Origin of the sequence: Mycolicibacter nonchromogenicus (assembly GCF_002101775.1) — a bacterium.
GTDB classification, from domain to species: Bacteria; Actinomycetota; Actinomycetes; order Mycobacteriales; family Mycobacteriaceae; genus Mycobacterium; species Mycobacterium nonchromogenicum.
In genome coordinates this window covers 1-50,258 of sequence record NZ_LQPI01000047.1, presented here as the reverse complement: position 1 = coordinate 50,258, position 50,258 = coordinate 1, and the positions used below count along the sequence as shown (strand labels likewise).

Genomic DNA, 50,258 nt, shown 5'->3' with positions numbered 1-50,258 from the left:
CTTCGAGTTGATCCGTATCTCGCCCTGCAAGCGGGTTGCTATGAACCACTGGACTCAACTCACCCTGACACGCAGGGACCCGAAAAGCTACGCGGTTGGTGCGTGCCAAGCTCCAGGCCGGCGTCTAGCGGCCCGATGCTATTGCGCGCGGCCCCGGGAAGTCCTACCTTTAAGTCTTAACTCAGCTAACTAACAGGGGTATACCGGTGCGCACTCATATTTGCCTTCCCGTTGTGGCGAGCCTCGCCGCGGCAAGTGTCCTCGCCGCCACACCGGTGGCCTCGCCGATGGCCGCCGCTCAGAGCGCAGCAGTCTCATTGACGGGCAACGGCACGTCGCTCGGAGACGGTATCGCGTTCGTGATGGGCGGAACCGGTATGCCGCAGCCGTCCGAGCGCTACCTCGAGGCGATCAACAATCTGTATCTGCAGCCGCACGGGTTCGGCGGCGAGCTCTTCTCGCTCTGGACACCGGAGAATGTCAGTTCGACCTCCCGCGCCGTGGGTGAGCAGATCCTCTACAACGCGGTAATGGACGAGATCAACGGTGGCGAGGTGGACGCTGATCACCCGGTTGTGGTGTTCGGCTACTCGCAGAGCTCCTCGATCTCAGTCGGCCTGATGGAGCGACTGGCCGACGAAGGCATATCCAACGACTTGGTGCGCTTCGTGCTGATCGGATCCCCCGGCACCAGCGCCATCCCCACCGACCTGTACCGCACCGACGTATACAACTACGAGTACGACCCGGTGGCCTTCAAGCCCACGTACTTCAATCCGCTGGCGGACCTCAATTCGGCCCTGGGCTTCCTCTACGGGCACTCGGTCCTGTTGAGCGCGACACCCGAACAGGTCGCGTCCGCCATCGAACTGCCGACGTCAGACCCCGACTCGCTGAACTCCTATTACATGATCACCTCGGAGCTGCTGCCGGTGTTGGCGCCGCTGCAGTTGATCCCGATCCTCGGTCAGCCCCTCTACGAGCTGTTGGAGCCGGTGACTCGGATTCTGGTGAACCTCGGCTACGGCAACATCGACTACGGTTGGCCGCCGGGAGACATCGACGAGCCGGCGGAGCCGGGTTTCTTCCCCGCCAACATCGATCTCGGCGACCTGTTGTCCGCGCTGGGCAATGGTGTGCAGCAGGGGATCAGCAACGCCCTCGCGAGCCTGTTGGATCCCTCGACCTACGAGATCGTCCCGCTCATCGAGCACCCGTCGCTTGCCGGTCTCATTCAAGAGGGCTACATCGTGGGCGCCATCGATACGCCGACCCCGACGTTCAGCGAGGCATTGACCGGTCTGCTGGAGTTCTTCGAAGGCTTCACCGACACGACCGAATACCCGATGCCCGACTAAGCAGGTTCAGCCGAAGAGGGTGGCTTGGCTGCGCTGGCGTTCCAGATCCAGAAGCGTTCGCTTGCGGTCGATACCGCCCCCGTAGCCGGTCAGACTGCCGTTGCTGCCGATTACGCGGTGACACGGCACGATGATCGAGATCGGATTGCGGCCATTGGCCAGTCCGACGGCCCGGGACGCGCTGGGTGACCCGATTTGGCTGGCCAGCTGGCCGTAGGAGCGAGTCTGTCCGTACGGGATGGTCAGCAGGGCGGTCCATACCCGGCGCTGGAATTCCGTGCCGGCCATTTCCAGGGTCACGTCGAACTCCGTGAGCTCACCGGCGAAATAGGCCGCGAGTTGCTCCACCACTTCTGGAAACGCGGTGTCGTCGCGGATCCAGCCCACCCGGCTGGGAGCGTGCGAATGATCCAGCATCAACAGATGGCTGAGTTTGCCGTCGTGGCCCGCCAGGGTCAGCGGACCGATCGGGCTGTCGATAATGCGCTGCGTGGTCATGCGATCTCCTTAGCGGCCGGGGGCCAATCATTCACGGCGTGATCCAGGCTCGCCCAAAGATGCTGGGTGGCATAGGAGCGCCACGGCCGCCAACGAGCACTGTGCCGGATCAGGGTCTGTGGGGTATCAGGTAGGCCGTGTCTGCCGGCAGCGGCCTGTACGCCGAGATCGGTGACGGGAAAGGCGTCAGGGTCGCCCAGACCGCGCATGGCGATCACCTCGGCGGTCCAGGCTCCGATTCCCGGCAGCGCCATCAGGTCGCTGCGGACTTGCTCCCAGTCGCAACCCGCGCTCAGGTCCAGAGCGCCGTCGGCCAGCCGTGCGATCAGGGTGAGCAGTGTCCGGCGGCGGGCCTGGGGAAGAGCGAGTTGCTCGGGCTCGATGTCGGCAAGGCTCTCCACCGACGGAAAGACGTGAGTGAGTCCGCCGACGGGATCGTCGAGTTGTTGGCCGCGTGCAACCACCAGCCGATGCGCATGGGTGCGGGCCGCCTTGGTCGACACCTGCTGGCCGAGCACCGTCCGCACCGCGAGCTCGGCTTCGTCGACGGTCCGCGGAATACGTTGCCCCGGCGCCTTGGCCACCAGCGGCGCCAGGTCCGGGTCGGCACTCAGGGCCTCGACAACGGCTTGCGGGTCGGCGTCGAGGTCCAACAGTCGCCGGCATCGGGTGATCGCGGCGGTCAGATCGCGGAAGTCGTCGAGCACGAGGCGGCACCGGACATGGTCGGGGGCCGGGCGCAGGCTGACGATGCCATTGCCGTGCGGCAGACGCAGCGTGCGCCGGTAGGCGCCGTCGCGGACCTCCTCGCAGCCCGGCACCGCGCACGCCGCCAGGTGCCCGAACACGCCCTCGAACGCGAACGGGGTGCGCACCGGCAGGCGCAGGGACAGGGCACCCGGAGCCTTGGCGTCACGATCGGATGGGCTTCGTGAGCGTGCGACGGCGTGGCTGCGCAGCACAGTCGGCGTCGTGGCGCACACCGCGCGGATGGTGTCGTTGAACTGCCGAATACTGGCGAAACCGGCGGCGAACGCGACATCACTGAGGGGCAGGTCGGTGGTCTCGATCAGGACGCGAGCGGTCTGCGTGCGCTGGGCGCGGGCCAGTGCCAGCGGGCCGGCGCCGACCTCGGTCTGCAGCAACCGCTGCAACTGGCGGGCCGAGTAGCCGAGGTGGCCGGCAAGCCCGCTCACACCCTCCCGGTCGACCATGCCGTCGGCGATCAGGCGCATAGCGCGCCCCACGATGTCGCCCCGGACGTTCCACTCCGGAGAACCCGGCGCTGCGTCAGGGCGGCAGCGCTTGCAGGCGCGGAATCCGGCTCGCTGTGCGGCGGCGGCGGTGGGGTAGAACCGGACATTCGCCGGCAGCGGCGTGCGCGCTGGGCAACTGGGCCGGCAATAGATCCCGGTCGTGAGCACCGCGATGTTGAACCAGCCGTCAAAGCGGGCGTCTTTGGACTTCACGGCGCGATAGCAGCGGTCGAAGTCGTCATGCACGATTCAACGATGTCACGCGCCGGCCGACGACACTAGCGGAAAAGCGACATGACAGTCTCGGGGTCGCCGGCGCGGGTGCGGGGCTAGCATCGGTGCGTGACGGTACTGGTGCAGCGGTACTTGGACGGGATTCTTGCCGAGCACGCCGGGGTGGACCACGGCGCTCTGGCGAGTTACATCCCGGAATTGGCTGAGGTCGATCCCACCGGGTTCGGTCTGTCATTGTCCTCGTCGGACGGCTATGTCTATGAATCCGGCGACGCCGGAGTGCAATTCACCATGCAGTCCATTTCCAAACCGTTCACCTACGCGCTCGCCCTCGATCAGCTGGGGCAGGCGGATGTTGACGCGCGGATCGGCGTGGAGCCCTCTGGTGAGGGCTTCAACAAGATCAGCGTGGATCAGGTCACCAATGTCCCGAAGAATCCGATGATCAATGCCGGTGCGATCGTGGCGTGCTCCTTGATCCCCGGAAAGACCCTCGAGCACCGGTTCGATCTTGTCCGTGAGTTCTTCAGCGCCTGCGCCGGCCGTGACCTGGACTTCGACGAGACGGTGTATCTGTCGGAGCGGGCGACCGGCAGCCGCAACCGCGGGATCGCCTATCTGTTGGACAGTTTCGGCGCTTTGGGCGCCGACCCCGACGACGCCCTGGATCTCTACATCCGTCAGTGTTCGCTGAAGGTCACCAGCACCGACCTGGCCCGGATGGCCGCGACGCTGGCCCGCGGCGGCCACAACCCGTTGACCGGGCGGCAGGTGACCGATGCCGCGGTGGTGCGGCGCACCTTGTCGGTGATGGTGACCTGCGGAATGTACGACGCCGCCGGTGAGTGGGTCAGTGCGGTCGGGCTGCCGGCCAAGAGCGGTGTGGCCGGTGGCATCGTGGCGGTGCTTCCCGGACAGCTGGGTATCGGCGTCTATTCACCGCGGATCGATGCCAAGGGCAACAGCGTGCGCGGGATGCTGGTGTGCCGCAGTCTTTCCCAACAGCTCGGGCTGCACTTCCTGACGGTGAGCAGTGAGGCTCATGCGGCGATCCGCGGGGTCTACGCTCCCCGCCCAGGAGTTCGGGTCTACGAGGTGCACGGCGATCTGCTGTTCGCCGGGGCCGAACAGGTGGTTCGCACCGCCACCCGCGAATGCGGCGACATCGACACCGCCATCCTCGACGTCTCGCGCCTGCACACGATCAGCGAGCCGGCACGCGGTCTGCTGGCGGGGCTGCCCGAGGAGTTGCGGGCTCTGGACAAACAGGGTCTGCTCGTCGATCCCGACGGGTCGGTGGCGCCCGACCCGTCGGCCGGGATGGTGTTCGCCACGGTCGAAGACGCACTGACGGCGACCGAGATATGGGTAGGGGACTAGCCGGAGGTCACAGGGGGCTGGCCAACACCGTGGGTTCTTCGTAGCCGCGCAACACGATCGAATCACCCACCTCCCACTGCGCCTGCTCGCTGATACTGGCGGCGTACATGGTCTTGGCGGTCGTCAACAGGGGCACTGGTTGGGCCTTAGCCAACTCGCACAGCCGGGCGGCCTCGTTGACGGGTTCTCCGATCACGGTGTACTCGAATCGTTCCTTGGCGCCGACGTTTCCGGCCACGACCTGGCCGGCCGCCACACCGATGCCCGCCCGGATCTCCGGTACCTCGGCGCTCAGGCGATACAGGATGGCCCGGGCTGCGGCCAACGCCTCATTCTCCGGCTGCTCAAGGTGATTGGGTGCGCCGAAGATCGCCAGGGTGGCATCGCCCTCGAACTTGTTGATCAGCCCGTGGTGGCGGTCGACTTCGTCGACGACGACGGCGAAGAACCGGTTCAGCAGGCTGACCACCTCGGTCGCGGGCTTGGCGGTCACAATCTGTGTCGAGCCGACGATATCGACGAAAACGACTGCGACGTGCCGCTCTTCGCCGCCGAGTTGAATCTGGTCGCGTTCGGCGGCGGCGGCCACTTCACGCCCGACGTGACGACCGAACAGGTCACGTACGCGTTCACGCTCGCGCAGTCCGTGCACCATCGCGTTGAAACCGCTTTGCAGCTCACCGAGTTCGGTACCATCGAACACCACCAGGTCGCCCGTCAGATCCCCCTGTTCCACGCGTCGCAGAGCCGCGCGCACCACGCGCACCGGAGTCGCGGTGAGCCAGGCCAGGATCAGCATCAACAGGAAACCGAAGACCAGCGTGGTCACCGACGCGATCAGCACGGCGTCGCCGAACTGCTCCAAGGTCAGATTCTTGAGCACCACCGCGAAGAATGCGGTCAACGCGATGCCCAGGATCGGAAGCCCCGAGGTGAGCAGCCAGACCATCATCGTCCGGCCCATGATGCCCGAGAGAATTCGGCGCGGCGGCGGGCCGGCAGCCAGCGCCTGTGCGGCCACCGGCCGCAGCGCGAATTCGGTGAACAGGTAGCAGGCCGTGGACACCAGAATGCCGCAGATGGTCAGGGTCACCCCGATGATCGGGATGAAGATCTTGTCGGCCATCCCATAGAGCACGGTGAACAACACCGTCGCGACACCCCACAGGGCCAGCACCACTTGTGCCACCCGCCAGGGCGTGAGGAAGGCGTTGCGTTCGTCGGAGGGCGTCGGCGACTGCTCTTTGATGGCCCAGCGCAATTTTCTGACGGTGCGCCGGGTTATCCCGTAGGTGCCGCCGACCAGAGCCGCGACCACGTAGGCCGGCACCAGCCCGAAGGTCAGCCACGCCGGGGCGTCACTGAACACACTGGGCACCGGGAACGCCATGGTCACCAGCAGTGCTTCCACGGCGACACCGAGCAGGTTCGTCCCGACGATCACGATGGTCAAAATGAACTGGATGCGAATCCGTCGCAGGTACTGACTTTCCGACACCTGACCCAGCAGCCAGGAGCCGTACTCGGGTTCCTCGGGCAGCCGTCCGCTCTGGCGGGTGAGCAGCTCCAGTACTCGGCCCAGTCGCTGTGCGAACGTCTTCGGAGGCGTCATCGTGGCGTAAGGATAGTTGCTCGAGCTCTCCCCCTAAGGTGGATCGGATGCGACTCGTGATCGCCCAGTGCACCGTCGACTATGTCGGTCGGCTCACCGCGCACCTGCCCTCTGCCCGGCGACTGCTGCTGCTGAAGGCCGACGGTTCGGTCAGCGTGCACGCCGACGACCGTGCATATAAGCCGCTGAACTGGATGAGTCCACCGTGCCGGCTCACCGAGGAGACCGGCGGTGAGTTCCCGGTATGGGTGGTGGCGAACAAGACCGGTGATCAGCTGCGGATCACCATCGAGGAGATCGAGCACGACTCCAGTCACGAACTCGGTGTCGACCCCGGGCTGGTGAAAGACGGTGTCGAGGCACAACTGCAGGCATTGCTGGCCGAGCACGTCGAACTGCTCGGCGAGGGTTACACGTTGGTGCGCCGCGAATACATGACCGCAATCGGTCCTGTCGACCTGTTGTGTCGCGACGAACAGGGGCGAGCGGTCGCGGTGGAGATCAAGCGGCGCGGCGAGATCGACGGTGTGGAACAGCTCACGCGATACCTAGAACTGCTAAACCGCGACAGCCTGCTGGCACCGGTGAGTGGAGTCTTCGCCGCTCAGCAGATCAAACCGCAGGCCCGCACTCTGGCCACCGACCGCGGCATCCGTTGCCTGACTTTGGATTATGACGCGATGCGCGGAATGGACAGCGACGAGTACCGGCTGTTCTGAGCGTCACCGGAATAGCAACGCACGGTCGTGCGTTGGAGCAGCGCATGGCACTCGATGACCTCTTTCAGCCGCTGGCCGTCCGCTCGCTGACCGTCCCCAATCGGTTCGCGATGGCGCCCATGACCCGCCAGGCGTCCCCCGACGGCATTCCGGGCAGCGATGTGGCCGAGTACTACCGACGGCGTGCTGCCGGCGGAGTGGGACTGATCATCACCGAGGGCATCCGGCTGCCCGACCCGGCAGCGGGATTTCCGGCCAGTGTGCCGACCCTCGCCGGCGACGACGTGCTCGCCGGATGGACCCGCGTGGTCGACGGCGTCCATGCCGAGGGAGCGACGATCGCGGCGCAGTTGTGGCATCAGGGGGTGGAGCGCCGCGATGACGACGGGGTGGAACCGGTCGGCCCGTCGGGCATTGACGGACACGGGAAGCCGCGTGGCCGCGCGCTGCGCACCGACGAACTCGCCACAGTTGCACAGCTCTTCGCCACCAGTGCCGTCACCGCGCGAGACCTCGGATTCGACGCGGTGGAGATTCACGGTGCCCACGGCTACCTGCTCGACGAATTCTTCTGGGAGCGCACGAATCGGCGTACCGACGGCTACGGCGGGTCGCTGGCGGCTCGCACTCGTTTCCCGGCCGAAGTGGTCGCCGCGGTGCGCGCCGCGGTCGGACCGGACTATCCGATCATCTTCCGGTTCTCCCAGTGGAAGGGCACCGACTACACGGCATCCATCGCCGAAGACCCGACACAGTTGCAGGAACTGCTCACACCACTCGTCGACGCGGGAGTGAACATGCTGCACCCCTCGACTCGGCGGCACTATGCGCCGGGGTTCCCCGACCAGGACAGTGCCCTGAGCCTCGCTGGGTGGACCAAGAAGGTCACCGGCGTGCCCGTCATCGCTGTTGGGTCGGTCGGGCTGGAAACACAGTTCCGCAGCGAGAAGCGTGGTGAGGTGATCGCTCCCGCACCGGTCGATCGGCTGGTCGAACAGTTCGACGCGGGGGAGTTCGACGTGGTGGCCATCGGGCGGGCGCTGCTTGCCGACCCGACCTGGGTGAATCGCCTGCGCCGCGACGAGTTGGCCGGGTTCACCGGCTACGACGCCGCGGCCGCACTGTCCAAACTCGCGTGAGGTGGCCTCACTAGGCTGATCGCCATGGCTCGTCGCCACAAGCCGTCGCGTCGGCAACAGCCGCTACGGCCGCTGCCGCGGCAACAACGCGTGGAGACCGGTCCTGACGGCTATGAATACATCGTCGTGCCGATTGCGGGCGCGCGGGCCATCAAGGTCTACCGCTGCCCCGGATGCGATCACGAAATCCGTTGCGACGTAGCTCATGTAGTGGTGTGGCCGGCGGACTTCGGCGACTCGGCGGACGAGGACCGACGGCATTGGCATACGCCGTGTTGGGCAAACCGCAACAATCGGGGCCCGACCCGTAAGTGGTCCTAGTAGGCCCGGCCAGGAACTGGTCCTAGTAACTCAGTGTGCTTGCGCGTCCGCGGCCGGCTCGACCAGTTCGACCAGCACGCCACCGGCGTCCTTGGGGTGGATGAAGTTGATCCGCGAGTTCGACGTGCCGCGCCGCGGGGCCTCGTAGAGCAGCCGGACACCCTGCTCGCGCAGCCGCTCGGAGAGCGCTTCGATGTCGCTGGTCCGGTAGGCCAGCTGCTGCAGACCGGGACCGCGCTTGTCCAGGAACTTGGCGATGGTCGATGTCTCGTCGATCGGGGCCATCAGCTGAATCTGGGCGCTGCCGACCGGCGCGCCGCGAACCGCGAGCATCGCTTCGACGATGCCCTGCTCCTCGTTGACCTCTTCGTGCAGCACGATCATCCCGAGCTTGTCGTGGTACCACTTCTTGGCCACTTCCAGGTCCGAGACCGCGATACCGACGTGGTCGACCGCCGTCACCAGGGCCGAAGCCAGGGCGGGTCGTACCTCAGGGTCAGCGACGGATTCGGTCGTCATAGGACTAACGGTAACCTGAGCGGAAACATCGCGTTGAGCCGACCGGAGAGATCGGCCTTTCAGACCCGCCCGGGAGGTAGTCATGACGACATCGGTGATCGTTGCTGGGGCTCGTACCCCCATCGGTCGGTTGATGGGTGCGCTGAAGGATTTTTCCGGCAGTGACCTGGGCGCAGTCGCCATCGCCGGGGCGCTGGAGAAGGCGAAGGTACCGGCGTCGCTGGTGCAGTACGTGATCATGGGGCAGGTGCTCACGGCGGGCGCCGGGCAGATGCCGGCTCGGCAGGCGGCGGTGGCCGCGGGCATCGGCTGGGACGTGCCGACCCTGACCATCAACAAGATGTGCCTGTCGGGCATCAACGCCATTGCCATGGCCGACCAGCTGATCCGCGCCGGCGAATTCGACGTGGTGGTGGCCGGCGGCCAGGAGTCGATGAGCAAGGCCCCGCACCTGTTGCTGGACAGCCGGTCGGGCTACAAGTACGGCGACGTGACGGTGCGTGACCACCTCGCCTACGACGGGCTGCACGACGTCTTCACCGACCAGCCGATGGGCGCCCTCACCGAGCAGCGCAACGACGAAGACAAGTTCACCCGCGCTGAGCAGGACGAGTTCGCGGCCGAGTCGCACCGCCGGGCCGCCGCGGCCTGGAAGGACGGCGTTTTCGCCGACGAGGTGGTGCCGGTGAAGATCCCGCAGCGTAAGGGGGATCCGCTGGAGTTCACCGAGGACGAGGGCATCCGCGCCAACACCACAGCCGAGTCGCTGTCCGGGCTCAAGCCGGCGTTCCGCAAGGACGGGACCATCACCGCCGGTTCGTCGTCGCAGATCTCCGACGGCGCGGCCGCGGTGGTGGTGATGAGCAAGGCTAAGGCGCAGGAGCTGGGTCTGGACTGGCTGTGCGAGATCGGGGCGCACGGCGTGGTTGCGGGGCCGGATTCGACCCTGCAGTCCCAGCCGGCCAATGCCATCAAGAAGGCGATCGAGCGCGAGGGGATCTCGGTCGATCAACTCGACGTGGTGGAGATCAACGAGGCCTTTGCCGCGGTGTCGCTGGCATCGACCCGCGAGCTGGGTCTGAGCGGTGACGTGGTCAACGTGCACGGTGGTGCGATCGCCGTCGGGCACCCGATCGGGATGTCCGGGGCCCGGATCACGCTGCACGCCGCACTTGAGCTCAAGCGACGCGGTTCGGGCTATGCGGTGGCCGCGCTGTGCGGTGCCGGTGGCCAGGGTGACGCGCTCATCCTGCGCGCGGGATAGCGGCTTCCTACGGTTGCGTAGGTTGCTGGCGAGGCCTGTTTGCTGTGCGGCGAAACCGCAGTGTGATATTGGTCATAGTGAGGTGCTCGGGCGCATAAAAGGCCCTCGGCCACGCCGCGACGGCGACGTGACAGACTTGACGGCGTGACGCGTCCTCGACCCCCTATCGGCCCGGCGTTGGCCGGAGCAGTGGACTTGGCCGGCCTCAAGAAGCCGGCTCAATCCGGCGGCGCCGCCGGTGCCTCCCCGGCTCCCCCCGGAGCCACGGAGATCACCGAGGCCAACTTCGAAGACGAAGTGCTGGTCCGGTCCAACCAGGTACCGGTGGTGGTCCTGCTGTGGTCGCCGCGCAGTGAGGTCTGCATCCAGTTGGCCGACACCTTCGCCGCGCTGGCACAGGCGGACAACGCCGACGGTGCGCCCGCCAAGTGGTCGCTGGCCACCGTCAACGTCGACGTCGCCCCGCGGGTGGCGCAGGTGTTCGGCGTGGACGCGGTGCCGACGGTGGTGGCCCTGGCCGCCGGTCAGCCGATCACCAGCTTTCAGGGACCTCAGCCACCCGACCAGTTGCGCCGTTGGGTGGACTCGCTGGTGTCGGCCACCGCAGGCAAGCTCGCCGGTGGCGGTGTCGCCGAGCAGCCGGAACAGGTGGACCCGGTGTTGGCGCAGGCGCGTGCACACCTCGACGCCGGCGACTTCTCGGCGGCCCGAGCCTCCTACCAGGCATTGCTGGACACCGACCCCGACCATGTCGAAGCCAAGGGCGCGCTGCGCCAGCTCACCTTCTTGGAACGCGCGACCAGTCGGGCACCCGATGCACCGGCACAGGCCGATGCGGACCCGGGCAATATCGAGGCCGCCTTCGCCGCCGCTGACGTGCAGATCCTCAACCAGGACGTCACCGCGGCGTTCGACCGGCTGATCGCCCTGGTAAGGCGGACCGCCGGTGACGAGCGCGCGGCGGTGCGGACCCGGCTGGTGGAACTGTTCGAGCTGTTCGACCCCGCCGACCCCGACGTCGTCGCCGGCCGGCGCAATCTGGCCAACGCGCTGTACTGACCCGCTACTCGGGCGCCAGCCACACGGCCGACAGGGCGGGTAACACCAGCACCGCGGAGGCCGGTCGGCCGTGCCACGGTTGGTCGGTGGCCTGTACCCCGCCCAGGTTGCCCTCGCCCCATCCGCGATAGTCGACCGCATCGGTGTTGAGCACCTCACGCCAGCGGCCCGCTCGCGGCAACCCCAGGTGGTAATCGGCGTGGGTGACGCCGGCGAAGTTGAACACGCAGGCCAGCACCGAACCATCGGTGCCGTAACGCAGGAAGCTCAGCACATTGTTGGCCGAGTCGTTGGCGTCGATCCAGGAGTAGCCCCGCGGGTCGGCGTCCTGGGTCCACAGGGCGGGCAGGGCACGGTAGCGCGCGTTGAGGTCGCTGACCAGCCGGAGAATGCCGGGGGAGTAGCCGTCGGGTTCGCTCTGGGGGTCGAGCTGAAACCAGTCGACCCCACGGTCGTGGCACCATTCCGCGCGCTGGCCGAATTCCTGGCCCATGAACAGCAACTGCTTGCCGGGATGCGCCCACTGGTAGGCCAGCAGAGCGCGCAGGCCCGCCGCCTTGTGGTGGTCGTCGCCGGGCATCCTGGACCACAGCGTGCCCTTGCCGTGCACCACCTCGTCGTGGCTGATCGGCAGCACATAGTTCTCGCTGAACGCATAGAGCATCGAGAACGTCATGTTGTGGTGGTGGTAGCTGCGGTGCACCGGATCATGACCGAGGTAGGCCAAGGTGTCGTGCATCCAGCCCATGTTCCATTTCATGGAGAATCCCAGTCCGCCAAGGCTGGTGTCCCGGGTGACTCCCGGCCAGGAGGTGGACTCCTCGGCGATGGTCACGATGCCGGGAGCGACCCGGTGGGCGGTCGCGTTCAACTCCTGCAGGAACTGCACCGCCTCCAGGTTCTCCCGGCCGCCGTGGATATTGGGGGTCCATTGGCCGTCCGGGCGCGAATAGTCCAGGTAGAGCATCGATGCCACGGCATCCACCCGTAGCCCGTCCACGTGGAACTCGGTCAGCCAATACAGCGCATTGGCCACCAGAAAGTTGCGCACCTCTGGCCGGCCGAAGTCGAACACGTAGGTGCCCCAGTCGAGTTGCTCACCGCGGCGCGGATCGGAGTGCTCATAGAGCGGAGTCCCGTCGAATCGGCCCAGGGCCCAATCGTCTTTGGGGAAGTGCGCCGGAACCCAGTCCACGATGACGCCGATACCGGCACCGTGCAGCGCGTCGACCAGCGCCCGGAAGTCGTCGGGGGTGCCGAAGCGTGCCGTCGGGGCGTAGTACGACGTCACCTGATATCCCCAGGACCCGCCGAAGGGGTGCTCGGCCACCGGCAGCAGCTCGACATGGGTGAAGCCCCGCTCGACCACGTATTCGGTCAGCTCCACCGCGAGTTGGCGATAGCTGAGCCCCGGGCGCCACGAACCCAGATGCACCTCGTAGGTGCTCATCGGCTCGCTCACCGGAATACGGGTGCGGCGCTGCGCCATCCACTCGTCGTCGCTCCAGGTGTAGTCACTGGACGTCACCATCGACGCGGTGCGCGGTGGCACCTCGGTGGCATAGGCGAAGGGATCGGCGCGCTCGGTGACCGTGCCGTCGGCCCCGTGAATGCGGAATTTATAGAGTCCGGCGGCGGGAAAGTCTGGCCAGAACAGCTCCCAGACACCCGAGGAGCCCAAGCACCGCAGGGGGACGTTGTCGCCCACCCAACCGTTGAAATCGCCGATCAGGCTCACCCCGGTGGCATTCGGTGCCCACACCGCGAAGGACACGCCGGACACCTCGCCGTCGGGCGTGGTGAACTTCCGGTGCTGAGCCCCCATCACTTCCCAGAGACGTTCATGGCGGCCCTCGGCGAACAGGTACAGGTCGAGCTCACCCAGGGTCGGCGCAAATCGGTACCCATCGGCGACCGTGTGTACCCCGGTGGGTTCGGCGAATTCGCCGGTCTGCGGGTAGTGCACCTCCAGCCGGTAGTCGACGAGGCCGGTGAACGGCAGGGCCGCCGCGAACAACCCCGAGCCCAGGTCACGCATGGTGAAACGTTTGCCGCCGACGAGCACCGCCACCCGCTGAGCGCGCGGTCGCAGCGTTCGGATGACGGTGGTCTTGCCGTATTCGTGAGCGCCCAGAACGGAATGCGGGTCGTGGTGTTCGCCGGCAAGCAGCCGAGCCAGGTCAGCAGGATGCGGCGCCAGATGTTTGGACATACGGCTCATCAGCGTCGCAGCAGCTCGGTTCGGGCGCCGGCGTTGATCGGCGGCATGGTGACGATATGAGCGACCGCATGGGCCGGGTCCAAGCGGACATAGTTCTCCTGGCCCCAGTTGTAGTCCTCACCGCTGATCTGGTCACGCACCCAGAAGCGTTGGTAGTCGGGCATTCCCAGCACCCACATGTCCAGACGCAGGGTTGCCTGCTCGGGGCCGAACGGATTGAGGGTGACCACCACCAATACGGTGTCGCCGGTGGCCGGGTCGAACTTGCTGTAGGCCAGCAGCGCGTCGTTGTCGACATGATGGAAGTGCACGGTGCGCAGCTGATCGAACGCCGGGTGCAGTCGGCGAATCTCGTTGAGCCGGGCGATGAACGGCTCCAGGGACCGGCCTTCGGCGACGGCACGGGCGAAGTCGCGGGGCCGAAGTTCGTACTTCTCGGAGTCCAGGTACTCCTCACTGCCTTCGTGCACAGCACGGTCCTCGAACAACTCGAACCCGGAGTACACGCCCCACGTCGGACCCAGCGTCGCCGCCAGCACCGCACGGATGGCGAACATCCCGGGGCCGCCGTGCTGCAGGCTGGCGTGCAGGATGTCGGGAGTGTTGACGAACAGATTCGGCCGACGGAAGTCGGCGAGTTCGGCGATCTGCCGACCGAACTCGGTGAGCTCGGATTTGTTCGTCCGCCAGGTGAAGTACGAGTAGGACTGGGTGAATCCCAGCTTGGCCAAGCCGTACTGGCGCGCCGGCGGCGTGAACGCCTCGGATAGGAACAGCACGTCGGGGTCGATGTTCTTGACGGTGGCGATCAACCAGAGCCAGAAGTCCGGGGGCTTGGTGTGCGGATTGTCTACCCGAAAGATCCTCACCCCGTGGTCTATCCAGAACCGGACCACCCGCAGGACCTCCGCGTACAGGCCGGCCGGATCGTTGTCGAAGTTCAGCGGGTAGATGTCCTGGTACTTCTTCGGCGGGTTCTCCGCGTAGGCGATGGTGCCGTCGGGTAGCTCGGTGAACCATTCCCGGTGCTCGGTGGCCCAGGGATGATCCGGTGCGCATTGCAACGCCAGGTCGAGGGCAACCTCCAGATTGAGCCGGTGCGCCGCGGCGACAAAGTCGTCGAAGTCGCCGATGTCGCCCAATGCCGGATGCACCGCGTCATGCCCGCCCTCGGCACTGCCGATGGCCCACGGCGAACCGACGTCACCGGGTTCGGCGGTCGCGGAGTTGTTGCGGCCCTTGCGGTGTATCCGGCCGATGGGGTGGATCGGCGGCAGATACACCACGTCGAAGCCCATGTCCGCTATCCGGGGCAGGGCCGCAGCCGCGGTCGCGAAGGTGCCGTGCACCGGCCGGCCCTCGGCGTCCCAGCCGCCGGTCGAACGCGGAAACATCTCGTACCACGCGCCGCGGCGTGCCAAAGGCCGATCCACCCACACCTGGTGTTCGACGCCGGCGGTGACCAGCTCACGCAGCGGATGGCGGGCCAGCAGTTCGTCGAGTTCGGACGACAGCGCCAGTGCGGCTCGCGACACCGGATCGCCCGGGGCACGCAGCGCGGCGGCCGCCGCCCGCACCGATTTGCGGTGTGCCCTGGGTACGCCGGCTGCGGCACGGTCGAACAACGCGGCACCGATCACCAGGTCATTGGACAGCTCAGCCTCAGACTGTCCGGCGTCCAGCTTGGCGGTCACCGCATGGCGCCAGGTCTGCAACGGATCCCCCCAGCCCTCGACGCGGAACGTCCACAGACCGACGGCGTCGGGGGTGAAGGCGCCGTGGAAGACGTAGGCGTCGAACCCGGTATGCATGGGCAGTTGCAGGACCGGGCCGGGCGAGGTCGCCGGTGGGGGATCGCCGGGCAGCGGGTAGTGGCGCCCCGCGTAGCGCACCACCAACGTCGCCGCGACGGCCTCGTGGCCTTCACGCCAGACGGTGGCCTTGACCGGCACGGTCTCACCGACCACGGCCTTGACCGGGTAGCGGCCGCACGAGACGACCGGCTCGACATCGTCGACCTCGACTCGGCCAGCCACCACACTCCGTTCGTCGTCATTTGCCGTCGGCCTACTCCGCCCACGGTAGCCGTCGCCCGTGCAACCCTGCATCGCGCAACATGTTCGCAACCCAATTGTCAGATGGACAGGGCAGTCCCGAAACGCACCGTCGGTAGGGTGGTCAATCGTGAAGGCCCTCCGCCGGTTCACCGTTCGCGCCCACCTACCCGAGAGGCTGCTTGCGCTCGAGCAGCTGTCGATGAACCTGCGCTGGTCGTGGGAGCAACCCACTCAGGACCTGTTCGCAGCCATCGACCCCGAACTGTGGGACGGGTGTGCGCGCGACCCTGTGGCCCTGCTGGGGGCGGTCAGTCCCGCGCGACTCGAAGAGTTGGCGGCCGACCAGGAATTCACCGCCCGCCTCGACGAGCTGTCGGCCGACCTCACGGCGTACCTGACCAGCCCGAGGTGGTACCAGCACCAGCAGGATGCCGGGGCGGAGCTGCCGAGGGGGATCGCCTACTTCTCGATGGAGTTCGGTGTCGCCGAGGCGCTGCCCAATTACTCGGGCGGTCTGGGGATCCTGGCCGGAGACCACCTGAAGTCGGCGTCGGATCTGGGCGTGCCGCTGATTGCGGTGGGCCTCTACTACCGGTCCGGGTATTTCCGTCAGGCGCTGACCGGCGACGGCTGGCAACGCGAGACTTATCCGGCACTGGACCCGCAGGGGCTGCCGCTGCGGCTGCTGGTCGACACCGACGGCCAGCCGGTTTTGATCGAGGTGGTGTTGCCCGGTGCCGGCCGACTGCGGGCCCGGATCTGGGTGGCGCAGGTCGGTCGAGTGCCGCTGCTGCTGCTGGATTCCGACATCGGGGAGAACCCGCACCAGCTGCGCGGAATCACCGACCGGCTCTACGGCGGCGACCAGGAACACCGGATTCGCCAGGAGATCCTGGCTGGCATCGGTGGGGTGCGGGCGATCCGCGAATTCACCCGCATAGAGGGGATACCCGCGCCCGAGGTCTTTCACATGAACGAGGGGCACGCGGGCTTCCTCGGCGTCGAGCGCATCCGTGAGCTGATCGTCGAACAGGGCCTGGACATCGACACCGCGCTGGCCGTGGTCCGCTCGTCAACGGTGTTCACCACCCACACCCCGGTCCCGGCCGGGATCGATCGCTTCCCCGCCGAGATGGTCCGCCGCTATTTCGACGACAGTGGTGATGCCCTGGTCCCCGGGGTGCCCACCGAGCGCATCATGGAGCTGGGCGTGGAACACGATCCCGGCATGTTCAACATGGCTCACATGGGTCTGCGGCTGGCGCAGCGTGCCAACGGCGTCTCGCGGCTGCACGGTCGGGTCAGCAGGGGCATGTTCAACGATCTGTGGCCCGGGTTCGACGCCGATGAGGTGCCGATCAGCTCGATCACCAATGGTGTGCACGCGCCGAGTTGGGCGGCGCCGCCATGGCTGCAGCTCATTCGCGATGTGGCCGCTCCCGACTCGTTCAGCGAGCCCGACGCCTGGCAGCACCTGCAGGAGGTCGATCCGGCGACCTTGTGGTCCATCCGTTCGCAGCTGCGGGCACTGCTCGTCGACGAGGTCCGGTTGCGGCTGCTGAAGTCTGGGCTGGAGCGCGGGTCCTCGGAAGCCGAGTTGGGTTGGATCGCTATGGCATTCGATCCTGACGTGCTGACCATCGGCTTCGCCCGGCGGGTTCCGACGTACAAGCGGTTGACCCTGATGCTGCGTGATCCCGACCGATTGGAGCAGCTGCTGCTCGATGAGGAGCGCCCGGTCCAGCTGATCGTCGCCGGCAAGTCGCATCCGGCCGACGACGGCGGCAAGGCCCTGATCCAGCAGGTGGTGCGGTTCGCCGACCGTCCCGAGGTGCGGCACCGCATCGCCTTCCTGCCCGACTACGACATGTCGATGGCGCGGCGGCTCTACGCCGGATGCGATGTGTGGCTGAACAATCCGCTGCGCCCGTTGGAGGCCTGCGGCACGTCGGGGATGAAGAGCGCGCTCAACGGCGGCCTGAACCTGTCGATTCGCGACGGCTGGTGGGACGAGTGGTTCGACGGACAGAACGGCTGGGCGATCCCCACCGCAGACGGCGTCGCCGACGAGAATCGGCGTGACGATCTGGAAGCCACGGCGCTCTACGACCTGCTGGCGTCTTCGGTGGTACCGAAGTTCTACGACCGCGACGAACGGGGCGTGCCGGCGCGCTGGATGGAGATGGTGCACCACACGCTGCAGACGCTGGGGCCGAAAGTGCTGGCATCGCGGATGGTGCACGACTACGTGGAGCAGTGCTACGCGCCCGCCGCGCAGTCATCACGGCGCACCTGCGAGTCGATCGACGGGGTGCCCTACGGCGCGGCACGCCAGCTGGCCGACTACCGGCGTCGAGCCGAGGCGGCCTGGCCGCACATCGAGATCACCGACGTCGACAGCACCGGGCTGCCCGACGCGCCGTGGCTGGGCTCGGAGCTGACACTCACCGCCTCGGTGCGCCTGGCCGGCCTGCGGCCGGACGAGGTCACCGTGCAGGCGGTGCTGGGCCGGGTGGATTCCGGGGACACGCTGCTGGATCCGGTGACCGTGGCGATGGCGCACGTCCACACCGACGCGGACGGAACGGAAGTCTTCTGCACCACCAGTCGACTGCCGGTGGCCGGGGCCGTGGGCTACACCGTGCGGGTGCTGCCGAGCCATCCGCTGCTGTCCGGCGGCGCCGAACTGGGCCTGGTCACGCTGGCCTGAGTGGCGCCGGCGCGCCACGCTGGCTGAGATTGCCGTTAGGGCAGTGATTTCTCGGAACCTACAGCCCTCAGCGCAATCTGAACGCTCATCGCTCTGGTTCGCTGAGGGGTATGGCGCCTCAGGGGAAGCGGGCCAGGCAGCGGTCGAAGTCGCCGAGCACCCCGGTGCGGTAGGCGTCGATCCGCGAGAATCCGGCCGGCACCGACTCGCCGTTGACGTCGCCGGCGGCCAGACCGTTGGTCAGCAGCCCGGCGACCGCCTCGTCCAGATCGCCCGCCGTCAGCGCGATCGTGCCGCCGTTGGGGGTGGTGACGCCCTCGGAGAGTTGGCTGGTGGCCACCCCGGTGAGGCACGCGGTGCGCAGCGCCGCCGAGGCGTTGTCGAGCACCAGCCCGCCGTGTTCGATCTGTATCCGCTGCAGATACCGCGAGACCAGAACCGAATAGGCGGTGTTGTCGCCGGACAGCGTTGCCAACTTCTGGTCCTTGCTGGGGGTGCCCATGGCCTGCAGTGCCGGCAGGTCGATCGCGATGGTGTTGGTTGCCGGGCAATAGGAGGCCGGTGGGCTGGGACGGGCGTCGGGGCACGATGAGGCGACCGCGGCGTCGAACGTCAGTCGGGGCGGTTCGGCCGGGGCGTACAAGGCGTTCATCGCGTCGAGGACCAGCAGCACCGAGTCCTCGCTGACCGGCAGCTCGCCGGTCTCATCCTGTTGCAGCTGCACGGGCAACTCGCCACGCCGCTGCTCGATCTCCTCGGCGTCGATGGCCGCGCACGAATCGGCGCCGTCGGTGAACCCGAACTGGAACGCCGAGATCCGCTCGAAGGCCGAGCCGTGCTCGTTGTTGCCCATCTCCTCATCGGGACCGAGCAACGGATCACGCAACGCCAGCATCGCGGCCAGCACGCCGTTGAGTCCGTCGCCGGTGCTCAGGGTGAAGCGTGGGGAGTCGCCCTGGGCCACCCAGCGTATGTAGACACCGGCCAGGCAGTCGGCCTGCTGTTCGGCCACCAGCGTCGGAGTCTGGCGAGTCTTGGTGATGCCGGCCGTCCTGGCGATCGCATGGCCGTATTCATGGGCGAGCACCATGGTGACCGCCAAGTCGTTATAGGCGCTGCGCAGTGCGGGCAGCAGTAACCTGCGGTCCCAGCCGATGGTGTTGTCCAGGTAGCAGTAGGCCGCGTTGACCAGCAGGAACGTCCGGTTGCCGCAGAATTTTCCGCGGAGCTGCCCGGGATCCCAGGACCGCAGCGACTTCGCCGGCCGGAAATCGCCGTCGAAGGTGTTCGGGTAGGTCGTGGTCCAGAACGCCTCCAGGTCACTGACCGACTGAACGGCGAGCTGATCGATCCGCCCGCCGTCGGTGCCGTCGACCTCCCGGGTTGGTGGCGGGGCGTCAGGGCGCAGTCCGGTGGGGCCGTCGACGGACTGCAGGCCGCCCACCCGGAACGGGTCGGCGAAGACAGACACCGGCTGCCCGTCGAGCATGCGGGCACATCCGCTCAGCAACAACACCACCGTGCAGGCGATGAGGGGAACACGATGCCGTCGGCGGCCAAGGCGCATGGGGTATCACGATAGTGGGCTCAGGCGCCGCGCAGCCGCTGTAACGCCAGCCGAACCTTTGCCGAGTCCGTAGTGGCCCAGAACGGCGGCAGCGAGGCTCGCAGATACCCGGCGTACCGGGCGGTGGCCATTCGGGAGTCGAGCACCGCCACCACGCCGCGGTCATCAGTCCCACGCAGCAGCCGGCCGGCGCCCTGGGCCAGCAGTAGGGCCGCGTGGTTGGCGGCCACCGCCATGAAGCCGTTGCCGCCGCGCGCGGTGATGGCACGTTGCCGGGCGGTCAGCAGCGGATCATCGGGCCGCGGGAACGGAATGCGGTCGATGAGCACCAGCGACAGCGACGGCCCCGGTACGTCGACGCCCTGCCAGAGCGACAGCGTGCCGAACAGCGAGGTCTCGGCGTCGTCGGCGAACTGCTCCACCAGCGCGCCGGTGGTGTCGTCGCCCTGGCACAACACCGGGGTGTCGAGCCGCTCGCGCATCGCTTCGGCGGCGGACCGTGCTGCCCGCATCGAGGAGAACAGGCCCAGAGTTCGACCGCCAGCCGCGGTGATCAGCGCGGCGATCTCGTCGAGCTGCTCAGCCGTGCCGGTGCCGTCGCGCCCGGGCGGTGGCAGATGTTTGGCGACGTAGAGGATGCCCGCCTTGGCGTGCGCAAACGGCGAGCCGACATCAAGTCCCCGCCAGCGCGCGGCCTGGGGATCCTCGCCGCGCCGCAGACCCCAGTCCCCGGCCATCGCGTCGAAGGACCCGCCGACGGTCAGCGTCGCCGAGGTCAGCACCGTCGTCGCGCGGGCGAACAGCCGCTCGCGCAGCAGGCCGGCCACCGACAGCGGTGCCACCCGCAGTACGGCCCGCACCGAGCCCCGGTTGTCTTCGTGGCTGAGCCACACCACGTCGTAGCGGTCGGGGATGGCCGGCTCGAATGAGGTCAGGATCCGTGCTGCGGTGTCGGCGATCTCGGTCAACGCGGCGACGGATTCCTTGCGTGCGGCCGCGGCTTTGGGGTCGGCGAGGGCGGAGGGGGTACCTCCCGCTTGCGGGGGAGCGATGGCTGCGCGGGCTGCGCCGGCGGCGTCACGCAGGGCGGCCAGATAGGTGGCCAGCTCGTCGTCGAGGTGATCCATCCGGCCGGGAGTGCCGTCGTGAATCGCGGAGCCGAACGTCAGCGATGCGGCGTCCAGGCGCGAGACCAGCTCGGGGGAGACCAGCCGGCCGACGCGCCGCACCGCGACGCTGAGCATGGTGGCGCTCAGTTCGGCGGTGGCCACCGAGGTCACCCGATCGGTGAGCTCGTGCGCCTCGTCGATCACCAGCAGCCGATGTTCGGGCAGCACGGTGGTGTCGGAGATGGCGTCGATGGCCAACAGCGCATGGTTGGTGACGACGATGTCAGCCTCGCCGGCGACGGCGCGCGCCCGCTCGGCGAAGCAGTCGGTGCCGTATTGGCAGCGCACCGCGCCCACGCACTCCCGTGCGGAAACGCTGACCTGGGACCAGGACCGTTCCGGTACACCGGGTTTGAGGTCGTCGCGGTCACCGGTGTCGGTGTCCTCGGCCCACGCGGTCAGTCGCTGCACGTCGCGCCCGAGGGCGCTTGCCGCGAACGGGTCGAACAGTTCGGCCTGCGGTTCGGCGTCGGATTCCTCGGCTATTCCGGTGTGAATCTTGTTCAGGCACAGATAATTCCGTCTGCCCTTGAGCAGCGCGAAGGTGGGCCGCCGGGGCAGCACCTTTTCCAGGGCGGTGGCCAGTCGCGGCAGGTCGCGGTCGACGAGCTGACGCTGCAGGGCGATGGTCGCCGTCGACACCACGACCGGGCTTTCGTCGGCCAGCGCCCGCGCGATCGCCGGGACCAGGTAGGCCAGCGACTTACCGGTACCGGTGCCGGCCTGCACCGCCAGGTGCTCACCGGTGTCGAAGGCGCGTGCCACCGCCTCGGCCATGCGAACCTGGCCCTCGCGTTCGCTGCCGCCCAGTGCGGCTACCGCGGAGGCGAGCAGCTCGGATACGGACGGGTCAGCCATGGTGTGCACACGGTAGCCCGCTTTCGGATCTGCGCGCTCACCCGTCAGGCCGTGGCGGGGGAACGGGCCAGAAGATGGGTTGCGTGGCCCTCGATGACCAAGCCGTCGCCGGTGAATCGCAGGACCTCATTGACGAGTCCGCCGGTCTGGTTGCGGTAGTTGATCACGATGGTGTCGATCCCGCGGTACACGTCCTCGATCACGAAACGCAGATCTGGCCGGCGGGCCAGGGCGCCGGTCCAATAGCGGCGCAGCTCGGTCTTGCCGTGGATCACTCCCGCCGTCTCGGGGTACATCTGCGCGGCCACCGGGGAGGTGAACGCCACGTCGTCGTGAAAGTGTGTCAGCACCGCGTCCAGGTCCCGGCTGTTCCACGCGCGTGCCCACTGCTGGCTGAACGTCGCCGCATCGATATCCATAGCCCTGCACGGTAGTGACACCGGCGTTCGCGCCCCACCCAATTTCCCAGCGTTCGTCGCTACCCTGAGGTGATGAGCAGCCAGCGATTGCCGGGCGGCGCAGTGCACGAACTCCCCGAAGATCTGTGGGACGGACTGCTGGTCAGCCCCGTTGCACGTGAGGCATGGCAGAGCATTACACCCTTGGCGCGCAACGAGTTCATCTGCTGGGTCGAAGACGCCAAGCAGCAGGTCACCCGTGAGCGCCGTATTCGCCGGACCCGTGAGGAACTCGAGGAAGGCAAGCGCCGCCCCTGCTGTTGGCCCGGCTGCAAGCACCGGGAACGCAACGGCAAGTAGGACCGCGCTCAGCCCTCGCCGGGAATCAGTCGTGTCGGGATCGCCGGTTCACCGTGCGCGAGTTTGAGTGCCTCCCAGGGCAGGCTGTGTAGTCCGGCCACCACGCGCTCGCGTGCCGCAGTCAAGGCCGTCGCTCCGGTGGCGGTCACCACCTCGCCGCCGCGTACCAGCGGCACGGTCAATGATCGGGCCCGCGCGTTGACCGCCGGCGGGCGCCCGGCCGGGTAGACGACTTCCTCGGTGACGATGCCGCTGTCCCGGGCGACCCGTAGCGCCTGTTTGAGTCCGCCCTGCGACCGTTTGCCGGCGCTGCGCTTGTGTACCGGCCGGCCGTCCACTTCGACCAGTTTGTAGACGAATCCGGCCGCGGGCACCCCGGAACCGGTCACCAGGGCGGTGCCCACGCCGTAGCTGTCCACCGGCGCGGCCCGCAGCGCGGCGATGCTGAACTCGTCGAGGTCGCCGGAGACCACGATCCTGGTATTGGTGGCACCCAGCCGGTCCAGCTGGTCACGGACCTGATGGGCCAACACGGCCAGTTCCCCGGAGTCGATGCGCACCGCGCCGAGGCCCGGTCCGGCAGCCGCCACGGCGTTGGCCACCCCGGTGGCCACGTCGTAGGTGTCAACCAGCAGCGTGGTGTCGACGCCCTGCGCGGCGACCTGCGCGCGAAACGCCGCCACCTCGCCCTCGGCGCCGGTATGCAGCAGCGTGAAGGCATGTGCACTGGTCCCGAGCACCGGCACGCCGAAGCGCCGGTGCGCCTCCAGGTTGGAGGTTCCGGCAAACCCCGCCAGGTAGGCGGCGCGGGCCGCAGCCACCGCGGCCTGTTCGTGTGTGCGGCGTGAGCCCATCTCGATCAGCGCCCGATCGCCTGCCGCGGTGACCATGCGGGCAGCTGCGGAGGCGATTGCGGTGTCGTGATTGAAGATCGACAGCAGCAGGGTCTCCAGCACGACGCACTCGGCGAAGGTGCCCTGCACGCTGAGCACCGGCGACCCCGCGAAATACAGTTCGCCTTCGGGGTAGCCGTCGATGTCACCGCGGAAGCGGAAATCCGCCAAAAAATTCACGGTCTGGGGATCGAGGAACTCCGAGAGCAGATTCAGCGCGGCATCGTCGAAGGTGAACCCGGCCAACGCCTCCAGAAACCGGTCGGTGCCGGCAACCACGCCGTAGCGGCGCTCCTCGGGCAGTCGGCGGGTGAACATTTCAAAACCGGTCCGCCGACCAGAGGTGCCGTCGCGCAGCGCTGCGGCGAGCATGGTCAGCTCGTACTTGTCGGTGAGCAGCCCGCCGCACCAGGCCGAGTGGTTCACCCGACAACCGTATCGACTGGACCGCACCCCACCTCGGCTCGGTATCCTGACCGGTATGGCCACGTCAGCACCGACGTCCGCCCCGGTGAAGCCGCAGGGCACCGGAGAGCGACACGCCGACCCGGTCGAGGAGACGGCTTCCCCCTGGGTGACCATCGTCTGGGACGACCCGGTCAATCTGATGACCTATGTGACCTACATCTTCCAGAAGCTGTTCGGCTATAGCGAGCAGCACGCCACCAAGCTGATGCTGCAGGTGCACCACGAGGGTAAGGCCGTGGTGTCGTCGGGAAGTCGCGAGTCGATGGAAGTCGACGTGTCCAAGCTGCATGCCGCCGGGTTGTGGGCGACCATGCAGCAGGACCGCTGAGACCTAATCGAAGGGAATCGGGACTTCACCGTGCAGAAATGGAAGCGGGTCGAGACCGGCGACGGGCCCCGTTTCCGGTCTGCCCTGGCCGTTCACGAGGCCGCGTTGCTGCGGAACCTGGTCGGCTCGATCGTCGACATGCTCGACGCGCGGGAGTCCTCGTCTGAACCCGACGAACTTGAAAAGATCACCGGCATACGAACCGGCAACACACGGCCACCCGAAGACGCCACGATGCGCCGGCTGCTGCCGGATTTCTATCGCCCAGAAGGTGATAAGGACAGTTCCGTGGTCGACGCGGACGGCCTGAACGCAGCGCTGCGCAGTCTGCACGAACCGGGGATCATCGACGCCAAACGTGGCGCGGCACAACAGATGCTGGCCACCGTGCCCGAACGGGGCGGTCGTTTCGAACTGACCGAGGAGCAGGCCAACGCCTGGATCGCCGCGGTCAACGATATCCGCCTCGCGCTGGGCACCGTGCTCAAAATCGGCCCGGACGGCCCCGATGAGGTGCCGGCGGGTGATCCAATGGCGGGTCAGCTCAACGTGTATCAGTGGCTCACCGTGTTGCAGGAATTTCTGGTGGTCGCACTCATGGGAAGGCCCAGACGATGACAGGCATGGGTTCGATCACCGATGTTGCCGGCATCCGGGTGGGCCACCACCAGCGGATCGATCCGGACGCGACGCTGGGATCCGGCTGGGCCACCGGCGTCACGGTTGTGCTGGCGCCACCCGGCACGGTGGGCGCTGTCGACAGTCGCGGTGGCGCACCGGGCACCCGTGAAACCGACCTGCTGGATCCGGCCAACAGTGTGCGGTGGGTGGACGCGGTGGTGCTGGCCGGTGGCAGCGCTTACGGACTGGCGGCCGCCGACGGCGTGATGACCTGGTTGGAGGAGCAGGGACGCGGCGTGGCCCTGGACGGCGGTGTGGTGCCGATCGTGCCGGCCGCGGTCATCTTCGACCTGCCGGTCGGCGGCTGGGATCGCCGTCCCACCGCCGAATTCGGCTACGCGGCAGCGGCCGCGGCAGCCGGCCCCGAAGGTGACCAACTCGTGCTGGGCAGCGTCGGCGCAGGAGCGGGTGCGCGCGCCGGAGTCTTCAAAGGCGGCGTCGGCGCCGCGTCGACGACACTGGAACTCGCCGACCAAGTGGTCACCGTGGGCGCGATCGTGGTGGTGAACCCCACCGGCGAACTCATCGACCACACCACGGGATTGCCCTGGTCGGCCCTGCTGATCGAAGAATTCGGTCTCACGACGCCACCGTCGGAGCAGCTGTCGATACTCGCCGCACTGGAACCCAAATCCGTGTCGCTCAACACCACGATCGCCGTGGTGGCCACCGACGCGGCGCTCAGCCCGGCCGGGTGCCGTCGGGTGGCGATCGCCGCGCAGGACGGACTGGCCCGCACCATCCGGCCCTCCCATACCCCGGTGGACGGCGACACGGTGTTCGCGTTGTCGACCGGGGCCGTGCAGGTTCCGCCGCTGCCGGGAACACCCGAAGCGATGTCCCCGGAGACCGGCTTGGTGGCGGAGGTCGGCGCCGCCGCGGCGGACTGTCTGGCCCGGGCTGTGCTGACGGGGTTGCTGTGTGCTGATCCGGTGGCCGGCCTGCCGACCTACCGAGGCACCGTGCCCGGCGCATTCGAAGACCGGTTGGGAAGGACGTGAGATGGGCGTGACTTCCCGCGGGGGGACAGCATCGGCGCCACAGCCCGAGGAGAAGTCCGTCTGGCGCACCGGCGGGGCCACCATCCTCGCGTTCGTCGGGCTGCTCTACCTGATCGAGGCGGTGGATCAGGTCGGCGGTCACCGGTTTGACCGCAACGGCATCCGGCCACTGGAGGCCGACGGCCTCTGGGGAGTGCTGTTCGCGCCACTGCTGCACGCGAACTGGGCGCATCTGTTGGCCAACACCGGTCCCGCGCTGGTGCTGGGTTTCCTGTTGACGTTGACCGGGCTGTCGCGGTTTGTGCTGGCGACCGCCATTGTGTGGATTGTCGGCGGGCTGGGCACGTGGCTGATCGGCAACGTCGGGTCGTCGTGCGGACCGACGGACCACATCGGTGCCTCCGGCCTGATCTTCGGGTGGCTGGCCTTCCTGGTGGTGTTCGGGTGGTTCACCCGCCAGTTCTGGCAGATCCTGGTCGGGGCCGTGGTGTTGTTCCTCTACGGCGGAATTCTGTGGGGAGCGGTGCCGGTGCTCAACGTCTGCGGCGGGGTGTCCTGGCAGGGGCACCTGTGCGGGGCGCTCGCCGGGGTGCTGGCCGCCTACTGGCTCGCGAGCCCGCAACGTAAGGCCCGGAGACGTCGGCGGGGGGCGGCCGCGTGAGCCCGATCGGAATCTTCGACTCCGGCGTGGGTGGGCTGACCGTGGCCCGGTCGATCATCGACCAGTTGCCCGACGAGGACATCATCTACGTCGGCGACACCGCCAACGGCCCCTACGGTCCGCTGACCATCCCCGAGGTCCGCGCGCACGCCCTGGCCGTGGGGGACGATCTGGTCGCGCGGGGCATCAAGGCGTTGGTGATCGCCTGCAACACCGCGTCGGCGGCGTGCCTGCGCGACGCGCGCGAACGCTACGACGTGCCGGTCGTCGAGGTGATCCTGCCGGCGGTGCGCCGGGCGGTAGCAACCACCCGCAACGGCCGCATCGGGGTGATCGGAACGCAGGCGACCATCGCCAGTCACGCCTACCAGGACGCGTTCGCTGCGGCCCGTGACACCGAGATCACCGCGGTGGCCTGCCCGCGGTTTGTGGACTTTGTCGAGCGGGGGATCACCAGTGGCCGGCAGGTGTTGGGACTGGCCGAGGGTTACCTGGAGCCGCTGCAACGCGCCGGGGTCGACACCCTGGTGTTGGGCTGCACGCATTACCCGCTCTTGTCCGGATTGATCCAGCTTGCGATGGGTGAGCAGGTGACGTTGGTGTCCAGCGCCGAGGAGACCGCCAAGGACCTGTTGCGGGTTCTCACCGAGCGCGACTTGCTGCGCCCGCATGAGGCCGCCCCGGCAACGCGGGTCTTCGAGGCGACCGGCGATCCGGACGCGTTCGCTGAACTGGCTACCCGATTTCTGGGCCCCGCTATCACCGGTGTCGGATCCGTCCAACGTCATGCCCCGTTGCCCTAGCGCGTGATTTCGATGACGAATAGTGAGCAAAGCGACGGTGTCTTCGTCATGCTCGCGGTGAACATGGCACAGTAGGGAACGTGCGACTGACCGTGCTGGGCTGCTCCGGCAGTGTGGTGGGTCCGGACTCGCCGGCATCGGGATACCTGTTGCAGGCGCCGGACTCGCCGCCGCTGGCAATCGACTTCGGCGGTGGGGTTCTCGGCGCCCTGCAACGCCATGTCGATCCGGGGGCGGTGCACGTGTTGTTGTCGCACTTGCATGCCGACCACTGCCTGGATCTGCCGGGACTGTTCGTCTGGCGCCGCTACCACCCGTCGGTGGCCGTCAAGCCGTTCGACAAGGGTCTGCTCTACGGGCCCAGCGACACCTGGTCGCGGATGGGTGCGGCGTCGTCGCCCTACGGCGGCGAGATCGACGACATCACCGACATCTTCGACGTCCGTTCCTGGGTGGACGGTGAGGCGGTCACGTTCGGGGCGCTGCGGGTGCAGCCCGGGCTGGTGTCGCATCCGACCGAGTCGTACGGGATGCGGATCAGCGATCCGACCGGCGCGACGCTGGTCTACAGCGCCGACACCGGCTACTGCGATGCGGTGATCGAGTTGGCGCGCGGCGCCGACGTGTTTCTGTGCGAGGCGTCGTGGACTCATGCGGCGAACCGCCCACCGAACCTGCACCTGTCGGGCACCGAGGCCGGGCGCATCGCCGCGGCCGCGGGAGTCGGACAACTGCTGCTGACGCATATCCCGCCCTGGACGTCGCGTGAGGACGTGATCGGGGAGGCCAAGGCGGAGTTCGACGGTCCGGTGCACGCGGTGGTGTGCGACGAGTCGTTCGACATCAAGCGGTCCTGAAGCGGCGCTTCATGGCTCCCGGCTAGGGTTATCCGCGTGTCCACACGAGAAGACGGCCGCCTCGACCACGAGTTGCGCCCGGTCGTCATCACCCGCGGTTTCACGACCAACCCGGCCGGATCGGTTCTGGTCGAATTCGGCAACACCCGGGTGATGTGCACGGCCAGCGTCACCGAGGGCGTTCCGCGCTGGCGGAAGGGCTCGGGTCGCGGCTGGCTGACGGCCGAGTACGCCATGCTGCCCTCGGCTACGCACACCCGCTCGGACCGCGAATCGGTCAAGGGCAAAGTCGGCGGGCGCACCCAGGAGATCAGCCGGCTGGTGGGTCGTTCCCTGCGTGCCTGCATCGACCTGGCCGCGCTGGGGGAGAACACCATCGCGATCGACTGCGACGTACTGCAGGCCGACGGCGGTACCCGCACCGCGGCGATCACCGGCGCGTATGTGGCGCTGGCCGATGCGGTCACCTACTTGGCGGCTGCCGGCAAACTGTCTGACCCACGCCCGCTGTCGTGCGCGATCTCCGCGGTGAGCGTCGGCGTGGTCGACGGCCGCGTGCGCGTCGACCTTCCCTACGAGGAGGACTCGCGCGCCGAAGTCGACATGAACGTGGTCGCCACCGACACCGGGACGCTGGTGGAGATCCAGGGCACCGGCGAGGGTGCGACGTTCCCGCGCTCGACCCTGGACAAGATGCTCGACGCGGCGCTGGCCGCCTGCGAGAAGCTGTTCGTGGTGCAGCGCGAAGCGCTGGCGCTGCCGTATCCGGGAGTGCTGCCGGAGGGGCCGGCGCCGAAGAAGGCGTTCGGCAGCTGACCGCGCCGGTGACACAACTGTTGGTGGCCAGCCGCAACCGCAAGAAGCTGGCCGAGCTGAGCCGGGTCCTGGAGCACGCGGGAGTCTCTGGCGTGCAGCTGGTTTCGCTCAACGACGTACCGCCGTATCCCGAAGCGCCGGAAACCGCGGCGACGTTCGAGGAGAACGCCCTGGCCAAAGCGCGAGACGGCTACGCGGCAACCGGCTTGCCCTGCGTCGCAGATGACTCCGGTCTGACCGTCGCGGCGCTCAACGGTATGCCGGGGGTGTTGTCGGCGCGCTGGTCGGGCAGCCACGGCGACGACGCAGCCAACACCGCGCTGTTGCTGGCGCAGCTGCACGACGTGCCCGACGAGCGGCGCGGCGCGGCCTTCGTGTCCGCGTGTGCGCTGGTTTGGGGCGATGGCGCCGAGCACGAGGTGGTGGTGCGCGGCGAATGGGCGGGCAGCATCGCTCGGGAACCACACGGCGACGGCGGGTTCGGCTACGACCCGGTTTTCGTCCCGGCAGGTGCTGACCGCACCGCAGCACAGTTGAGCCCGGCGGAAAAGGATGCCCAATCCCACCGCGGTCGCGCGCTGGAGTTACTGCTGCCGGCGCTGCGTTCGCTGGCGTAACCGCCCGCGGGCCCTCAGATGTTGAACTGGGCCTTGATGTTTCGGGTCTGGAAATGCTCGACGATGATCCCGAGCAGGGGAATGGTGCCGGACAGCAGTACCCCGACGGTCTTGCCGAGCGGCCAGCGGACCTTGATCGCCAGGTTGAAAGCGGCCAACAGGTAGGCGAAGTACACCCAGCCGTGCACAATGGCGATCCAGGTCGGCGGGTTGTCCACCTTGATCACGTAGCGGACCACGATCTCGTAGCACAGGGCGATCAGCCAGATACCCGTTGCCCACGCCATCACCCGGTAGGGCAACAACGCGCTGCGGATCTTCTCGGCGGGAGCGGCCTGGGCGGGGGACTCGGTCATGCGGTGTTCCTGTTCTGTCGGGCGTTCTCGGAGAGCTCGGCCAGGTAGGCGTTGTACTCCCGCATCGCGGGGTCGTCGGGCGGGGCGGCGGGCGCCGGGCGCTCCGGCAGCAGTCCAGCCGGTATCTCGGTCACTGTGTCTTCGGGGTGCAGCTCCGGCGGCTCTTCTTCGTAGCGGACGAACTTGCGGTAGGCGTACACACAGAACCAGGCGAACAGCGGCCATTGCAGCGCATAGCCCAGATTCTGGAAGGTGCCGTTGACCTCTTGGAATCGGGTCCACTGCCACCAGCCCAGCCCCAGGCACGCGCTGGTGGCAACGATCACCAGCACAACCAGTGCGGGTCTCCGACGCCGTGTAGTGGACACCCCTTGACGGTACCGCGCCCGGTACGGAATGCCCTCAGGCCTTCGTCTTGGTGAGTTGCCGGAAAGCTAGACTGAGTCGCCCTGCGGGCGTGATGGAATTGGCAGACATGATGGCTTTAGGTGCCATTGCTCGAAGAGCGTGAGGGTTCGAGTCCCTCCGCCCGCACCAGATCGAAGCCATGACGCGCCCCAGTGGGCCTGCTCCATGTGGACGGCTGCCGGGCGAGTTGTTGGACACTCGACGGTCAAGCCCGATTTCACCGACTGTCCGACTTCGCCCCTGCGGCGCTCCTGCCGGTGTCAGAATGGGCGGGGCAGTCGTCCGGGGATTGGTGCAGAGCGATGACGACGTGGGTGAACGGCGTGTTCAGCGTGGCGATGGTCGGTGCCGCAGTTCTGGCGCCGATGCCGGTCGCAGCAGCGCAGCCCGACGAGGATCAGGTGTTCTTCGATGAGCTGCAGCACGAGGGGCTGAACCCCGACTACGACAAGCAGATCTGCGGCAACGACAAGTGCGAGTCACTGCGCAGTCTGTTGGTGCAGGAGGGCCACGCGGTCTGCGGGGCGCTCAGCGATTCGCCCCGGCTGGCGCCGGCCTCAGTCATCGCGCATCTGGGAATACCGCCCAACCACGCGCACGCCCTCATCAACGCGTCTCGGCACGCCTACTGTCCGCAGTTGCCGGATCCATATTCCCGGGTACCGGGGCGCTGATCGTCAGTGCTCGGGCACGGACACCGGGATGGGCGTTTCGCCGAACGTTTCGGAGTCTCGTGCCTGCCGCGCGTAGATCACCACGCCGACGGCGGCCACCGCCCAGACGAGGTACTGGATAGTCCAGGCCAGGCGGAACGCCGCGAAGGAATAGCCGCCGGTCATGGCGATGGCCATCCCCATCGCCTGCATGACGAGCAGGGTGGCGATGAAACCGCCGGTGTTGACCATGCCCTGCGCGGTGCCCAATGCGGCCGGCGGGTTGTAGGTGCGGGCGAAGTCAAAGGCCAGCATCGACACCGGCTGACCCGCCGAGATCACCAGGATCAGCGTCACCAACAGCCAGTGCGGCGCGGGGTCCGGTAGTGCCAGCAGCACCGTCCAGGTCAATGCGATCAGCGTCATCATGGTCAATGCCACACGTGAGCGGTGTTGGGGCCAGCGCCCTGAGATGGTTCCGACCAGCAGTCCCACGACGATGAAGGGCAGCACTGACAGGGTCAGCGCCGCGCCCGCCATGCCGCGCGAAAGGCCTTGGGCGGTGGTCAGGTAGGGCACTCCCCACATCATTGCGAACACGCCGGGGGAGAACGCGTTGCCCATGTGGGTGAAGAAACCCGCCTTGGTCCCCGGCCGTGACCAGACCGTCTTGATCTCACCGAACGCGTCCCGAAAGCTGCGCGCGTGCACAGCGGCCGGCGTCCCGGGCGGAGCGTCGTGTGTGACGGCCAGTGTCAGGGTCGCCGCGAACACACCGAACCCCGCCGCCGAGAGGTAGGCGGCCGTCCAGCCGCCGTGCAGCAGAATTGCCAGGAACGGCACCGCCGAGAGGAACTGGCCGAACTGGCCGCAGATGCCGGTCAGCTGGGTGAGCAGCGGAACACGCTCGGGTGCAAACCAATTGGGCAGCAGCCGGATGACCGAGATGAAGATGAACGAGTCGCCCAGGCCGACGACCCCGTACGCGCCGACCGCGGTGGGCAGCGAATGGGTCAGCGACAGGGTGAGTTGGGCGGCGGCGAGCACTAGGCCGCCGGTGGTGATCATCACCCGGGGCCCGAAGCGGTCCAACAGCACTCCGGCCGGAATCTGCATGGCCGCATAGACGATCAACTGCACGATCACGAATGACGACAGGGTGCTGGGTCCGGCATGGAAGCGCTCAGCGGCGTCGAGGCCCGATACCCCGAAGGTGGTCCGGTCCAGCACGGCCACCAGATAGGACAGCAGGCCGGTGCCCCACACGATCCAGGGACGCAATTGGGGCCTACCTTGTCTGTCTCTTGCAGGACACCGGTTATGGTCGCACACCATTTCGCCGCGACATCCGCCGGTGACCGGCCAAAACCGTGCCGGGCCCTGTCCTACCCTGTGTCCTGTGGTGATGTCACGGCGTGACGTGTTCAAACTCGCCGCGGCGGTGCCCGCGGGCGTCGGTCTCGGCGGCGGGGTCTCGGGACTGCTCGCCGCGGCCGTGGAGGCGGCGCCGCTGGGCGTTCTGCTGGACTATTCCGCCGGCGTGCTGTCGGCCGAGGCGATCAAGGCGGCCGGCGCGGCGGGAGCCATCCGCTATGTGTCGGACCGCCGGCCGGGTGCCGAGTGGATGCTCGGCAAGCCGATTCAGTTGGCGGAGGCGCGTGACCTGCAGGAAAACGGGCTGACGATCGTCTCCTGCTACCAGTTCGGAAAGCAGGCGACCGCAGACTGGCTGGGTGGTCACGACTCCGGTGTGCAGCACGCCACGCGTGGTGCACAGCTGCACACGGCGGCCGGCGGCCCGGACCATGCTCCGATCTACGCCTCTATCGACGACAATCCGTCCTACGAGCAGTACACCGAGCAGGTAGCTCCCTACCTGCGGGGATGGCAGTCGGTGATCGGGCCGGAACGCACCGGCGTCTACGCCAACTCCAAGACCATCGAGTGGGCGCTGCAGGACGGTCTGGGCGCGTACTTCTGGCAACACAACTTCGGCTCACCCGGCGGTGTGGCCCATCCGGTGGCCAATCTGCATCAGGTGGAGATCGACAGGCGCACCGTCGGCGGCGTGGGAGTCGACATTAACGAGATCCTCGCGCCGCAGTTCGGCCAGTGGGCCTGACCGGTTCGTGTCCGGCGTTTGACCAGCAAACTAGCCCCCGGATCGGGCCGCCGAGGGCGCGGGCTCCGAGGTTAGGAGCGTCAGGCGCCGCCGACGCCAGTTGGCCTCGCTGATTCAAACATAACGATTAGATAACAATGCAGCCTTGATCTGCGCCGTTGTGGCTACTCGACCGTAACCCCACGCATGCAGGACGTTTGTCCCGGATCGTTACAACCGCCGTCGAGCCGCGTGATATCGGGGGCTGGGTTACCCGAGCGTAGAACTCATCAGTAACCAATTTGCTGCGGAAACGGCACAGGTTCTTATGACACTCTTACAGCTGAAGCGCGGCCGCGAACACGCGAGAGCCCGCAGTGGGGCCGGCTTTCCCGGCGGGCGTCGATGACGACGCGACGTTAACCAGGGCAGGGGAGATACATAACGTGACGATCCACGAACACGACCGGGTTTCCGCGGACGGTGCAGGCTCGGGGCGATACCCCAGTGCCTCGTCCGCTCTGGTGGATCGGTTGACGGGCGGCGAGCCGTACGCGGTGGCCTTCGGTGGACAGGGCAGCGCCTGGCTGGAGTCACTCGAGGAGCTGGTGTCATCAGCCGGCATCGAGACGGAGCTGGCCACGCTGGCCGGTGAGGCTGCACTGCTGCTCGAGCCCGTCGCCAAGGAACTCGTCGTCGTCCGGCCCATCGGTTTCGAGCCGTTGCAATGGGTGCGGGCCCTGGCGGCCGAGGACCCGATCCCGTCGGAGAAGCAGCTGACGTCTGCGGCCGTGTCGGTGCCGGGCGTGCTGCTGACTCAGATCGCCGCAATGCGGGCGCTCGAGCGTCAAGGCCTGGACCTGGCGGCCACGCCGCCGGTCGCCGCGGCCGGGCACTCCCAGGGCATCCTGGCCGTCGAGTCGCTCAAGGCCGGTGGTGCCAACGACGTGCAGCTGCTGGCGATCGCCCAGCTGGTGGGCGCCGCCGGAACGCTGGTGGCCCGTCGTCGCGGCATAGCGGTCCTGGGCGATCGTCCGCCCATGGTGTCGGTCACCAACGTCGACCCGGAGCGCATCCGGCAACTGCTGGACGAGTTCTCCCAGGACGTGCGCACGGTGCTTCCGCCGGTGCTGTCCATCCGCAACGGTCGCCGCGCCGTGGTGATCACCGGCACCCCCGAGCAGCTGTCCCGATTCGAGCTGTACTGCGAACAGATCGCCGAGAAGGAGGCCGCCGAGCGCAAGAACAAGCTGCGCGGCGGCGCGGTCTTCGCTCCGGTCTTCGAACCGGTTCAGGTCGAGGTCGGCTTCCACTCGCCGCGGTTGTCCGACGGCAGCGAGATCGTCGCGAAGTGGGCCGCCCAGATCGGTTTTGACGCCGACGGAGTTGCGTTAACCCGCCAGCTGGCCGACGCCATCCTGGTCCGCGAGGTCGACTGGGTCGACGAGGTCACCACGCTGCACGAGGCGGGTGCCCGCTGGATTCTGGACCTGGGACCCGGCGACATCCTGACCCGGCTGACCGCACCGGTGATCCGCGGCCTGGGAATCGGCATCGTGCCGGTGGCCACCCGCGGTGGGCAGCGCAACCTGTTCACCATCGGCGCCGTCCCCGAGGTTGCCCGGCCCTGGACGAGCTACGCCCCGTCGGTGGTCACGCTGCCCGACGGCCGGGTCAAGCTCGACACCAAGTTCACCCGGCTGACGGGACGCTCACCGATCCTGCTGGCCGGCATGACCCCGACCACCGTCGACGCCAAGATCGTCGCCGCGGCCGCCAACGCCGGGCACTGGTCCGAGCTGGCCGGTGGCGGTCAGGTCACCGAGGAAATCTTCAACGACCGGGTCGCCGAGCTCACGACGCTGCTGGAGCCGGGACGTACCGTCCAGTTCAACTCGCTGTTCCTGGACCCCTACCTGTGGAAGTTGCAGGTCGGCGGGAAGCGGTTGGTGCAGAAGGCCCGTCAGTCCGGTGCGCCGTTCGACGGGCTGGTGATCAGTGCCGGCATCCCCGAGCTGGAGGAGGCCGTCGAGCTCATCGCCGAGCTCAACGAGTCCGGCATCAGCCACGTGGTGTTCAAGCCCGGCACCGTTGAGCAGATTCGGTCGGTGATCCGGATCGCAGCCGAGGTACCGACCACCCCGGTGATCGTGCATGTCGAGGGTGGCCGCGCCGGTGGGCACCACTCCTGGGAAGACCTCGACGACCTTCTGCTGGCGACATACTCCGAGCTGCGCTCGCAGCCCAACATCACGCTCTGCGTCGGCGGTGGGATCGGCACCCCCGAGCAGGCCGCCGAATATCTGTCCGGCCGGTGGTCGCAGCAGCACGGCTTCCCGCTGATGCCCGTGGACGGCATCCTGGTCGGTACCGCGGCGATGGCCACCCTGGAGGCCACCACGTCGCCGGCGGTCAAGCAGATGCTGGTCGACACTGTGGGCACCGACCAGTGGATCGGTGCCGGAAAAGCGCAGGGCGGCATGGCTTCTTCGCGCAGCCAGCTCGGTGCCGACATCCACGAGATCGACAACGTCGCCTCGCGGTGCGGCCGGCTGCTCGACGAAGTCGCCGGTGACGGCGAGGCTGTGGCAGCGCGGCGCGACGAGATCATCGCCGCGCTGGCCCTAACCGCCAAGCCCTACTTCGGCGATGTCACCGACATGACATACGCGCAATGGCTGCGCCGCTATGTGGAACTGGCCATCGGCGAGGGCGACTCGACCGCAGACACCGCCTCGCCGGACAGTCCGTGGCTGGCCGACACCTGGCGGGAGCGGTTCGCTTCGATGCTGCAGCGCGCCGAGGCGCGACTCAACGAGCTCGAGTCCGGACCGATCGAGACGCTGTTCCCCGATTCGGAAGCCGCGATCCTGGAGCGTCCGGACGAGGCGATCGCGGCGCTGCTGGCTCGCTACCCGGAGGCCGAGACAGTTCGCCTGCACCCGGCCGACGCACCGTTCTTCACCCAGCTCTGCAAGACGCCCGGTAAGCCGGTCAACTTCGTGCCCGTGATCGACAAGGACGTCCGCCGTTGGTGGCGCAGCGACTCGCTGTGGCAGGCGCACGACGCCCGCTACACCGCCGAGCAGGTCTGCATCATTCCGGGCATCGCCGCCGTGGCCGGCATCACCCGGGTCGACGAGCCGGTCGGCGAGCTGCTGGACCGTTTCGAACAGGCGGCCGTCGACCAGGTGCTGGCCACCGGCGTGGAACCCAGCCCGGTCAGCGCGCGCCGCCGGGGCCGCACCGATGTCACCGGCCCGCTGGCCGTGCTGCTCGACGCCCCCGACGTGTTGTGGGCCGGTCGCACCGCGACCAACCCGGTGCACCGCATCGCCGCTCCCGAAGAGTGGCAGGTGCACGAGAACCGCACCGCCACCCACCCGTCGACCGGCGCCCGCCTGGAAGTCGCCTCGGAGGACAACGTGGTGCTGAGCGTGCCGCTGTCCGGGGTGTGGATCAACATTCGCTTCACCGTGCCGGCAGCCGTCGCCGACGGCGCCGCCCCGCTGGTGTCCACCGACGACGCCGCAGCCGCGATGCGCGCGGTGCTGGCGATCGCCGCCGGTGTCGACGGCCCCGAAGCCCTGCCGCCGGTGCACGACGGCACGGCCACCGTCACCGTGCAGTGGAACCCCGAGCAGGTCGCCGACCACACCGGAGTGACCGCCACGTTCGGTGCGCCGTTGGCGCCCGGGCTGTCCACCGTGCCCGACGCTCTGGTCGGCCGGTGCTGGCCGGCGGTTTTCGCCGCCATCGGCTCGGCCACCACCGACACCGGGTTCCCGGTTGTCGAGGGTCTGCTGTCGCTGGTGCACTTAGACCACGCGGCGCAGCTGCTCGCCGCGTTGCCGGCGCAACCGGCCGAATTGACCGTCACCGCAACGGCTTCGGCGGCCACCGACACCGAGGTCGGCCGCGTTGTCCCGGTGTCGGTCACGGTGGCGGCGGCCGACGGCACCGTGCTGGCCACCCTTGAGGAGCGCTTCGCGATCCGCGGGCGCACAGGCGCCGCGGAACTGACCGACCCGGTTCGGGCCGGCGGCGCGGTCTCCGACAACGCCACCGACACCCCGCGCCGTCGCCGGCGTGACGTCACCGTGACTGCGCCGGTGGACATGCGACCGTTCGCCGCCGTCTCCGGTGACTACAACCCGATCCACACCGACCGGGCCGCCGCCCTGCTGGCCGGCCTGGAATCGCCCATCGTGCACGGCATGTGGCTTTCGGCCGCGGCCCAGCATGTGGTGACCGCCACCGACGGCCAGGCCCGCCCGCCGGCGCGATTGCTGGGCTGGACCGCGCGCTTCCTGGGCATGGTCAAGCCCGGCGACGACGTCGACTTCCGCGTGGACCGGGTCGGAATCGACCTGGGCGCAGAAGTTTTGGAGATCAGCGCCCGGATCGGCTCTGACCTGGTGATGTCGGCGACCGCCCGGCTGGCCGCCCCTAAGACCGTCTATGCGTTCCCGGGCCAGGGAATTCAGCACAAGGGCATGGGCATGGAGGTCCGTGCCCGGTCCAAGGCAGCTCGCAAGGTGTGGGACTCCGCGGACAAGTTCACCCGCGAAACCCTGGGCTTCTCGGTGCTGCACGTGGTGCGTGACAACCCGACCAGCCTGATCGCCTCCGGCGTGCACTACCAGCACCCCGACGGCGTGCTGTACCTGACGCAGTTCACCCAGGTGGCGATGGCCACCGTGGCGGCCGCGCAGGTCGCCGAGATGCGCGAGCAGGGCGCGTTCGTCGAGGGCGCGATCGCCTGCGGTCACTCGGTGGGTGAGTACACCGCACTGGCCTGCGTCAGCGGTGTCTACGAGCTCGAAGCCCTGCTGGAGGTGGTGTTCCATCGCGGCTCGAAGATGCACGACATCGTGCCGCGAGACGCCCTGGGACGGTCCAACTACCGGCTGGCCGCCATCCGGCCGTCGCAGATCGACCTCGACGACGCCGACGTCACCACGTTCGTCGCCGAGATCGCCGAGCGCACCGGGGAATTCCTGCAGATCGTCAACTTCAACCTGCGCGGCTCGCAGTACGCGATCGCCGGCACGGTAGCCGGTCTGGAGGCGTTGGAGGCCGAGGTCGAGCGCCGCCGCGAGATCACCGGCGGCAAGCGCTCGTTCATCCTGGTGCCCGGCATCGACGTGCCGTTCCACTCAGAGGTGCTGCGGATCGGCGTCGATGACTTCCGGCGTTCGCTGGAGCGGGTCATGCCGCGCGATCAGGACCCGGCCCTGATTGTCGGGCGCTACATCCCGAACCTGGTGCCCAAGCCGTTCACCCTGGACCGGGAGTTCATCCAGGAGATTCGCGATCTGGTGCCGGCCGAGCCGCTCGATGAGGTCCTGGCCGACTACGACACCTGGCGTAACGAAAAGCCCGCCGAGTTGTGCCGCAAGATCGTCATCGAGCTGCTGGCCTGGCAGTTCGCCAGCCCGGTGCGCTGGATCGAGACCCAGGACCTGCTGTTCATCGAGGAGGCCGCCGGCGGCCTGGGTGTGGAGCGGTTCGTCGAGATCGGGGTGAAGACCGCCCCGACGGTCGCCGGACTGGCCACCAACACGCTCAAGTTGCCCGAGTACGCCCACAGCACCGTGGAGGTGCTCAACTGCGAGCGCGACGCCGCGGTGCTGTTCGCCACCGACACCGACCCCGAGCCGGAGCCGGAGGAGGACGAGGCTCCGGTCGAGGCATCCGCGGAGGACGCCCCGGCCGAGGCGGCCGCCCCGGCGCCCGCCGCGCCCGCCGCTCCGTCGGGTGGTCCCCGCCCCGACGACATCGCGTTCGACGCCGCCGACGCCACCTGCGCGCTGATCGCACTGAGCGCCAAGATGCGCATCGACCAGATCGAGGCGCTGGACTCCATCGAGTCCATCACCGACGGTGCGTCCTCGCGGCGGAACCAACTGCTGGTCGACCTGGGTTCGGAGCTGAACCTGGGCGCCATCGACGGGGCCGCCGAAGCGGACCTGGCCGGGCTGAAGTCGCAGGTGACCAAGCTGGCCCGTACCTACAAGCCCTACGGCCCGGTGTTGACCGATGCGATCAACGACCAGCTCCGCACCGTCCTGGGGCCCTCGGGTAAGCGGCCTGGTGCCATCGCCGAACGGGTGAAGAAGACCTGGGAACTCGGTGATGGCTGGGCCAAGCACGTCACCGTCGAGGTGGCGCTGGGGACCCGCGAGGGCACCAGTGTCCGGGGCGGCGCCCTGGGCGGCTTGCACGAGGGCGCACTGGCCGACGCCGCGGCCGTCGACAAGGTCATCGATGCCGCCGTGCAGGCCGTCGCGGCACGACGCGGTGTCGCAGTCAGTCTGCCGTCGGCAGGCGGCGGCGGCGGTGCGACGGTGGATGCCGCCGCGCTGGGCGAGTTCACCGCCCAGATCACCGGCCGCGACGGTGTGCTCGCCTCTGCCGCCCGGCTGGTGCTGGGTCAACTCGGCTTCGATGACGCCGTGAGTGCCCCGGCGGGAGCCACCGACAGCGAGCTGATCGACCTGGTGACTGCCGAATTGGGTTCGGACTGGCCGCGTCTGGTGGCGCCGTCGTTCGACGGCCGTAAAGCGGTGCTGTTCGACGACCGGTGGGCCAGTGCCCGCGAGGACCTGGTCAAGCTGTGGCTGCTCGACGAGGGTGACATCGACGCCGACTGGCAGCGCCTCGCGGAGCGTTTCGAGGGTGCCGGTCACGTGGTCGCCACCCAGGCGTCCTGGTGGCAGGCCCGATCGCTGGCATCGGGCCGGCAGATCCACGCCTCGCTGTACGCCCGGATCGCCGCCGGTGCGGAGAACCCGGGACGGGGCCGCTACAGCGACGAGGTGGCCGTGGTGACCGGTGCCTCCAAGGGCTCGATCGCCGCCTCGGTGGTGGGACAGCTGCTCGACGGCGGTGCGACCGTCATCGCCACCACGTCGCGACTCGACGATGAGCGGCTGAGCTTCTACCGCAACCTTTACCGGGACCACGCTCGGTTCGGTGCTGCGCTGTGGGTGGTGCCCGCCAACATGGCGTCCTACTCCGACATCGACGCACTGGTCGAGTGGGTCGGCACCGAGCAGACCGAAAGCCTGGGGCCGCAGTCGATTCACCTCAAGGACGCCCAGACCCCGACGCTGCTGTTCCCGTTCGCGGCGCCGCGGGTCACCGGTGACCTGTCGGAGGCCGGTGCGCGCGCCGAGATGGAGATGAAGGTCCTGCTGTGGGCGGTCCAGCGTCTCATCGGCGGCCTGTCGAAGATCGGCGCCGAGCGCGACATCGCCTCCCGGCTGCACGTGGTGCTGCCCGGCTCGCCCAACCGCGGCATGTTCGGCGGTGACGGTGCCTACGGCGAGGCCAAGGCGTCGCTGGACGCTTTGGTGGCGCGCTGGAAGGCCGAGTCTTCGTGGGCTTCTCGGGTCAGCCTGGCCCACGCCCTGATCGGCTGGACTCGTGGCACCGGCCTGATGGGCCACAACGACGTCATCGTCGACGCGGTCGAGGAAGCGGGTGTCACCACCTACTCCACCGAGCAGATGGCGGCCATGCTGCTGGAGCTGTGCAGCGTCGAGTCCAAGGTGGCCGCGGCCAACGCCCCGATCGAGGCTGACCTGACCGGTGGTCTGGCCGAGGCGAACCTGGACATGGCCGAGCTGGCCGCCCGGGCTCGTGAGGAGATGACGAGCGAGGCGGCAGCCGAGGACGATGCCGAGTTGGGCAATACCATTGCGGCACTGCCGAGCCCGCCGCGCGGCCACACTGCGGCGCCCGCCCCTGAGTGGGCCGACATCGACGTCGACCTGGCCGACCTGGTGGTGATCGTCGGTGGCGCCGAACTGGGCCCGCTGGGCTCGTCGCGCACCCGCTTCGAGATGGAGGTCGCCGGCGAGTTGTCGGCCGCCGGGGTGCTCGAGCTGGCGTGGACCACCGGCCTGGTCAAGTGGGAGGACGACCCGACCCCCGGCTGGTATGACACCGCGACCGGTGAGCTGGTCGACGAAGCGGAGCTGGTGGAGCGCTACCACGACGCGGTGGTGGAGCGAGTGGGCATTCGCGAATTCGTCGACGACGGCGCGATCGACCCCGACCACGCCTCACCGCTGCTGGTCAGTGTGTTCCTGGACAAGGACTTCTCGTTCGTGGTCTCCAGCGAGGCCGACGCACGCGCATTCGTGGAATTCGACCCCGAGCACACCGTGGTCCGCCCGGTGCCGGACTCCTCCGACTGGCAGGTGATCCGCAAGGCCGGCACCGAAATTCGGGTGCCGCGCAAGAGCAAGCTGTCGCGCACCGTGGGCGCTCAGATCCCGACCGGTTTCGACCCGACGGTGTGGGGGATCAGCCAGGACATGGCCACCTCCATCGACCGGGTGGCGCTGTGGAACATCATCGCGACCGTCGATGCGTTCCTGTCGGCGGGCTTCACCCCGACCGAGCTGATGCGCTGGGTGCACCCGTCGCTGGTGGCCAGCACTCAGGGCACCGGCATGGGCGGCATGACCTCGATGCAGACCATGTACCACGGCAACCTGCTCGGACGGGCCAAGCCGAACGACATCCTGCAGGAAGTTCTGCCCAACGTCGTTGCCGCGCACGTGGTCCAGAGCTACGTCGGGTCCTACGGCGCGATGATCCACCCGGTGGCCGCCTGTGCCACCGCGGCGGTCTCGGTTGAAGAGGGCGTCGACAAGATCCGACTGGGCAAGGCGGAGCTGGTGGTCACCGGCGGGTACGACGACCTGACCCTGGAGGCCATCATCGGCTTCGGTGACATGGCGGCCACCGCCGACACCGAGATGATGCGCGCCAAGGGAATCAGCGACTCGAAGTTCTCCCGCGCCAACGACCGGCGCCGGCTGGGCTTCGTCGAGGCGCAGGGCGGTGGCACCATTCTGCTGGCCCGCGGCGACCTGGCCGCCAAGATGGGCCTGCCGGTCCTGGCGGTGGTGGCTTACGCGCAGAGCTTCGCCGACGGCGTGCACACCTCGATCCCGGCTCCGGGCCTGGGCGCCCTGGGCGCGGGCCGGGGCGGTAAGGACTCGATGCTGGCTCGTTCACTGGCCAAGCTGGGCGTGGGCGCCGACGACATCGCGGTCGTTTCCAAGCACGACACCTCGACGTTGGCCAACGACCCCAACGAGACCGAGCTGCACGAGCGGCTGGCCGACTCGCTGGGCCGCTCCCCGGGTGCGCCGCTGTTCGTGATCAGCCAGAAGAGCCTGACCGGGCACGCCAAGGGCGGCGCGGCGGTCTTCCAGTTGATGGGCCTGTGCCAGGCGCTGCGCGACGGGGTCATCCCGCCCAACCGCAGCCTGGACTGTGTCGACGACGAGCTGGCCACCGCCGGGCACCTGGTATGGGTGCGCGAGACGCTGGAGCTGGGGGAGAAGTTCCCGCTCAAGGCCGGTTTGGTCACCAGCCTCGGCTTCGGTCACGTGTCCGGCCTGGTCGCCCTGGTGCACCCGGCGGCGTTCCTGGCGGCGCTGGACCCGGCTCAGCGTGCGGCGTACGAGGAGCAGGCGAACGCCCGGGTGCTGGCCGGTCAGCGTCGCCTGGCCTCGGCGATCGCCGGCGGCAAGCCGATGTACGAGCGGCCCGCCGACCGGCGGTTCGACCACGACACCTCGGAGAAGCGTCAAGAGTCGGCCATGCTGCTCAACCCGGCGGCACGGCTCGGCGACGGCGACGTCTACATCGGCTGAGCGCCTGCGGTCTGTAGGTTTGGACGCGTGAGCATCGTGGGTGTCGGGATCGACCTGGTGTCGATTCCCGACTTCGCCGAGCAGGTCGACCAACCCGGGACGGTATTCGCCGAGACGTTCACCCCCGGGGAGCGTCGCGACGCCTCCGACAAGAGTTCGTCGGCGGCGCGGCACCTGGCCGCCCGCTGGGCGGCCAAGGAGGCGGTGATCAAGGCGTGGTCGGGGTCGCGGTTCGCGCAGAAACCGGTGTTGCCGGAAGCGATTCACCGCGACATCGAGGTGGTCACCGACATGTGGGGGCGCCCCAAGGTGCGGCTTTCCGGTGAGATTGCGCAGCATCTGGCCGAGGTGACGATCCACGTGTCGCTGACCCATGAGGCCGACACCGCCGCAGCCGTCGCCATCCTGGAGATCACTTGACGCCGAGCAGACACCAAAGCCCCCAAAATGGCGCGTCAGAGGGGGCCCTCGCGTCTGCTCGCGACGGGGAAGTGATCCAGCGAGTCCGCGACATCCTGCCCTCGGTGCGGGCTGACCTCGAGGACCTGGTGCGCATCGAGTCGGTATGGGCCGACCCGGCACGACGCGGCGAAGTGCACCGCAGCGCCCAGCGGGTTGCAGACCTGCTGAGCCAGGCCGGATTCCCGCAGGTGCAGATCGTCGCCGAGGGCGGTGCCCCGGCAGTCATCGCGCACTATCCGCCACCGCCGGGTGCTCCGACCGTGCTGCTGTATGCCCACCACGACGTTCAGCCCGAAGGCGACGTGGGCCAGTGGGATTCACCGCCGTTTGAGCCCACCGAGCGCGACGGGCGTCTCTACGGTCGCGGCACCGCCGACGACAAAGCTGGCATCGCAACACATCTGGCAGCATTCCGGGCTCACGGTGGCCGTCCGCCGGTCGGTGTGACGGTCTTCGTCGAAGGCGAGGAGGAATCCGGGTCGCCGTCGCTGGGCGCACTGCTTGCCGCGCACCGCGAAGCGCTGAGCGCTGACGTGATCGTGATCGCCGACTCCGACAACTGGAGCACCGACATCCCCTCACTGACGGTGTCGCTGCGGGGGCTGGCCGACTGCGTGGTGGAAGTCGCGACGCTGGACCACGGTCTGCACTCGGGGTTGTGGGGCGGGGTGGTGCCCGACGCACTGACCGTCCTGGTGCGGCTGCTGGCCAGCCTGCACGATGACGAGGGCAACGTCGCGGTCGCCGGCCTTCACGAAGGCACCGCGGCCCCGGTCGATTACCCGCCCGAACGGGTACGCGCCGACACCGGGCTGCTGGACGGGGTGGCCGAGATCGGCTCCGGTTCGGTGCCACAGCGGATGTGGGCCAAACCGGCGATCACGGTCATCGGAATCGACACCACAAGTATTGCGGCATCGTCGAACACGCTGATTCCGCGGGCGCGCGCCAAGGTCAGCATGCGGGTGGCCCCCGGCGGTGACGCCGCCGCCCACCTGGAGGCGCTCGCCACCCACCTGCAGCAGCATGCGCCCTGGGGAGCGCACGTGACCGTCACGCCGGGCGACGTCGGGCAGCCCTACGCCATCGACGCCACCGGCCCGGTCTACGACGCCGCCCGAGCCGCCTTCGTTCAGGCCTGGGGCGTCGAGCCCATCGACATGGGGATGGGGGGATCCATCCCGTTCATCGCCGAGTTCGCCGCCGCCTACCCGCAGGCGACCATCTTGGTCACCGGCGTGGAGGATCCCGGCACCCAGGCGCACAGCATCAACGAGAGCCTGCACCTGGGGGTGCTCGAACGCGCCGCAACCGCCGAAGCGCTGCTCCTGGAGAAACTGGGCGATCAGCCCGATCCGTGATCGACCGGCCCACAACGGGCACTTGTGATTGCATGGGGGCATGGCGCTCAGCCCCCGCATGCCCGATCTGCCGGCATTCGAGATGTTGGTGGCGATAGCCAGAACCGGCAGCCTCGGTGCTGCCGGGCGGGAACTGGGACTGACACAGCAGGCGGTCTCGGCACGTCTGTCGGCGATGGAGGCCCAAACCGGTGTGCGACTTGTGATCCGCAGCGCGCGTGGTTCGCAGTTGACGCCTGCGGGGGCGGTCGTGACTGAGTGGGCAGATCAGCTGCTGGAGGTGGCCGGTCACGTCGACGCCGGGCTGGCCTCATTGCGAACCGCCAGCCTCAAGAAGATGAAGGTGGTCGCGAGTCTGACCATCGCCGAACAGCTGATGCCCCGCTGGATCGTTTCGTTGCAGACGGCCGCGACGCGAACCGGCCGCGAGGCGCCGGAGGTCATTCTGACCGCCACCAACAGCGAGCAGGTCATTGCCGCTGTGCGAGGCGGATCGGCGGACCTGGGCTTCATCGAGAGCCCGGGGGCGCTGACCGGCATTCGAAGCCGTGTCGTCGCGCACGACGACCTCGTGGTGATCGTGCCACCGGACCACAAATGGGTGCGTCGCTCCAAAGGCGTGACCGCCGCGGAACTCAGCCAGACCCCGCTGGTTGTGCGGGAACAGGGCTCGGGAACCCGTGACTCGTTGACGTCGGCGTTGCGGGCTGTCCTGGGTCAGGATGTCGAACAGGCGCGTCCGGCACTGGAACTGTCTTCATCGGTCGCCGTGCGCGGTGCGGTACTGGCCGGGGCCGGGCCGGCGGTGATGAGCAGGTTGGCGGTCGCCGACGACCTTGCGGTCGGTCGGCTTCGCAGCGTCGACGTGCCGGAATTGGACCTGCACCGCGATCTCAGGGCGATCTGGACGGGCGGGCGCACGCCGCCGGCCGGTGCGGTCCGAGACCTGTTGAACCACATCGGCGGCGCCGGCCCGTCGCGCTGACGCTAGGTGCCGTACTGCAGCCACAGGGGCAGTGCGCTGTTGAGCCGCTGCATGAACTTGATCAGACCGATCCGGTACTGCCCCGACCCGAAGGAGTCGATCCCGTACTCGGGGAACGCAATCCCCACCCCGAACAGTCCTGGAGCAAGGATCCCGTTCACCGGGTCGTATTCCAGCTCCCCCCACTGCGGGGTCGCGGGGAGCTGCCGGCGAGTGAACCCGACGGTGTAGACCGCGTGGCTACAGGCTTGGAGCTGCTCGGCGAACTCCTTGTCACCGACCCGGCACCGTTCCAGACGCTCCGGGTAGGTCCCGTCGATGTTCTCGCGGGCCCAGGTGGCCGCATTGCCCTTCAGGCCAGTGTCGTCGAACAGAATCTGATCACCCAGGTAGACAGCGTACTTGGTGGGGCTCCGGTAGAAGTTGACGACTTTGCGGACGCGGGTGCTCAGCAGGTTGGGCAGTGCCACCATGGATGAGTGAGATGAGCCGAAGACGGCCACGGTGGCGTCATCCAATGCCAGCTGTGCGAGCTTGTCCGGGTTCAGAGCCACCTCGATGGGGATCTCCTCCAGGTGAGGATGCTGAAGAGTCTTGGGGACCGAACCGACGGCCAGAATCACGTTCTTCGCGTCGATCTCGGTGTCTCGGGTGCTCACCAACCAGCGGCGGTTGCGCAGGGTGAGTTCTGTCGCGACCGCACGAATGGCCGTGACCCGTTGGGCCAGGTGCTGGGAGACCCACACCAGCGGATCGGCGACGAGGCCGAGCGGACAGGTCTGACCGGGGTCGACGTCAGTCAACTCAAAGTGCGGCGCTTCGGAGAAGCGAAAAGACGGTGAACCGTTCAAATAGTCGAGGAACAGCGACACGTGGGTGTTGCCCGGGACCGCGCGCCATTTGGTGCCGAGGTCGCCGGCGGCGAAGTCGGGATCGATCCAGACGATCTCGTTCTCGGCGACGCCGTGGTCGAGCAGTCGCCCCACCGCGGCGATACCTGCGGGTCCTGCTCCGATCACTGCCCAGCTGTAACCAGCCATCTCGCTGCCTTTCGACGGAGTATCGCGTCTCGTTGGTCGTTCGATCGGAATCCCGACCGCCTGCCACAATGCTGCGCCCGCCGACAGTCCTTGACTAGTGGGGTTGTTCTTGTCAGGCCACAAGCTTTGGTTGTGAGCTGTGGTCAGCGCCCATCGGCTGCGGCCTCCAGCGCGGCGATGTCGAGTTTGACCATCGTGAACATGGCCTGTTTAGTCCGTAACACGCGCTCGGGATCTGGATCGGTCATCAACTCGGCCAACCGTTGCGGAACGATCTGCCAGGACAGTCCGTAGCGGTCGGTGAGCCAGCCGCACTGGACTTCCTCGCCGCCGGCGCTCAACGCGTCCCAGTAGTGGTCGATCTCGGCCTGATCGGCGCAGTAGACCTGGAGCGAGATGGCCTGGTCGAACGTGACGTTCGGTCCGCCGTTGATCGCGGAGAACTGGCGCCCGTCGAGCTCGAACAACACCTCGAGCGGGCTGCCGTCGCGCTCGGGATTCTCCGCACCCCAGTAAGAGATGTCGGTGACCTTCGAATTGGAAAAGACCGATACGTAGAACTCGGCGGCTTCCAGCGCCTGAGTGTCGAACCACAAGCTAGTCCGGATGGCTGGCATGTCTGCTCCTTTCCGGTCGGACAGCGAGGTCTGGGTCAGATTGACAGGTCGCGCCGCAGCTTCGCGACATGCCCGGTAGCCCGGACGTTGTACTGGGCCTCGGCGATCTTGCCCTGCTCGTCGACGACGAACGTCGAGCGAATGACGCCCTGCACCGTCTTGCCGTACATCTTCTTCTCGCCGTAGGCACCCCAAGCCGCCAACACCGTCTTGTCGGGGTCGGACAGCAGCGGGAAGGTCAATCCCTCGGCGTCGCGGAACTTGGCCAGTTTGGCGGGCTTGTCGGGGGAGATGCCGACGACGTCGAGGCCCGCGTCGTTGAAGTCGCGCAGATTGTCCCGGAAGTCGCAGGCCTGCTTGGTGCAACCGGGTGTTGAGGCGGCCGGGTAGAAGTAGACGACGGCCCGTCGTCCCCGGTAGTCGGCCAGTGACACGGTGTTACCGTCGGCGTCGGGAAGGCTGAACGCGGGCGCTTCATCGCCGGGTGCCAAGCGTGCGGTGTCGGTCAACAACTGCCCCTTTCTGGTCGCCGGAGCGTGAGGCCGACCCCGGCCTGCTCTAGGGTAGTGCGACAGCGGCAGCATCGGATAGGGAGGACGACAGTGGCGGAACGCGATCCCGACGCGATCAAGAAGGACATCGATCAGGCTCGTGAGCAGCTGGCGTCGACGGTCGATATTCTCGCCGACCGGGCCAACCCCCGTCGGTTGGCCGACCGCGCCAAGGCTCGGGCGGTCGAAATTGTCACCCGGCCCGCGGTGATCGCGTCGCTGGCCGGCGTCGGCGGATTGATTGTCATTCTGACGATTCGCCGGATCCGCAACCGCTGAGGTTGCTCTAGCGCACTGCGGCCTCGGCCGAAAAGTGACAGCGGCTGGGACAGAAGCCCTTACGGGTGTTCCGTCCCAGCCGCTGACTGCGTTCTACAGGGCGCGAAGCCTACAGACCGAAGACTCCCAGCAGAGCGTCGAAGTCGAACAGGTCGACACCGGCGTCGGCGGGCAGGATCTCCACGGCGTTGACCGGCAGATCCGCGGTGCCCACCGTGAGTGCCTCGGCCGCGCGTGCCGGCCAGTCGTCGAAGAGCAGGTCGAAGATGCTGCCCTCGTTGATCAGGCCCACGAACACGTCTTCCGTCTCCGGGACGATGTAGCCGTTGATCACGGTGTTCACCAGGTCCGCCGGGAAGCTCAGCAGTGCGTTGAAGTCGCCGCCGAGGACCTCGGTGATGGTCTCGGTCAGCTGGTAGATGACGCCGATCATCGGCGCCATCGCCGTCTCGCTGAGCGACTTGATGAAGGCCCACGCGTCCAGGGGGCCGATGAATTCGTTGATCAGGCTGGAGAAGTTCTCCGCCTCGCGGGCGGGGATGGACAGCACCGGTGCTAAGGACTTGCCGATGTTCTCAATGCCGTACAGCGTCCAGATGTTGAGTTCGTTGAACGCCTCGAAGGGGTTGCCGTTGGCGAGGGCCTCGCCCATGCGCTCCAGCAGCTCCTCAAGGCCCGGGTACTTCACGTCTTGACCTTCGACGCCGAAGATCATCTTCTCGAGCGCCTCACCGACGCCCGCAAAACCCGAGGTGACGAACCGCGGCGCCATGCCGGGGCGGGCATCCAGGGGAACGTCCTCCATCCCGATGATCAGCTGACCGTAATCGCCCCAGTTACTGGCGACCTGGCCGACCACGTCGAAGACGTTGGCGTTCTCGAACAGAGCCTGGAGGTTCTCCGCCGTCCGCTCGAACACCGAAGACCAGCCGAAGAAGTCATCGAAACCCGCGGTCAGCTGCACGGCTTGGTGCCGCACCTCTTGCAGGTCCGGTGTTACGGGGTGAACAGCCACCAGGCCGGCGCCCGCCAATGCGATTCCGGCTGCCGTCAGCCTGGTTGCGCGACGGGTGCGCTTGGTCGGTTCGGGATGTAGCGCCAGCTCCACGGGGACTCCTTCGAGGTTTGTCTGTGCTGCGCCCTAGAGAAAGGGAGCAGAACGCTGCGAATCTGATAAAAACCTTGATCTGTAGGCAAACCTACCCTAAGTAGGTGCACATCGGTCAAGAGCGGGGTGAAACCGGCGGTTCGGGCGGGTCGGCTGAGGACGCCCGGGCAACTCGCGGATCATTGCCTCCGAGTAGTTGGGCCGCCATTCCGACGGGACCCCCGCCTGCACGAAGTGGAACGTCCGGGCCCGCCGGCGGTTCACCCCTCGATTGCCGCAGCGCTACCGCCGTTCGGCAACGAAGCGCGCGTCGACCGCGGCCGACAACTTGATGTGATTGGGTACCAATTCCACATCTGCACCCCCCGAAGAGCTCGCGCCGGCGGGGGATTCCCGGGTCGGGCGACGATCGGCCTCGAGCATGCCTGCATCGGCGATCGATACGGGACGTACCTGTCCCAGTGCGAGTGCGTCGGCGTAGCGCTGCGCCCGGCTGGTGGCATCCTGCACTGCCCTGACCTGGGCCTTAGCGAATAGCGTCTCGCGGCGGGAGGCGGTTAAAGCCCATTTCACGCCCTCAAGGTCGAAGCCTTCAAGGTTGGCAATGTTCTGCCCCACCCACGCCGACAACGCAGCGAAGTCGCGAAACTTCACCTCCACGCCAACGCGGGCATGGTGGACCAAGGGGAGCAGTAAGCCGTCCCGGTTCCACGGCCGGTCCGACCAGGTGCGCAATTGCTCGGCCGACCACCACGTGTGTTGACGACGGTCGAAAACTAGGCCAGAAGCGACGGTGAAAAGTAGGCCACGTGGTCGTGGTTATTGTGCCGTGT

At 67.8% G+C, this 50,258-nt stretch carries 42 protein-coding genes and 1 tRNA gene; 25 read left to right on the top strand and 18 right to left on the bottom strand.

All coding sequences use genetic code 11. The features are described 5' to 3' along the window. Nucleotides 1-233 precede the first annotated feature (233 nt). Nucleotides 234-1,358: a PE-PPE domain-containing protein gene (locus AWC18_RS12835; protein WP_234806517.1), complete on the top strand. Its 1,125-nt coding sequence runs from the start codon at nt 234-236 to the stop codon at nt 1,356-1,358. Nucleotides 1,359-1,364: 6 nt separating this feature from the next. Here AWC18_RS12835 and AWC18_RS12830 read toward each other — a convergent pair whose 3' ends face one another. Both AWC18_RS12830 and AWC18_RS12825 read right to left on the bottom strand, forming a co-directional pair. Beyond that, nucleotides 1,365-1,856 (bottom strand): methylated-DNA--[protein]-cysteine S-methyltransferase, encoded by a 492-nt coding sequence (locus AWC18_RS12830; RefSeq protein ID WP_085138976.1) that lies wholly within the window; start codon nt 1,854-1,856, stop codon nt 1,365-1,367. Further along, nucleotides 1,853-3,358, bottom strand: a complete 1,506-nt coding sequence (locus AWC18_RS12825) for a DNA-3-methyladenine glycosylase 2 family protein (RefSeq protein ID WP_085138975.1) — start codon at nt 3,356-3,358, stop codon at nt 1,853-1,855. Before AWC18_RS12825 ends, AWC18_RS12830 begins: the two co-directional genes overlap by 4 nt. Before the next feature lie 96 nt (nt 3,359-3,454). Here AWC18_RS12825 and glsA point away from each other — a divergent pair, with 96 nt between their 5' ends. Further along, nucleotides 3,455-4,726 carry a glutaminase A gene (gene glsA, locus AWC18_RS12820; RefSeq protein WP_085138974.1) on the top strand — a complete coding sequence of 424 codons (1,272 nt, stop codon included), beginning with the start codon at nt 3,455-3,457 and terminating at the stop codon, nt 4,724-4,726. A gap of 7 nt (nt 4,727-4,733) precedes the next feature. Here glsA and AWC18_RS12815 read toward each other — a convergent pair whose 3' ends face one another. Further along, the gene (locus tag AWC18_RS12815) at nt 4,734-6,338 is read right to left on the bottom strand and encodes an adenylate/guanylate cyclase domain-containing protein (protein WP_064997358.1); all 1,605 of its coding nucleotides are present in this window, start codon (nt 6,336-6,338) and stop codon (nt 4,734-4,736) included. Nucleotides 6,339-6,385: 47 nt separating this feature from the next. Between AWC18_RS12815 and nucS the strand changes: the two genes are divergently transcribed. The 3 genes from nucS to AWC18_RS22025 are packed head-to-tail and all read left to right on the top strand — an operon-like array spanning nt 6,386 to nt 8,517. Beyond that, nucleotides 6,386-7,057, top strand: a complete 672-nt coding sequence (nucS, locus tag AWC18_RS12810; protein ID WP_064997363.1) for an endonuclease NucS — start codon at nt 6,386-6,388, stop codon at nt 7,055-7,057. Nucleotides 7,058-7,101: 44 nt separating this feature from the next. Beyond that, entirely contained in the window at nt 7,102-8,196 is a 1,095-nt protein-coding gene (locus AWC18_RS12805) for an NADH:flavin oxidoreductase (protein ID WP_085138973.1), read from the top strand. A gap of 24 nt (nt 8,197-8,220) precedes the next feature. Then, the gene (locus tag AWC18_RS22025) at nt 8,221-8,517 is read left to right on the top strand and encodes an Rv1322 family protein (RefSeq protein WP_082961037.1); all 297 of its coding nucleotides are present in this window, start codon (nt 8,221-8,223) and stop codon (nt 8,515-8,517) included. Between the two features lie 30 nt (nt 8,518-8,547). Here AWC18_RS22025 and mce read toward each other — a convergent pair whose 3' ends face one another. Then, complete coding sequence (gene mce, locus AWC18_RS12795) at nt 8,548-9,036, bottom strand: methylmalonyl-CoA epimerase (protein WP_064997355.1); 489 nt, start codon at nt 9,034-9,036, stop codon at nt 8,548-8,550. A gap of 82 nt (nt 9,037-9,118) precedes the next feature. Here mce and AWC18_RS12790 point away from each other — a divergent pair, with 82 nt between their 5' ends. Together AWC18_RS12790 and AWC18_RS12785 are read left to right on the top strand one after the other, a co-directional pair. Beyond that, a complete protein-coding gene (locus tag AWC18_RS12790) occupies nt 9,119-10,300 on the top strand; it encodes an acetyl-CoA C-acetyltransferase (RefSeq protein ID WP_085138972.1) in 1,182 nt (393 codons plus the stop codon). A gap of 144 nt (nt 10,301-10,444) precedes the next feature. Then, nucleotides 10,445-11,359, top strand: coding sequence for a tetratricopeptide repeat protein (locus AWC18_RS12785; RefSeq protein WP_085138971.1), 915 nt, complete (start codon nt 10,445-10,447; stop codon nt 11,357-11,359). A gap of 4 nt (nt 11,360-11,363) precedes the next feature. Here AWC18_RS12785 and glgB read toward each other — a convergent pair whose 3' ends face one another. Both glgB and AWC18_RS12775 read right to left on the bottom strand, forming a co-directional pair. After that, nucleotides 11,364-13,580 (bottom strand): 1,4-alpha-glucan branching protein GlgB, encoded by a 2,217-nt coding sequence (gene glgB, locus AWC18_RS12780; protein WP_085138970.1) that lies wholly within the window; start codon nt 13,578-13,580, stop codon nt 11,364-11,366. Beyond that, entirely contained in the window at nt 13,580-15,616 is a 2,037-nt protein-coding gene (locus tag AWC18_RS12775; RefSeq protein WP_208858364.1) for an alpha-1,4-glucan--maltose-1-phosphate maltosyltransferase, read from the bottom strand. The genes glgB and AWC18_RS12775 overlap by 1 nt, the downstream gene beginning before the upstream one ends. 148 nt (nt 15,617-15,764) lie before the next feature. On the opposite strand from AWC18_RS12775, the gene glgP reads away from it, so the two are divergent. Next, a complete protein-coding gene (gene glgP, locus AWC18_RS12770) occupies nt 15,765-18,347 on the top strand; it encodes an alpha-glucan family phosphorylase (RefSeq protein WP_085138968.1) in 2,583 nt (860 codons plus the stop codon). Nucleotides 18,348-18,465: 118 nt separating this feature from the next. On the opposite strand, the gene AWC18_RS12765 is transcribed toward glgP, so the two are convergent. Genes AWC18_RS12765 through AWC18_RS12755 form a run of 3 tightly spaced genes read right to left on the bottom strand, consistent with a single transcriptional unit; the run spans nt 18,466 to nt 22,360 of the window. Continuing rightward, on the bottom strand, nt 18,466-19,914 hold the full coding sequence (locus tag AWC18_RS12765; RefSeq protein WP_085138967.1) for a neutral zinc metallopeptidase: 1,449 nt from the start codon (nt 19,912-19,914) through the stop codon (nt 18,466-18,468). A 20-nt stretch (nt 19,915-19,934) separates the two neighbouring features. Further along, entirely contained in the window at nt 19,935-21,941 is a 2,007-nt protein-coding gene (locus tag AWC18_RS12760; protein ID WP_085138978.1) for an ATP-dependent DNA helicase, read from the bottom strand. Nucleotides 21,942-21,985: 44 nt separating this feature from the next. Beyond that, entirely contained in the window at nt 21,986-22,360 is a 375-nt protein-coding gene (locus AWC18_RS12755; RefSeq protein WP_085138966.1) for a nuclear transport factor 2 family protein, read from the bottom strand. A 72-nt stretch (nt 22,361-22,432) separates the two neighbouring features. Between AWC18_RS12755 and AWC18_RS12750 the strand changes: the two genes are divergently transcribed. Further along, nucleotides 22,433-22,699, top strand: coding sequence for a YdeI/OmpD-associated family protein (locus tag AWC18_RS12750; protein ID WP_085138965.1), 267 nt, complete (start codon nt 22,433-22,435; stop codon nt 22,697-22,699). Between the two features lie 8 nt (nt 22,700-22,707). Here AWC18_RS12750 and AWC18_RS12745 read toward each other — a convergent pair whose 3' ends face one another. Next, nucleotides 22,708-24,018 carry a nicotinate phosphoribosyltransferase gene (locus tag AWC18_RS12745; protein WP_272937693.1) on the bottom strand — a complete coding sequence of 437 codons (1,311 nt, stop codon included), beginning with the start codon at nt 24,016-24,018 and terminating at the stop codon, nt 22,708-22,710. Between the two features lie 55 nt (nt 24,019-24,073). On the opposite strand from AWC18_RS12745, the gene clpS reads away from it, so the two are divergent. The 8 genes from clpS (at nt 24,074) to rdgB (ending at nt 29,824) form a co-directional block, all read left to right on the top strand. Continuing rightward, nucleotides 24,074-24,388 carry an ATP-dependent Clp protease adapter ClpS gene (clpS, locus tag AWC18_RS12740; protein ID WP_064997773.1) on the top strand — a complete coding sequence of 105 codons (315 nt, stop codon included), beginning with the start codon at nt 24,074-24,076 and terminating at the stop codon, nt 24,386-24,388. 30 nt (nt 24,389-24,418) lie between these two features. Beyond that, complete coding sequence (gene aosR, locus AWC18_RS12735; protein ID WP_085138963.1) at nt 24,419-25,006, top strand: oxidative stress transcriptional regulator AosR; 588 nt, start codon at nt 24,419-24,421, stop codon at nt 25,004-25,006. Between the two features lie 5 nt (nt 25,007-25,011). Continuing rightward, the gene (locus AWC18_RS12730) at nt 25,012-26,070 is read left to right on the top strand and encodes a P1 family peptidase (RefSeq protein ID WP_085138962.1); all 1,059 of its coding nucleotides are present in this window, start codon (nt 25,012-25,014) and stop codon (nt 26,068-26,070) included. A gap of 1 nt (nt 26,071) precedes the next feature. Next, nucleotides 26,072-26,731, top strand: coding sequence for a rhomboid family intramembrane serine protease (locus AWC18_RS12725; RefSeq protein WP_064997776.1), 660 nt, complete (start codon nt 26,072-26,074; stop codon nt 26,729-26,731). Further along, nucleotides 26,728-27,534, top strand: a complete 807-nt coding sequence (murI, locus tag AWC18_RS12720; protein ID WP_085138961.1) for a glutamate racemase — start codon at nt 26,728-26,730, stop codon at nt 27,532-27,534. The genes AWC18_RS12725 and murI overlap by 4 nt, the downstream gene beginning before the upstream one ends. A gap of 80 nt (nt 27,535-27,614) precedes the next feature. Continuing rightward, nucleotides 27,615-28,391, top strand: a complete 777-nt coding sequence (locus tag AWC18_RS12715; RefSeq protein ID WP_085138960.1) for a cyclic nucleotide-degrading phosphodiesterase — start codon at nt 27,615-27,617, stop codon at nt 28,389-28,391. Between the two features lie 36 nt (nt 28,392-28,427). Beyond that, nucleotides 28,428-29,207 (top strand): ribonuclease PH, encoded by a 780-nt coding sequence (gene rph, locus AWC18_RS12710; protein ID WP_064997779.1) that lies wholly within the window; start codon nt 28,428-28,430, stop codon nt 29,205-29,207. After that, nucleotides 29,204-29,824: an RdgB/HAM1 family non-canonical purine NTP pyrophosphatase gene (rdgB, locus tag AWC18_RS12705; protein ID WP_234784445.1), complete on the top strand. Its 621-nt coding sequence runs from the start codon at nt 29,204-29,206 to the stop codon at nt 29,822-29,824. The genes rph and rdgB overlap by 4 nt, the downstream gene beginning before the upstream one ends. Nucleotides 29,825-29,838: 14 nt before the next feature. Here rdgB and AWC18_RS12700 read toward each other — a convergent pair whose 3' ends face one another. Together AWC18_RS12700 and AWC18_RS12695 are read right to left on the bottom strand one after the other, a co-directional pair. Further along, nucleotides 29,839-30,180, bottom strand: a complete 342-nt coding sequence (locus AWC18_RS12700; RefSeq protein ID WP_064997781.1) for a DUF3817 domain-containing protein — start codon at nt 30,178-30,180, stop codon at nt 29,839-29,841. Then, nucleotides 30,177-30,548, bottom strand: coding sequence for a hypothetical protein (locus tag AWC18_RS12695; protein ID WP_109470348.1), 372 nt, complete (start codon nt 30,546-30,548; stop codon nt 30,177-30,179). The genes AWC18_RS12700 and AWC18_RS12695 overlap by 4 nt, the downstream gene beginning before the upstream one ends. 83 nt (nt 30,549-30,631) lie before the next feature. On the opposite strand from AWC18_RS12695, the gene AWC18_RS12690 reads away from it, so the two are divergent. Next, nucleotides 30,632-30,717, top strand: a tRNA-Leu gene (locus tag AWC18_RS12690). Between the two features lie 173 nt (nt 30,718-30,890). Beyond that, entirely contained in the window at nt 30,891-31,262 is a 372-nt protein-coding gene (locus AWC18_RS12685) for a DUF732 domain-containing protein (RefSeq protein WP_082961075.1), read from the top strand. 3 nt (nt 31,263-31,265) lie between these two features. On the opposite strand, the gene AWC18_RS12680 is transcribed toward AWC18_RS12685, so the two are convergent. Further along, a complete protein-coding gene (locus AWC18_RS12680; RefSeq protein ID WP_085138959.1) occupies nt 31,266-32,522 on the bottom strand; it encodes an MFS transporter in 1,257 nt (418 codons plus the stop codon). A gap of 118 nt (nt 32,523-32,640) precedes the next feature. Between AWC18_RS12680 and AWC18_RS12675 the strand changes: the two genes are divergently transcribed. The 5 genes from AWC18_RS12675 to AWC18_RS12655 all read left to right on the top strand — a co-directional run bounded on the left by AWC18_RS12675 (nt 32,641) and on the right by AWC18_RS12655 (nt 45,830). After that, nucleotides 32,641-33,363, top strand: a complete 723-nt coding sequence (locus tag AWC18_RS12675) for a DUF1906 domain-containing protein (RefSeq protein ID WP_109470349.1) — start codon at nt 32,641-32,643, stop codon at nt 33,361-33,363. Between the two features lie 425 nt (nt 33,364-33,788). Further along, nucleotides 33,789-43,022, top strand: a complete 9,234-nt coding sequence (locus AWC18_RS12670; protein ID WP_085138958.1) for a type I polyketide synthase — start codon at nt 33,789-33,791, stop codon at nt 43,020-43,022. Between the two features lie 27 nt (nt 43,023-43,049). Further along, the gene (gene acpS, locus AWC18_RS12665; RefSeq protein WP_064997785.1) at nt 43,050-43,442 is read left to right on the top strand and encodes a holo-ACP synthase AcpS; all 393 of its coding nucleotides are present in this window, start codon (nt 43,050-43,052) and stop codon (nt 43,440-43,442) included. Continuing rightward, nucleotides 43,439-44,845 (top strand): dipeptidase, encoded by a 1,407-nt coding sequence (locus AWC18_RS12660; RefSeq protein WP_085138957.1) that lies wholly within the window; start codon nt 43,439-43,441, stop codon nt 44,843-44,845. Before acpS ends, AWC18_RS12660 begins: the two co-directional genes overlap by 4 nt. A gap of 40 nt (nt 44,846-44,885) precedes the next feature. Further along, nucleotides 44,886-45,830, top strand: a complete 945-nt coding sequence (locus AWC18_RS12655) for a LysR family transcriptional regulator (RefSeq protein ID WP_085138956.1) — start codon at nt 44,886-44,888, stop codon at nt 45,828-45,830. A 2-nt stretch (nt 45,831-45,832) separates the two neighbouring features. Here AWC18_RS12655 and AWC18_RS12650 read toward each other — a convergent pair whose 3' ends face one another. The 3 genes from AWC18_RS12650 to bcp form a co-directional block, all read right to left on the bottom strand. Next, nucleotides 45,833-46,870 carry an FAD/NAD(P)-binding protein gene (locus tag AWC18_RS12650; protein ID WP_085138955.1) on the bottom strand — a complete coding sequence of 346 codons (1,038 nt, stop codon included), beginning with the start codon at nt 46,868-46,870 and terminating at the stop codon, nt 45,833-45,835. A 143-nt stretch (nt 46,871-47,013) separates the two neighbouring features. Beyond that, the gene (locus tag AWC18_RS12645; RefSeq protein WP_085138954.1) at nt 47,014-47,487 is read right to left on the bottom strand and encodes a VOC family protein; all 474 of its coding nucleotides are present in this window, start codon (nt 47,485-47,487) and stop codon (nt 47,014-47,016) included. 35 nt (nt 47,488-47,522) lie between these two features. After that, entirely contained in the window at nt 47,523-47,996 is a 474-nt protein-coding gene (gene bcp, locus AWC18_RS12640) for a thioredoxin-dependent thiol peroxidase (RefSeq protein ID WP_085138977.1), read from the bottom strand. A 93-nt stretch (nt 47,997-48,089) separates the two neighbouring features. Here bcp and AWC18_RS12635 point away from each other — a divergent pair, with 93 nt between their 5' ends. After that, a complete protein-coding gene (locus AWC18_RS12635) occupies nt 48,090-48,317 on the top strand; it encodes a DUF3618 domain-containing protein (RefSeq protein ID WP_064997790.1) in 228 nt (75 codons plus the stop codon). 109 nt (nt 48,318-48,426) lie between these two features. Here AWC18_RS12635 and AWC18_RS12630 read toward each other — a convergent pair whose 3' ends face one another. Next, complete coding sequence (locus tag AWC18_RS12630; RefSeq protein ID WP_085138953.1) at nt 48,427-49,425, bottom strand: hypothetical protein; 999 nt, start codon at nt 49,423-49,425, stop codon at nt 48,427-48,429. 282 nt (nt 49,426-49,707) lie between these two features. After that, on the bottom strand, nt 49,708-50,160 hold the full coding sequence (locus tag AWC18_RS12625; RefSeq protein ID WP_085138952.1) for an SIMPL domain-containing protein: 453 nt from the start codon (nt 50,158-50,160) through the stop codon (nt 49,708-49,710). Nucleotides 50,161-50,258: the final 98 nt, after the last annotated feature.

What these genes read in the sequence shown, in the direction of transcription:
- AWC18_RS12815 (WP_064997358.1), bottom strand. Translation starts at nt 6,338, where the DNA reads ATGACGCCTCCGAAGACGTTCGCACAGCGACTGGGCCGAGTACTGGAG.
- AWC18_RS12790 (WP_085138972.1), top strand. Translation starts at nt 9,119, where the DNA reads ATGACGACATCGGTGATCGTTGCTGGGGCTCGTACCCCCATCGGTCGG.
- AWC18_RS12830 (WP_085138976.1), bottom strand. Translation starts at nt 1,856, where the DNA reads ATGACCACGCAGCGCATTATCGACAGCCCGATCGGTCCGCTGACCCTG.
- AWC18_RS12750 (WP_085138965.1), top strand. Translation starts at nt 22,433, where the DNA reads ATGAGCAGCCAGCGATTGCCGGGCGGCGCAGTGCACGAACTCCCCGAA.
- AWC18_RS12645 (WP_085138954.1), bottom strand. Translation starts at nt 47,487, where the DNA reads ATGCCAGCCATCCGGACTAGCTTGTGGTTCGACACTCAGGCGCTGGAA.
- AWC18_RS12805 (WP_085138973.1), top strand. Translation starts at nt 7,102, where the DNA reads ATGGCACTCGATGACCTCTTTCAGCCGCTGGCCGTCCGCTCGCTGACC.
- nucS (WP_064997363.1), top strand. Translation starts at nt 6,386, where the DNA reads ATGCGACTCGTGATCGCCCAGTGCACCGTCGACTATGTCGGTCGGCTC.
- AWC18_RS12765 (WP_085138967.1), bottom strand. Translation starts at nt 19,914, where the DNA reads ATGCGCCTTGGCCGCCGACGGCATCGTGTTCCCCTCATCGCCTGCACG.
- AWC18_RS12655 (WP_085138956.1), top strand. Translation starts at nt 44,886, where the DNA reads ATGGCGCTCAGCCCCCGCATGCCCGATCTGCCGGCATTCGAGATGTTG.
- clpS (WP_064997773.1), top strand. Translation starts at nt 24,074, where the DNA reads ATGGCCACGTCAGCACCGACGTCCGCCCCGGTGAAGCCGCAGGGCACC.
- glgB (WP_085138970.1), bottom strand. Translation starts at nt 13,580, where the DNA reads ATGAGCCGTATGTCCAAACATCTGGCGCCGCATCCTGCTGACCTGGCT.
- AWC18_RS12685 (WP_082961075.1), top strand. Translation starts at nt 30,891, where the DNA reads ATGACGACGTGGGTGAACGGCGTGTTCAGCGTGGCGATGGTCGGTGCC.
- AWC18_RS12755 (WP_085138966.1), bottom strand. Translation starts at nt 22,360, where the DNA reads ATGGATATCGATGCGGCGACGTTCAGCCAGCAGTGGGCACGCGCGTGG.
- AWC18_RS12730 (WP_085138962.1), top strand. Translation starts at nt 25,012, where the DNA reads ATGGGTTCGATCACCGATGTTGCCGGCATCCGGGTGGGCCACCACCAG.
- AWC18_RS22025 (WP_082961037.1), top strand. Translation starts at nt 8,221, where the DNA reads ATGGCTCGTCGCCACAAGCCGTCGCGTCGGCAACAGCCGCTACGGCCG.
- mce (WP_064997355.1), bottom strand. Translation starts at nt 9,036, where the DNA reads ATGACGACCGAATCCGTCGCTGACCCTGAGGTACGACCCGCCCTGGCT.
- AWC18_RS12725 (WP_064997776.1), top strand. Translation starts at nt 26,072, where the DNA reads ATGGGCGTGACTTCCCGCGGGGGGACAGCATCGGCGCCACAGCCCGAG.
- AWC18_RS12650 (WP_085138955.1), bottom strand. Translation starts at nt 46,870, where the DNA reads ATGGCTGGTTACAGCTGGGCAGTGATCGGAGCAGGACCCGCAGGTATC.
- AWC18_RS12760 (WP_085138978.1), bottom strand. Translation starts at nt 21,941, where the DNA reads ATGGCTGACCCGTCCGTATCCGAGCTGCTCGCCTCCGCGGTAGCCGCA.
- AWC18_RS12700 (WP_064997781.1), bottom strand. Translation starts at nt 30,180, where the DNA reads ATGACCGAGTCCCCCGCCCAGGCCGCTCCCGCCGAGAAGATCCGCAGC.